At 69.3% G+C, this 57,516-nt stretch carries 45 protein-coding genes (1 of these 45 only partly in view); 11 read left to right on the top strand and 34 right to left on the bottom strand.

Translation table 11 applies throughout. From position 1 onward, the window contains the following. The 6 genes from U0177_RS20300 to U0177_RS20275 form a co-directional block, all read right to left on the bottom strand. Positions 1-26 carry the 5' portion of a right-handed parallel beta-helix repeat-containing protein gene (locus U0177_RS20300; protein ID WP_409572491.1) on the bottom strand. 1,687 nt of this gene lie to the left of the window's left edge, so only the first 26 of its 1,713 coding nucleotides appear in the window; its start codon is at positions 24-26; the stop codon falls past the left edge of the window. Between the two features lie 367 nt (positions 27-393). Continuing rightward, positions 394-741, bottom strand: a complete 348-nt coding sequence (locus tag U0177_RS20295; RefSeq protein WP_409572490.1) for a hypothetical protein — start codon at positions 739-741, stop codon at positions 394-396. 155 nt (positions 742-896) lie between these two features. Then, positions 897-2,840 carry an amino acid transporter gene (locus U0177_RS20290; RefSeq protein WP_409572489.1) on the bottom strand — a complete coding sequence of 648 codons (1,944 nt, stop codon included), beginning with the start codon at positions 2,838-2,840 and terminating at the stop codon, positions 897-899. Positions 2,841-2,924: 84 nt separating this feature from the next. Then, positions 2,925-4,715: a methionine--tRNA ligase gene (gene metG, locus U0177_RS20285; RefSeq protein ID WP_409572488.1), complete on the bottom strand. Its 1,791-nt coding sequence runs from the start codon at positions 4,713-4,715 to the stop codon at positions 2,925-2,927. Positions 4,716-4,808: 93 nt separating this feature from the next. Continuing rightward, positions 4,809-6,389 (bottom strand): methionine--tRNA ligase, encoded by a 1,581-nt coding sequence (gene metG / locus U0177_RS20280; RefSeq protein WP_409572487.1) that lies wholly within the window; start codon positions 6,387-6,389, stop codon positions 4,809-4,811. A gap of 191 nt (positions 6,390-6,580) precedes the next feature. Next, positions 6,581-6,706, bottom strand: coding sequence for a hypothetical protein (locus U0177_RS20275; RefSeq protein WP_409572486.1), 126 nt, complete (start codon positions 6,704-6,706; stop codon positions 6,581-6,583). A 718-nt stretch (positions 6,707-7,424) separates the two neighbouring features. Here U0177_RS20275 and U0177_RS20270 point away from each other — a divergent pair. After that, positions 7,425-9,032 carry a diguanylate cyclase gene (locus U0177_RS20270; protein ID WP_409572485.1) on the top strand — a complete coding sequence of 536 codons (1,608 nt, stop codon included), beginning with the start codon at positions 7,425-7,427 and terminating at the stop codon, positions 9,030-9,032. Here the strand turns inward: U0177_RS20270 and U0177_RS20265 are convergent. Then, positions 9,029-10,456, bottom strand: coding sequence for a S41 family peptidase (locus U0177_RS20265; protein WP_409572484.1), 1,428 nt, complete (start codon positions 10,454-10,456; stop codon positions 9,029-9,031). The genes U0177_RS20270 and U0177_RS20265 overlap by 4 nt on opposite strands. A gap of 245 nt (positions 10,457-10,701) precedes the next feature. On the opposite strand from U0177_RS20265, the gene U0177_RS20260 reads away from it, so the two are divergent. Continuing rightward, positions 10,702-11,916: an anion transporter gene (locus tag U0177_RS20260; RefSeq protein ID WP_409572483.1), complete on the top strand. Its 1,215-nt coding sequence runs from the start codon at positions 10,702-10,704 to the stop codon at positions 11,914-11,916. Positions 11,917-11,921: 5 nt separating this feature from the next. Here the strand turns inward: U0177_RS20260 and U0177_RS20255 are convergent, their stop codons facing one another. Together U0177_RS20255 and U0177_RS20250 are read right to left on the bottom strand one after the other, a co-directional pair. Further along, a complete protein-coding gene (locus tag U0177_RS20255; protein ID WP_409572482.1) occupies positions 11,922-12,527 on the bottom strand; it encodes an RNA polymerase sigma factor in 606 nt (201 codons plus the stop codon). 101 nt (positions 12,528-12,628) lie between these two features. Continuing rightward, complete coding sequence (locus tag U0177_RS20250) at positions 12,629-14,680, bottom strand: hypothetical protein (RefSeq protein WP_409572481.1); 2,052 nt, start codon at positions 14,678-14,680, stop codon at positions 12,629-12,631. Between the two features lie 120 nt (positions 14,681-14,800). Here U0177_RS20250 and U0177_RS20245 point away from each other — a divergent pair, with 120 nt between their 5' ends. Then, a complete protein-coding gene (locus tag U0177_RS20245; protein ID WP_409572480.1) occupies positions 14,801-17,458 on the top strand; it encodes a CHAT domain-containing protein in 2,658 nt (885 codons plus the stop codon). 16 nt (positions 17,459-17,474) lie between these two features. Here U0177_RS20245 and U0177_RS20240 read toward each other — a convergent pair whose 3' ends face one another. The 7 genes from U0177_RS20240 to U0177_RS20210 form a co-directional block, all read right to left on the bottom strand. Then, positions 17,475-18,350 carry an ROK family protein gene (locus tag U0177_RS20240; RefSeq protein ID WP_409572479.1) on the bottom strand — a complete coding sequence of 292 codons (876 nt, stop codon included), beginning with the start codon at positions 18,348-18,350 and terminating at the stop codon, positions 17,475-17,477. Positions 18,351-18,404: 54 nt separating this feature from the next. Beyond that, positions 18,405-20,573: a DPP IV N-terminal domain-containing protein gene (locus tag U0177_RS20235; RefSeq protein ID WP_409572478.1), complete on the bottom strand. Its 2,169-nt coding sequence runs from the start codon at positions 20,571-20,573 to the stop codon at positions 18,405-18,407. 38 nt (positions 20,574-20,611) lie between these two features. Beyond that, the gene (locus U0177_RS20230; protein WP_409572477.1) at positions 20,612-22,054 is read right to left on the bottom strand and encodes an RNB domain-containing ribonuclease; all 1,443 of its coding nucleotides are present in this window, start codon (positions 22,052-22,054) and stop codon (positions 20,612-20,614) included. A gap of 78 nt (positions 22,055-22,132) precedes the next feature. Next, positions 22,133-23,038 (bottom strand): D-hexose-6-phosphate mutarotase, encoded by a 906-nt coding sequence (locus U0177_RS20225; RefSeq protein ID WP_409572476.1) that lies wholly within the window; start codon positions 23,036-23,038, stop codon positions 22,133-22,135. Continuing rightward, positions 23,035-23,766, bottom strand: coding sequence for a DUF72 domain-containing protein (locus U0177_RS20220; protein ID WP_409572475.1), 732 nt, complete (start codon positions 23,764-23,766; stop codon positions 23,035-23,037). The genes U0177_RS20225 and U0177_RS20220 overlap by 4 nt, the downstream gene beginning before the upstream one ends. Before the next feature lie 2 nt (positions 23,767-23,768). Further along, complete coding sequence (locus U0177_RS20215) at positions 23,769-24,104, bottom strand: FKBP-type peptidyl-prolyl cis-trans isomerase (protein ID WP_409572474.1); 336 nt, start codon at positions 24,102-24,104, stop codon at positions 23,769-23,771. A 60-nt stretch (positions 24,105-24,164) separates the two neighbouring features. Beyond that, the gene (locus U0177_RS20210) at positions 24,165-25,031 is read right to left on the bottom strand and encodes an LLM class F420-dependent oxidoreductase (RefSeq protein ID WP_409572473.1); all 867 of its coding nucleotides are present in this window, start codon (positions 25,029-25,031) and stop codon (positions 24,165-24,167) included. 69 nt (positions 25,032-25,100) lie between these two features. Between U0177_RS20210 and U0177_RS20205 the strand changes: the two genes are divergently transcribed. The 3 genes from U0177_RS20205 (at position 25,101) to U0177_RS20195 (ending at position 27,604) form a co-directional block, all read left to right on the top strand. Further along, entirely contained in the window at positions 25,101-25,532 is a 432-nt protein-coding gene (locus tag U0177_RS20205; protein WP_409572472.1) for an EamA family transporter, read from the top strand. Positions 25,533-25,825: 293 nt separating this feature from the next. After that, a complete protein-coding gene (locus U0177_RS20200; RefSeq protein WP_409572471.1) occupies positions 25,826-26,482 on the top strand; it encodes a ThuA domain-containing protein in 657 nt (218 codons plus the stop codon). Positions 26,483-26,599: 117 nt separating this feature from the next. Beyond that, positions 26,600-27,604 carry an aldo/keto reductase gene (locus U0177_RS20195; RefSeq protein ID WP_409572470.1) on the top strand — a complete coding sequence of 335 codons (1,005 nt, stop codon included), beginning with the start codon at positions 26,600-26,602 and terminating at the stop codon, positions 27,602-27,604. Between the two features lie 156 nt (positions 27,605-27,760). On the opposite strand, the gene U0177_RS20190 is transcribed toward U0177_RS20195, so the two are convergent. The 12 genes from U0177_RS20190 to U0177_RS20135 form a co-directional block, all read right to left on the bottom strand. Further along, the gene (locus U0177_RS20190; protein WP_409572469.1) at positions 27,761-28,090 is read right to left on the bottom strand and encodes a cytochrome C oxidase subunit IV family protein; all 330 of its coding nucleotides are present in this window, start codon (positions 28,088-28,090) and stop codon (positions 27,761-27,763) included. A 258-nt stretch (positions 28,091-28,348) separates the two neighbouring features. After that, positions 28,349-28,993 (bottom strand): cytochrome c oxidase subunit 3, encoded by a 645-nt coding sequence (locus U0177_RS20185; RefSeq protein ID WP_409572468.1) that lies wholly within the window; start codon positions 28,991-28,993, stop codon positions 28,349-28,351. Then, positions 28,986-30,629 carry a cytochrome c oxidase subunit I gene (ctaD, locus tag U0177_RS20180; RefSeq protein ID WP_409572467.1) on the bottom strand — a complete coding sequence of 548 codons (1,644 nt, stop codon included), beginning with the start codon at positions 30,627-30,629 and terminating at the stop codon, positions 28,986-28,988. The genes U0177_RS20185 and ctaD overlap by 8 nt, the downstream gene beginning before the upstream one ends. Positions 30,630-30,857: 228 nt before the next feature. Beyond that, positions 30,858-31,889 (bottom strand): cytochrome c oxidase subunit II, encoded by a 1,032-nt coding sequence (coxB, locus tag U0177_RS20175; protein ID WP_409572466.1) that lies wholly within the window; start codon positions 31,887-31,889, stop codon positions 30,858-30,860. A gap of 3 nt (positions 31,890-31,892) precedes the next feature. Further along, positions 31,893-33,443 (bottom strand): SCO family protein, encoded by a 1,551-nt coding sequence (locus U0177_RS20170; protein ID WP_409572465.1) that lies wholly within the window; start codon positions 33,441-33,443, stop codon positions 31,893-31,895. Then, the gene (locus U0177_RS20165; protein ID WP_409572464.1) at positions 33,436-34,632 is read right to left on the bottom strand and encodes a hypothetical protein; all 1,197 of its coding nucleotides are present in this window, start codon (positions 34,630-34,632) and stop codon (positions 33,436-33,438) included. The genes U0177_RS20170 and U0177_RS20165 overlap by 8 nt, the downstream gene beginning before the upstream one ends. Then, positions 34,629-35,213 (bottom strand): c-type cytochrome, encoded by a 585-nt coding sequence (locus U0177_RS20160; RefSeq protein WP_409572463.1) that lies wholly within the window; start codon positions 35,211-35,213, stop codon positions 34,629-34,631. Before U0177_RS20160 ends, U0177_RS20165 begins: the two co-directional genes overlap by 4 nt. A 45-nt stretch (positions 35,214-35,258) precedes the next feature. Further along, positions 35,259-35,801 carry a DUF3341 domain-containing protein gene (locus U0177_RS20155; RefSeq protein ID WP_409572462.1) on the bottom strand — a complete coding sequence of 181 codons (543 nt, stop codon included), beginning with the start codon at positions 35,799-35,801 and terminating at the stop codon, positions 35,259-35,261. Between the two features lie 161 nt (positions 35,802-35,962). Beyond that, the gene (nrfD, locus tag U0177_RS20150; protein WP_409572461.1) at positions 35,963-37,336 is read right to left on the bottom strand and encodes an NrfD/PsrC family molybdoenzyme membrane anchor subunit; all 1,374 of its coding nucleotides are present in this window, start codon (positions 37,334-37,336) and stop codon (positions 35,963-35,965) included. A 75-nt stretch (positions 37,337-37,411) separates the two neighbouring features. Then, positions 37,412-40,390, bottom strand: coding sequence for a TAT-variant-translocated molybdopterin oxidoreductase (locus U0177_RS20145; RefSeq protein ID WP_409572460.1), 2,979 nt, complete (start codon positions 40,388-40,390; stop codon positions 37,412-37,414). 24 nt (positions 40,391-40,414) lie between these two features. Beyond that, the gene (locus U0177_RS20140; RefSeq protein WP_409572459.1) at positions 40,415-41,074 is read right to left on the bottom strand and encodes a cytochrome c3 family protein; all 660 of its coding nucleotides are present in this window, start codon (positions 41,072-41,074) and stop codon (positions 40,415-40,417) included. Between the two features lie 220 nt (positions 41,075-41,294). After that, a complete protein-coding gene (locus tag U0177_RS20135) occupies positions 41,295-43,049 on the bottom strand; it encodes a thiamine pyrophosphate-dependent enzyme (RefSeq protein ID WP_409572458.1) in 1,755 nt (584 codons plus the stop codon). 290 nt (positions 43,050-43,339) lie between these two features. Here U0177_RS20135 and U0177_RS20130 point away from each other — a divergent pair, with 290 nt between their 5' ends. Beyond that, entirely contained in the window at positions 43,340-44,377 is a 1,038-nt protein-coding gene (locus U0177_RS20130; protein ID WP_409572457.1) for an ROK family protein, read from the top strand. Between the two features lie 1,375 nt (positions 44,378-45,752). Here U0177_RS20130 and U0177_RS20125 read toward each other — a convergent pair. Next, the gene (locus U0177_RS20125) at positions 45,753-46,244 is read right to left on the bottom strand and encodes a hypothetical protein (protein ID WP_409572456.1); all 492 of its coding nucleotides are present in this window, start codon (positions 46,242-46,244) and stop codon (positions 45,753-45,755) included. Positions 46,245-46,421: 177 nt separating this feature from the next. Beyond that, entirely contained in the window at positions 46,422-47,156 is a 735-nt protein-coding gene (locus U0177_RS20120) for a hypothetical protein (protein ID WP_409572455.1), read from the bottom strand. Between the two features lie 98 nt (positions 47,157-47,254). On the opposite strand from U0177_RS20120, the gene U0177_RS20115 reads away from it, so the two are divergent. After that, the gene (locus U0177_RS20115; protein ID WP_409572454.1) at positions 47,255-48,379 is read left to right on the top strand and encodes a DNA double-strand break repair nuclease NurA; all 1,125 of its coding nucleotides are present in this window, start codon (positions 47,255-47,257) and stop codon (positions 48,377-48,379) included. A gap of 44 nt (positions 48,380-48,423) precedes the next feature. Here the strand turns inward: U0177_RS20115 and U0177_RS20110 are convergent, their stop codons facing one another. Beyond that, a complete protein-coding gene (locus tag U0177_RS20110; RefSeq protein ID WP_409572453.1) occupies positions 48,424-49,569 on the bottom strand; it encodes a hypothetical protein in 1,146 nt (381 codons plus the stop codon). Positions 49,570-49,586: 17 nt separating this feature from the next. Continuing rightward, positions 49,587-52,169 carry a DNA mismatch repair protein MutS gene (gene mutS, locus U0177_RS20105; RefSeq protein WP_409572452.1) on the bottom strand — a complete coding sequence of 861 codons (2,583 nt, stop codon included), beginning with the start codon at positions 52,167-52,169 and terminating at the stop codon, positions 49,587-49,589. 410 nt (positions 52,170-52,579) lie between these two features. On the opposite strand from mutS, the gene U0177_RS20100 reads away from it, so the two are divergent. Then, the gene (locus tag U0177_RS20100) at positions 52,580-53,419 is read left to right on the top strand and encodes a M48 family metalloprotease (protein WP_409572451.1); all 840 of its coding nucleotides are present in this window, start codon (positions 52,580-52,582) and stop codon (positions 53,417-53,419) included. Positions 53,420-53,422: 3 nt separating this feature from the next. Here the strand turns inward: U0177_RS20100 and U0177_RS20095 are convergent, their stop codons facing one another. After that, positions 53,423-54,565 carry a DUF2235 domain-containing protein gene (locus tag U0177_RS20095; RefSeq protein WP_409572450.1) on the bottom strand — a complete coding sequence of 381 codons (1,143 nt, stop codon included), beginning with the start codon at positions 54,563-54,565 and terminating at the stop codon, positions 53,423-53,425. A 218-nt stretch (positions 54,566-54,783) separates the two neighbouring features. On the opposite strand from U0177_RS20095, the gene U0177_RS20090 reads away from it, so the two are divergent. Continuing rightward, complete coding sequence (locus U0177_RS20090) at positions 54,784-55,401, top strand: Uma2 family endonuclease (RefSeq protein ID WP_409572449.1); 618 nt, start codon at positions 54,784-54,786, stop codon at positions 55,399-55,401. A gap of 178 nt (positions 55,402-55,579) precedes the next feature. Beyond that, the gene (locus tag U0177_RS20085; protein ID WP_409572448.1) at positions 55,580-55,774 is read left to right on the top strand and encodes a hypothetical protein; all 195 of its coding nucleotides are present in this window, start codon (positions 55,580-55,582) and stop codon (positions 55,772-55,774) included. Between the two features lie 48 nt (positions 55,775-55,822). Here the strand turns inward: U0177_RS20085 and U0177_RS20080 are convergent. Continuing rightward, positions 55,823-57,516: ArnT family glycosyltransferase (locus tag U0177_RS20080; RefSeq protein ID WP_409572447.1), on the bottom strand; the 1,694-nt coding region annotated here is incomplete at its 5' end.

Below are 57,516 nucleotides of genomic sequence, written 5' to 3'. Positions count from 1 at the left end.
CCTGGCTGCGTATCGTTCGGATCCAAAGGCTCCTCCGCGCTCAAGGCATGCGATGCTGGCGACAACGTTGCGGTCATCTTACCATACGCACCAAGCCGATGCAATGCTGTGCGGAGTGAATTCAGGGCTCGCGCGCAGTCGGCCCGCATCCCCTTTCCTCACGCTGCCGCGCTCACGAGAGTGGGCAGGGGAGGGGTTGAAAGACTTTGCACGAGCGCTGGGAGTCAAGTACACGAGTTACATGGTGTCCTCGCGTGTGGGAGGCTTGGAGGGCGCAAGCCCTCCAAAATCACTCTTTTGGCTGGTCGCGGCCACGGCGGTGGCCGCGACCAGCCAAAAAGGAAGTTCTCGGGGGCAGCTTTGCCGCCCCGAACCCCCACCACGTACGTCCTGTCATTTAGGGTGGCGGCGCTGCTGCTCGCGCCGCTCGCGGTACTCGCGCGCAGCAGTGGCGATCTGCTCGCGCTGGTCGGCCGCCTCGCCGGCGCGCAGCGAGGCCAGCAGCGAGATCACCGCGCCGACAAACAGCCCAATCGCAACCGCAGCCAGGGCAAGCTGCAAGGCGCTGCTGGCGAGGCCCAGCGCCAGGCCACCGTTCAGCGCGGCCAGCGCCAGCATGGCCGCCGCGCCCAACTCAAAGGCGCGCCGGCGGCGCGGCCGGGCCGCCAGCCCACGCGACTGCACCCACAAGAACGCCGCCAACGCAACCGCCAGCAGCGCGCGAACCAGGTAGGGATTCATAGCTTCCTCGTTGTGTTGCTTGGGGCCATGGCTCAAACCAGCTTTCCAATGTATGGCCCCCAAGGCGTATGGGCGCGGTGTATCACGCCCGTACAGTTTCACGCTGAAACCCTGGGAATTGCGCCATTGCCTCGACAAGGCATCGCCCGCCGCGCCTAGCCGCCCACGTGCACAGCCGGCCGATGATCGGGGTCGGCCTCGGCCTGGCGCAAGATCTCGCGCGTCGTCGGCGCGATGTCGCCCTCGCCGAACACCACAAAGCGCGCCAGGTGGATCAGCGGGTTCTGCTCGCCCCACTCGAAGTACACATGCGGCAGCTTGCCAGTTTCGTCGCGCAGGTACAGCAGAAACGCCGCGATCGCATTCGGCACGGCCGAGCTTTCGGCGCGGAACACCCGGTATGGCCCGACCATCGCGCCGCGCACCTCAAGCACATCGGCGAACTCCGAGGCGTCGCACACCTCCACCTCGAGAAACAGCACCGGGTCGGCGGGCGGGATATGCGTATCGTCGCGCACATCCCGCTCTTTCGCCTGGTACTCGGCCTCGTCGCCGGCGTCGCGCTGGTTGGCGATCAGCCGGATCGCGCCGCCGTTGCGCAGCGCCTCGACAAACTCGCGGGCGGTGGCGTCGAGCTCGACGCGCTCGGTGCGCAGCTCGGTGGCGCGCCAGATGCGCGACACCAGCGAGGTGACGACGATCGCAGCAATAAAGAACGACGCGATCTTGATGCCCTCGGGCCGCTCGACGATATTTACGATCGTGGTGTACATAAACACCACGGTGATCAGCGCGAACGCTGCCGCGCGGCGGCGCGCGCCGCGCCGCCAGGCCGAGAGCGTCACCGCCACCGACGCCGACGACATCAGCACCAGCACGCCGGTGGCATAGGCGCCGCCCTGCGCGTCGACGTCGGCCTTGAAGATGATCGTCACCGCGAAGGCGATCGCCGCGAACACCAGCACTAGCGGGCGCGCGGCGCGCGTCCAGTCGGGGGCCATGCCGTAGCGCGGCAGGTAGCGCGGCACGATGTTCAGCAGCCCGGCCATGGCCGAGGCGCCGGCAAACCAGAGTATCAGGATGGTGCTGATGTCATACACCGTGCCAAAGATCTCGCCCAGGTAGGCGTGCGCCAGGAACGCCAGCGCCCGGCCGTTGGCGTGGCCGCCCGGCTCGAACTCGGCGTGCGGGATGAGCACGGTGGTAGCAAAGCTGCTTGCGATCAGAAACACGCTCATGATCAGCGCGGCGGTGAGCAGCAGCGTGCGGGTGTGGCGCACCCGCCCGGCCGGGCTGGCCTCGGTGTCGCCGGGCGCGCCGCGCACCAGCGGCATCACCGCCACGCCCGTCTCGAAGCCCGAGAGGCCCAGCGCCAGCTTGGGGAACAGCAGCAGCGCCACGCCGAGCATCAGCAGCGGGCTGCCGTGCTCGGCCACCAGCGCGCGCTGCCAGTCGATCACCAGCGGCGGGTGCTCGATCACGTGGTAGACGGCGTCGGCCACCACCACAAAGTTCAGCAGCAAATACACGCCCACCAGCGCCACCGCCACGCCGATCGCCTCTTTGAAGCCCTTCAGAAAGATCGCCGCCAGAACCGCAACCAGCACCAGCGTCACCGGCACCGGGTTATCGTGCAGCAGCGCGGGCGCGAATGGGTTCTCGGCGAGGTGCGCGGTGGCGTCGGCGGCCGAGAGCGTGATCGTAATAATGAAGTCGGTGGCAACAAAGCCCAGCAGGATCAGCACGAACAGCTTGCCCTGCCACCACGGCAGCAGGTGCTCGAGCATGGCGATCGAGCCTTCGCCGTGCGGGCTTTCGGCGGCCACCTGGCGGTAGATCGGCAGCGCGCCGAACAGCGTCAGCAGCACCAGGATCAGCGTGGCGATCGGCGAGAGCGAGCCGGCCGCCAGCGCGGCGATGCCCGGCTGGTAGCCCAGCGTCGAGAAGTAGTCGACGCCGGTGAGGCACATCACCTGCCACCAGGCGTGCGCGTCGTGGCCCTCCTCTTCGTAGGGGCCTTCGGCCTCGCGCACCGGCCCGGCCAGCAGCCAGCGCAGCAGCGCGCCGCGCGGGCGCCTCGTCGCGGTGGCATCTGCCATTTACGCTCCTCGCCCAAAATAAAGCTCCACAGAGTACACAGATGTTGGTAGGCTCAATCCGTGTACTCTGCGGAAGACGCTCGTCTACTTGCCGGCATGCTCCAGCCGCGCCAGCTCGTCGGCCACCACCGACTCGTCGAGCTTTTTGAACAGCGGCGCGGGCGGCTGCAGCGCCTGGCCTACCGGCAGCTCGCTGGGCTGCCAGCGCCCAACCCAGCTGGCGTAATCGCCGGTGAGCACGCGGTGGCTGCTGCCGTCTTCCTCGGCATACTCGCGGAACTCGAGCGGCCCGGCGATAAAGCCCTGGTAGCCCAGCAGCTCGTGCAGCTTCTGGCTGGTGAACGGCAGAAACGGCGTCATGATGATCTTCAGGTTATCGACGCAGCGCAGCGCCACATACAGGATCGTCGCGGCGCGCTCGCGGTCGCGCTTGATCACCTTCCACGGCTCCTGCTCGCTCAGGTACTGGTTCACCTGGCTCGCGAGCTTCATCGCCTCGCCCAGCGCAGCCTTGAAGCGCGCGGCGTCGAGCAGCGCGCCGACGCTGCTCAGGCCGGCCTCGACCTCGGCCAGCACTGCGTGGTCGACCGCGGTTAGCTCGCCGGGCTGCGGCACCGCGCCGAAGTTGCGGTGAACATTGGTGAGCGTGCGATTCACCAGGTTGCCCCAGGTAGCCACCAGCTCGTCGTTGTTGCGGCGCACAAACTCGGCCCAGGTGAAGTCGGTGTCCTGCGTCTCGGGGCCGCCGATCGTCAGGAAGTAGCGCAGCGGGTCGGGGTCGTAGCGGCTAAGCACGTCATTCACATAGATCACGATCCCGCGGCTGCTGCTGAACTTCTTGCCCTCCATTGTCAAAAACTCGCTGCTCACCACGTCGTATGGCAAGTTCAGCGCGGGGCTGCCGGCATTGCCGCCGATCGCGCCGCCGTTGCCGTAGCCCATCAGCATGCTCGGCCAGATCACGCTGTGGAACACGATATTGTCTTTGCCCATGAAGTAGTAGTGCCGCGCCGCCGGGCTCTGCCACCACTCACGCCATGCATCAGGCGTGCCACGGTTCTTGGCCCACTCGACGCTGGCCGAAAGATAGCCGATCACCGCGTCGAACCAGACGTAGATGCGCTTGTCGTCGCGATCGGCATACTCGGGCAGCGGGATGGGCACGCCCCAGTCGAGGTCGCGGGTGATCGCGCGCGGGCGCAGGTCTTCGAGCAGGTTCAGCGAGAAGCCGCGCACGTTGGGCCGCCAGTGCGCCTGGCTGTCGATCCACTGCGACAGCCGCTCGGCGAAGGCCGGCAGGTCGAGAAAGAAGTGCTCGGTCTCGCGGAACACCGGCGGCTGGCCATCGACCTTCGAGCGCGGGTTGATCAAGTCGACCGGGTCGAGCTGGTTGCCGCAGTTGTCGCACTGATCGCCGCGGGCCTCGCCGTAGCCGCAGATCGGGCAGGTTCCTTCGATGTAGCGGTCGGGCAGGGTGCGCCCGGTAGCGGCCGAAAACGCGCCGAGCGCGGTCTGCTTCAGGATATAGCCTTTGTCGTAGAGCGTCTTGAACAGATCCTGCGTCACACGGTAGTGGTTGAGCGTGGTGGTGCGCGTGAAGGTGTCGTAGCTCAGGCCCAGGTTGCGCAGGTCGTCGCCGATCACGCGGTTGTAGCGGTCGGCAAGCTGCTTCGGCGTCACGCCTTCTTTGTCGGCGGCCAGGGTGATCGGCGTGCCGTGCTCGTCGGTGCCCGACACCATCAGCACGTGGTTGCCCTTCAGGCGCTGGTAGCGCGCGAAGATATCGCTGGGCACGCCGAAGCCGGCCACGTGGCCGACGTGGCGCGGGCCATTGGCGTAGGGCCAGGCGACGGCAAGGAGAATATGATCGGGCATGGTGAACGCTCCGCTCTGTATGCTTGATGTACGGTGGTTTGCTTGAGCCTGCAGGATAGTACATAAGTGGTATTTCCGCAAACCCGGTTTGCGCTAGCCAAGCTTCGGGAACAGAATGCCGCCCGGCCGCGCTGCAGTGCCGGCCGGGTAGCGCCCCCAGCTTGGCGCGGCGCCCGGCTGCTCGGCGGCGGCTGGCTCAAGCCCCAGCTGGTGGGCAATCGCCGCAGCGGTGCCGGGCAGAAACGGCGCCAGCGCCCGCGCCGCCAGCCAGAGCGCATCGGCCAGCGTGTACAGCGTCGTTGCCAGCTGCGCCTCGGCGGCCGGCTCGGCGCGGAGCCTCGCCAGCGCCCACGGCCGCGCCTCGGACACATACCTGTTCGCGGCGGCAATCAGCTCCCAGATCGCCGCCAGCGCCGCGTCAAACGCGAAGCGCTCGAGCGCCGCGTCGACGCGATCGGCCAGCTGGTGGCCCACGGCGCGCAGCGGCTCGCCGGCCGGGTCGGGCACGGCGGGCGCCGGCACCTGCCCGCCGTAGTAGCGCGTCAGCATGCCGATCGTGCGGCTGAGCAGGTTGCCCAGGCTGTCGGCCAGGTCGGCGTTGTAGGCGCGCGCCAGCCGCTCGAGCGAGAAATCGCCGCCGACGGCGGGCGGGATCTCGCGCAGCAAGTAGTAGCGCAGCGCGTCGGCGCCATAGCGCGCGGCCAGATCGCTAGGATCGACGGCATTGCCGAGCGACTTGCTGATCTTGCGGCCATTCGCGGTAACAAAGCCATGCACCAGGATGTCGCTAGGCAGCGGCTCGCCGGCCGAGAGCAGCATGGCCGGCCAGTAGATCGCGTGGAAGCGCAGGATGTTCTTGCCGATCACATGCACGCGGCGCTGGCCGCTCTGCCAAAAGTCGCGGTAGCGCTCGCCGGCGCAGGCGTAGCCCAGGGCGGTGATGTAGTTGCTGAGCGCGTCGAACCATACATACGTCACCTGGCCGGGGTCGCCTGGCACCGCGACACCCCAGCCGCGCGCGCGGGCGTGCGAGCGCGAGATACTGAAATCTTCGAGGCCGCCGCGGATGAACGCCAGCGCCTCGTTTTTGCGCGCGGCCGGGGTAATCCGCAGCCGGTCGCTGGCGATCAGCTCGTGCAGCTGCCCGGCGTAGCGCGACAGCCGGAAGAAGTAGTTTTCCTCCTCGATCGGCTCGGGCGGGGTGAGGTGCTCGGGGCACAGGCCGCCGTCCAGCTCATTCTCGGCGTAGAACTGCTCGCAGCCGACGCAGTACAGCCCGCGGTACGCGCGCCGGTAGATATCGCCGCGCTGGGCGCAGGCCAGCCAGAGCTTATGCACGCCGGGGGCGTGGCGCGCGTCGGCGCTGGTGCGGATGAAATCGTCGAACGACAGACCGAGCGCGCCGTGCAGGGCGTAGAAGTACGCGGCGTTGCGATCGACCAGCGCGCGCGTGGCGAGGCCCTCGCGCTCGGCGGCGCGCACATTCTTCAGGCTATTCTCGTCGGTGCCGGTGAGAAACCACACCGCCTGGCCGCGCTGGCGCCTGTAGCGCGCGAGCGTGTCGGCCTGCACATACTCGAGCGCGTGCCCGATATGCGGGCGCGCATTGACGTAGGGGATCGAGGTGGTGATGTAGTAGCGCTCGCACGCAGGCGAGCTTGATGTATGCTGCATTGCTAGGCTCCCTTCCAAAAAAAACAGGGCCGCCCATACCGGGCGGCCCTGGCAATCTGCTCGCAGATCACGCAACATCCGGCATTGGCAAGCGGCCGCGCGGTAGCCCGCGCGACGGCATGATCATGCGCATGGTGGTGTGTTGGAACATCGGGGCCTCCTTCTGTGGCGCACAAGCGCGGGCGGCGGGCTTAGCGGCCGGGCTGGCGCGGCGGCCGGCGCGAAAGCGGCGTGCTGCGCGTCAGGGGCTGCTTGAAGCCGCCCTTACCAGCAGCACTCGTCGATTTACTGCCCGGTGCGTTTTTCTTCTTCGCCATGCGATCCTCCTGTGGCGGCGTATCGCCGCGGCTAGGTCGTTCGGTTGAATACCCGGCCGAGAATCAAAACGGCCGGGGCGCCTGCGCGGTGCCCACGGCCGGTGGATCGCTATGGAGAGAAGGCTTACCCTGGCGACACACTGGCGGTGGGCGTGATCATAGCGGCGCTGCGCATGCGCATCAGCGCATTCGTCAGCTCGAGCATGATCATCGTGTCGCGCAGGTTGGTCATCGAACGGCATTCCTTCCAGGGTGCTCTTTCGAATTCACTATAGCACGGCGGCGGCGCGCGTGTCAACCAATGCGGCTACGACCTTTGGATGATCTTTGGCGATCATTTTGTAATCATGCCGCGCGGCACTCGATCGCCACAGCAAGGGCTTTTTTGCCTAGTATAGAGAGTGTCACGGGTGCGGGTGGCCACGTACGCCACCGCGCGGGCTATATAGGCTTTATTGGTAATTGAGCCTGCGTCAGCATGGTACTGCGCCATCTTGTGTATGCGGTTTTTCCGCGCTGCGCACTGAAAAACCGCATACAACACACAACGATAGTACCGCTCTGCCGAAGGCCGAGCACGCCAACTGCGTAAGGCCTCATTGGAATAAAAGTGGTGGGAGTTTGGGGCCGCAGGCTCCAAGAAGCTTCTCGAGACGCGGAGGGGCAAAGCCACTCCGGCCACGCTATCTCCGATGAAGCCGAATACAAGGAACCAACAATGGAAGCAGCATCAGAATGGTCGAGCGGCCATCGCTCCGAGCAGATCCGGCTGCGGCAGGCGCTTGTCGTTAGCGTCGGCTTTTGCCTGGTGCTCGGCGGTTTCAGGCTGTTCCAGCCGCAGCCGTCGCCCGAGGCGGCGCTGTGGCTTGGCTACGCCGGCTGTATTTTATACGCGCAGCGGCGGCTACGCTACCGCCAGATCGGCCGCTCGATCGTGATTGTCGGCGTGGCGGCGCTGGCGGCCGGCCTGGTTTCGGCGCTGGCGCTGGCGGTAGCGCGGCCCGAGCTGCTGGCGGTGCCGCTGGCGCTGCCGATGCTGGCGCTGCTGTACACGCCGCAGCCGTCGCTGCGGCGCGTGCTGCTGATCATGCAGGTGGTGGCGGGGCTGCTGCTGAGCCTGGCCGCGCGGCTGCCGCTAGGGCTACAGCCGTACGCGGCGCTGCTATTCACGGGCATGGCCGCGACCGAGCTAGCCCTGCTGCTGTGGCTGCTGACGCGGCGCCAGACCAAGCTACTGGGCATGCTGGCCGAGGCGCGCGCCAGCAACGCCCGGCTTCAGCGCGCATACGAGCAGCTCGAGGCCGAGATGCAGGCGCGCACCGAGGCGCTCCACGAGACCGAGGCGCGCATCCGAGCAATGAACCAGCAGCTCTCGCAGAATGTGAGCGAGCTGCAGCAGCACGCCTACGAGCTGGCGGTGCTGAGCGACCTGAACGACTCGATCCAGGCGTGTGTCTCGACCACCGACGCCTACACGGTGATCATCGCGACGCTCGAGCGGCTGTTCCCCGAGGGCAGCGGCGCGCTCGAGATCGCGGCAGACGACCAGAGCACGCTCGAGGTTGTGGGCAGCTGGGGCCAGCCAGCCGGCCCGGCCAGCGCCACGCGGGCGCTGCGGGTGCCGCTGATCGCGCGCGGCACGGCGTTCGGCGTGCTCTCGCTCGACGGCGGCCCCGAGCAGGCATCCGACGCGCGCCAGCACCTGGTGTTCACGATCGCGCGCCAGATCGAGCTGTCGCTGGCGAACCTACGCCTGCAGGAGAAGCTACGCCACCAGTCGATCCGCGACCCGCTGACCGGCCTGTTCAACCGGCGCTACATGGAAGAGTCGTTTGAGCGCGAGGTGAGCCGGGCCAGCCGCAGCGGCTACCCGATCGGCGTGCTGATGCTCGACATCGACCACTTCAAGCACTTCAACGACACATTCGGCCACGACGCGGGCGACATGCTGCTGCGCGAGGTTGGCGCCGCGCTCCAGGCGGGGGTGCGCGCCGGCGATATTGTGTGCCGCTACGGCGGCGAAGAGTTCACGATCATTATGCCGGCCACAACCCGCGAGAAGCTGCTCGAGCGCGCCGAGCAGCTGCGCGAGATCGTCAAGCAGATGCAGATCGTGTACCTCGGCGAGCCGCTTGGCGCGATTACGATCTCGGCGGGCGCGGCGCTGCTGCCGGCCCACGGCCCAAACCCGCGCGCCGTGCTTGGCAACGCCGACGCGGCGCTGTACCGCGCCAAGCACAACGGCCGCGACCAGGTGATCGAGGCGCAGATCGACCAGGACGAGGGCGTCGTAGACACGGCCGGTTTGCCGGGCGCCGCCGGCTAGCGCGCCGCGCCGAGCAGCGCGAGCGCGGCTTTGATCTGCGGGTCGTCGATCGGCTCGAAGCGCCACCACTGGGCGCGCACCTCGCGGTCGGGGCGCACGCCCACATCCTCGATCAGGCTGCCGTCGGGCAGGCGGTAGGCGTACTCGGCCAGCCACAAGCGCGAGCCGTCGTCGAAGTTGTGCAGCACTAGGTTCTCGGTGTTGCCGGCAGTGGTGGCGCCAACCAGGCGGCCGCGCCCGCGCACGCGCATGCCGGCCGCGAACATCTCGGCGGCGCTGGCAGTGCCCTCGTTGATCAGCACCACAATCGGCAGATCGGCAAAGCCCGGCACCACCTCGCCACCGGGGATCGCCAAGTCGCTGCGGCTGCGGCGGCTGGCGCTGCTGCCGATCGAGCCGCCGTCGATGAACAGCGCCAATGTCTCGAGCATCACCTCGATATAGCCGCCGCCGTTGTCGCGCACGTCGACGATCAGGCCGCTGAGCGCCCCGCCGGCCAGCAGGTCGTCGAGCCGATCGCGCACGAGCGTGACCAGGTCTTCGCGGTCGAACGATTCAATCGCCAGCACGCCCACGCGCGTGCCGGGCAGGCGCGCGGCCTCGACCGGTGGAAACGCGTCGCCGGGGATGACCTGGCGCGTCACCGTCACGTCGCGCGGCGCTTCGCCGCGCGTGCGCACCGTCAGCACCACGGTGGTGCCCGGGTCGCCGCGCACGGCGCCCTCGGGGCCGGCGCTGCCGAAGCTGGCGGTATCGCTGATCGGCACGCCGCCGATCGCCACAATCACGTCGCGCAGGCGCACGCCGGCCATGTCGGCCGGCCCCCCCGGCGCGAGCCGCGTCACCAGCGCGCCGGCCGGGTCGTCGCGGATCGTCACGCCAATGCCGCCATAGGTAAGCACGCCCGTCGAGCGCGCGGCCTCCTCGGCAACCTCCTGCGGCGTCTCGAAGCGGGTATGGTCGTCGCCCAGCCGGTCGATCATCTGGCTCAGCAGGGCATAAAACGCCGCAGGGTCGTCGGCGGCGGCCACTTTGGGGGCGTACTCATCGTGGATGGCGGCCCAGTTAAGCCCGCGGTAGTTGGGGTACAGGTAGCGCTGGCGCACGAGATCCCACAGGCGCTCAAAGATCCGCGCGCGCTCGTCGGCGCTAAGCGGCGCCAGCGTAGCCGTCGGCGAGAGCTGGGCGAGCGTGGGGGTGGGCGGCGGCGTGGGGCTTGGGGCCAGCGTGGGGCTTGGGGCCGGCGTGGCGCTGGGCGGCTGGGTTGCTGCGGGCAGGGGGCTAGGCAGCACTGCGGCGCCGGCAGCGGTGCTGGCCGGCACGGTGGTGCTGGTGCTTACAGAAGGCAGCGCAGGCGCGGCACACTGCGTCAGCAGCGCTACAGCCATCGCGAGCGCAAAGCAGCGCGCGAGCGTTCGGTTCATAGGCGGGCCTTTCTGCCAGGGGCAGGCACGGCCACCATGATACCATAGCGCGGCGGTGGCACCGAAACTGCTATCGGCGATCTAGGCCGGCCTCAACGTCGCCGCCGGCCTCCAGCCCCCACCAGGGGCAGGCGGCGAGAGCAAGGAGTGCCGGACTCTGACGGCACCCCGGCGTTCATCGCCGCACGGCGCGCCACGATCGAATGCGCGCGCAGGCCAAGCAGCTCGTTGCCGCGACAAGAAATATGCCGCTCGTTACGTATGCGACACTCGCAATCGCCGGGTGCACGATCGCCGGGATTGCGATCGGCCGCTGGCCGCTGCTACGCGCGAACCGCGCCACAATCGCGCTGATCGGCGCGGCCGCGCTACTTGGCGCCGGCGCGCTGTCGCTCCCCCAGGCCTACGCCGCGATCGACATGAACACGCTGCTGCTGCTGTTCAGCATGATGGTGCTGAACGGCCACCTGCTGCTCGCCGGGTTCTTCAAACTTGTGGCACAGCGCGTCGTTCGGCAGGCGCACGGGCCACGTATGCTGCTGGCGCTGGTGGTGCTGTCGGCGGGGCTACTGTCGGCGCTGTTCCTGAACGATACCGTCGCTCTGATCATGACGCCGCTGGTGCTCGACATCACCGCGCGGCTGCGGCGCGAGCCGATGCCGTACCTGCTGGGGCTGGCCACCGCCGCGAATGTCGGCTCGGCCGCGACGATCACCGGCAACCCGCAGAATATCGTGGTCGGCAGCGCCTCGGGCATCGGCTACAGCGCATTCGCGCTGGCGCTGGCGCCCACCGCGCTGATTGGCCTGGCGATCTGCTGGGGCGTGATTGTGCTGTCGTACCGCGCCGAGTTTGGCGCGGCCACGTTCGCGGTGCCCGAGGCCGAAGCCGTGCGGGTGTACCGGCCGCTGCTGCTGAAGATCGCCGTGGTGCTGCCGGGCATGCTGGCGCTGTTTCTGGCTGGCGCGCCGGTGGCGCTGGCGGCATTTCTGGCCGCTGCCGCGCTGCTGGTGACGCGGCGCATCAAGTCCGAGCGGATCTTTGCGACGATCGACTGGGGGCTGCTGGTGTTCTTCGCCGGGCTGTTTGTCGTCACCGCGAGCCTCGACGCGCAGGGGCTGACAGGCGTGCTCTTCGTGTGGCTTCAGCCGTTCGCGCAGGCCGGGCTGGCGCCGTTCGGGCTGGCGGCCGCGCTGCTTTCGAACCTGGTCAGCAATGTGCCGGCGGTGCTGCTGCTGCGCCACCTCGTGCCGGCATTCGCGCATCCGCAGCGCGCCTGGCTGATGCTTGCGGCGGCGTCGACGCTGGCCGGCAACCTCACGCTGCTCGGCTCGGTGGCAAACTTGATCGTCGCCGAGCTGGCCGGGCGCTGGGGCGTGCAGATAAGCTTCAGGGCGCACCTGCGCGTGGGCCTGCCGGTGACGCTGCTGACGCTGCTGGTGGCGTTTCTGCTGGTGTAGTCGCGCTAGCGGCCGAACCACTCGCGCACGGCGGGGCAGCGTTCGAGGCGCGCCACCAGGTTGCGCTTGAGCGCGTACAGATCGTCGACGCTGGCGAACAGATCGGGGTGACGCTGCTGGATGGCCTGCGGCTTCAGACCGAGTATGAATGTCTCTTCCATCAGCACATGCTCGGCCATGCCCGACAGCAGCCCCCTGATGATCGCCCACAGCTCGACGCGCGCCGCCGCCGACATCACCAGGTTCTCAGGCGTCTCGACCGGCGCGAAGCGCAAATGGCGGTGCGCGCGGTCGCGCGTGGCAAACGAGCGCGCCTCGTCGATCACCACCGCGAGCACGCAGCTGCGCAAGTACGCCAGCAGCGCTCCAACCCCGGCGAAACGCTCGAAGCGCTGGGGTGTGAGCGCGTGCCAGGCGCGCTCAAACGCGCGGTCGGCGATGTCTTCGACCGACTCGCCGAAGCATGGGTTCGGGCGGTAGCCGTGGGCCCAGCCGATCATCAGCAGCCGGTACTGCTCGTAGATCGACGCCCAGGCTTCATCGGATCGACCAACAATGGCCTGTCGAAACAGGTCGAAAGCATCATGCTCAGAACACTGTAGCTGCAGCATACGCGCGATCGCCTTTCAAATGTCTCGAAACCATCGGACACTTTATTAGAGGCGATCGCGCGAAATTTGTTCACTGCCGCAGCTGTGTGGTATGCTTGCGGCTACGGCGTTTCAGCCGGGATCCAGCAGGCCTTGTAGTATTCGACGCGCACATCGGCGGCGGTAGGATCGAGCAGCGCGCCGGCGCTGGCACCGTCGAGCGGGATGACCACAAACGGGTAGCCGGGCGGGATGTAGGTTGGCAGCGCTACCCACGCGCCCGCCTGCCAGCGGCAGATCCGCAGCGCGCCCGTCATGGCTTCGCGCTCGTCGTCCAGCAGAAACAATGGGTCGGTGTAGAGCACCAGCGTCGGGCTCAGCTCGGCCGGCAGCGCGGCGTTGCTGGCGATGCCGAAGGCGTAGCCGCGCTCGCGCCCGCCGCCGGGCGCACCTGCCAGGCCGCGCGCCAGCGTCGTGACGACCTTGACCTGGCCGTATGCCTCGTTGGGCGGGCCGTCGTTCTTGAAAAACAGCATGGCGCCGCCGTCCGACGATCCGGCGGTGATCGGGTTAGCCGGCGAGGGTGTATGCGTCTGCGGCCCGCCGCCCTGCGAGAACGGGCTGATCAGGTATTTTCCACCTGGCCAGCGCAGCAGCACGTGGCCGTCGAGCGTCTTCACTGCGGTAAACTGGCTGAGCCAGCCGGGCTGGCCGGCGGCCGGCGCGACTGGCACGGCGGCGGCGCCAAGCGGGAACAGCGCGGCCTGGGCGGGCGGGTCGGCCGCGCCGCTCAGCCGCAGCGCGACGCTGGCCATGCGGCCGCGCGCGTCGGCGGCGCCTGGCAGCACATCGATCGTCGGGATGGCTGCGGGCGTGGCGTCGGCCAGCTCGGCCAGCTGGCCGGCCGCGTCGAGCGTGGCGCTCAGCACCAGCGGCTGGCGGTCGCGCGTCTCGGCGACGAGCACTACAGTATCGCCAGGCGCGGCGCCCAGCAGCCGAAATGGCGCGTCGGCGGTGCGGGCCTCGAGCGTGCCCTGGGCAATCAACTGGCCGTCGCCGGCGCCCTTGAGCAGGTACAGCCAGCAGTGCTCGAGCCGGGTGGCGTCCGGCAGGCGGCCATACAGCGCGGGCGCGGCGGAGCGCGCTGGGAAGAACAGCGCTTCCGGCGAGCCGTCCAGCCCTTCCTGGCGCCGAAAGCGCGGCAGCGGCAGCGGCAGCTGGCGCGGCCCGACGTGCGGGCCGGTATCGGCGCGCATGCGCGGGTACAGCGCGGCCACGTCGTCGCGCTGCTGCTGTAGCAGCTCGCTAGCGCCCTCGGGCGCAGCCATGATCGACTCGCTGATGATGCCGACGCGCGGCATCACAACCGTGCGCAACGCCGGCCGGAACAGCGTGCCGTCGGCGCCGGGGAGCGCCTGGCCAGCCAGCGCGAGCTGGCGCGTCTCGAGGTAGGCGTCGCGCAGCTTCAGCGCGTAGTGGCCCCACTCGTGCACGATCGTGCGGTAGCCCTCGGGCTCTTCCCAGGCGATCGCGTCGCGCCGCCGGTCGCTCCAGAGGCCGCGGCCAAGGCGGATGGGCATGTACTTCTCGTCGTCGGGGTAGCGCACATCGGAGTGCAGGCCGCCGACCCAGCTGCGCGGCAGCAGCCGGTTCGAGGCCATGATCTGAATGTCGGCGCTGTCGAGGAACTCGGGGCCGCCGAACACAACCTGGCCAAACGCCATCCAGCCGTTCGTGGCGTCGAACAGCAGGTCGGAGGCGCGGCGGAACGCCCATTCGAGCGCCTGGAGGTAGGGCTCGTCGGGCTGCCACTCGAGCGCCACCAGCACATTGAACAGGTAGAGGTACTCCTGGAACACGCTGTCGCCGCCGGGCGGCGCGCCGGAAGGCCGGTCGCCGCCGGGGTTGGGGGCGTGAACCTTGTAGCAGCGGTAGGCCCAGTCCAGCTCCGGCCCAAACGGGTCGGCCGCGTGCACGGCCAGCGTCCTGGCCGACGGAATACCGCGGCGCTGGCGCGCCACCCTGGCGACATCGGCGCGCTCGCCTGGGGCGTCGAACTCGAGCTGCACGAACGGCGCCTCGGAGTGCAGCGGCTGCTCGGCGGCCACACTCTCGCGCGCCGCAGCGGCTGCCTGGGGCGGGTTGAACGTCATCGTCGCGATGGTTTGAGCCATTGGCATCCTCCCTGGCCAGGGCCAGCAGGGCGGCCGCACCGCCCCCGGGCCTCAGCCGTGTAGCGTATAGCGGTAACACCTGGGGATCGATCACCGACTTGAAGCAGAAAGGCCGATCGAGTGACCGGCAGCTCGTTTAGCGCAGGCGCGCGCCTCCTTTCCCTCTGCGCACTGCTGCGCTGGTTTGATCACGACCTGCTGGTGGCGCTCGCCGAGTGTGGGGAAGACGAGGTGAGGACGCTGCTGGCGAGTGACATGGTGCTGGCGGCCGATGACCCGCCCGGCAGCTTCCGGCTGCGCGACGAAGCGCGCGCCGAGTGGCTGGGGCGGCTGCGCAACGAATGGCCGCTTACACAATTAACGTGGCAGACGCTGATTTTCGGACATTTCACGCGGGCAATCGGCAGATCGGCCTCGGAGGCAGCGCGCGCGCGCGCCGAGGCCGACAGCTTCGCGCACCTTGGCGAGCTGTTTCTGCTGCTGGCGGCCCGCCGCGAGTGGCAGATCCTGGCGCAGCACCTGGCGGCGGCGCGCGCCGCCGGCCCGCGCCTGGCGCGCCACCAGCAGCTGCTCGACTTCTACGATGGCGTTGTGGCGGTGCGCACGCAGGCATACGCGCGCGGCGAGGCCACGCTCGGCGCCCTGCTCGAGCAGCCCGGCCTGGACGACGACGTGCGCCTGCAGGCGCTCAACGCGCTTGGCCAGGCTGGCTGGTTTCAGAGCCGCTACGACCGCGCGCTGGAATATTACCGGCAGGTGCACGGCCTGGCCCAGGCGCTCGGCAACACGGCATACCAGGGCCACGCGCTGCTGAACATGAGCATGGTGCACGCCGAGCTTGGCTACTACCGCCAGGCGCTCGAGGCCAGCACCCGCAGCCTGGCGATCTTCCGGGCGAGCGGCGACCAGGCCCGCGAGGCCCACGCGCTCTACGAAATGGGCAACAGCGCCATGCACGTCGGCAGCTGGCAGCAGGCGAACGAGCACTTCGAGCAGGCGCTGCAGCTGTACCTGAAGCTCGATATCAGCGCTGGGCTCTCGAACATCTACTGGAGCCAGGGGTTCCTGCACCAGATGCTCGGCGACGAGGCCGCCAGCGAGGCGGCCTACCGCCAGGCGCTCGCGATCGCCCAGTCGGCCGAGCACGGCGACCCGGCGGTGGCGCTCGACAGCTTCGCGCAGCTGGGCTTTCTGTTCCAGGCGCAGTCGCGCTGGGGCGAGGCGCTGGCGGCCTACGACCAGGCGATTGCGCTGGCCGGGCAGATCGGCAACCAGCACTGGCTCAGCCTCACGCGCTACCGGCGCGGCAGTATCCTCGAGCAGCAGGGCCGGCTTGGCGAGGCGTTCGAGCAGTATCGCGCGGCGGTCGAGGGCATCGAGCAGCTGCGCGCCGCCGCCCACGCCGAGGAGATCAAGCTGGGCCTGCTCGGCAGCGCGCAGCAGGTATACGAGGCGATCGTGCGGCTGTGCCTGCGGCTGGGCCACGCGGCCGAGGCATTCCATTATGTCGAGCGCGCGCGCTCGCGGGCGTTTCTCGACATGCTGGGGGCGCGCGGCGCGCCGGCAGGCGAGGCAGGCGCAACCGAGCTGTATCGCCGGGTCGATCAGCGCGTGGCGACGCTGGCCGAAGTGCAGGCGCAGCTGCCAGCCGGCGCGCTGCTGCTCGAGTACTTTACGATCGGCGTACTGCCGCGCGGCGACAGCCTGGTGAACAAGATCCCAAGCGCGAACGCGCGCCTGCGCGCGCTGATGGCCGCGCCGCCGCAGACACTGATCTTCGCAATCACGCGCGGCGACATGCGCGTGGCGTCGGCGCCGGGCGACCCGAACCGGCTGCGCCCGCTCGCGGGCGACCCTTCGCCGACGACGCGGCTGCTGCGGGCCGACCTGCTGCGCGGCCTGCGCGACGAGCTGCTCGCGCCGGTGGCCGGCCTGCTGGAAAACCGCCAGCTGGTGTACTGCATCCCGCACGGGCCGCTGCACTACGTACCTTTCGCCGCGCTGCTCGGCGCCGACGGCCCGGCGCTGGCGCTAGCGCCCTCGGCCACGATTCTGCTGCGCAGCTGCCTTGGCCAGCCGCGCGGGCGGGCCGGCGGGCGGCTGGCGCTGGGCTACAACGGCGGCGCGAGCGCCCGGCTGCGCTACGCCGAAGCCGAGGCGCGCCACATCGCGCGGCTCGCGGGCGGCCAGGCGCTGGCTGGCGGGCAGCCCAAGAGCGCCGATCTGCTGGCGGCCGGGCCGGACACGCAATGGCTGCACATCGCCGGGCACGCGGTCTACGACCCGCACGACCCGCTGGCCTCGGCGCTGCAGCTTGGCGAGGGCGAAACCCTCAGCGCGCGCGCGATCATAGCCCGGCTCACCCTCGGCGCCGACCTGGTGACGCTGAGCGCGTGCGCCAGCGGCGTGACGCACGTGGTGCCCGGCGACGAGCTGCTGGGGCTGCAGCGCGCCTTTCTGTACGCCGGGGCGCCAGCGGTGGTGTGCGCGCAGTGGGAGGCGGCCGATCTGGTGACGCTGCTGCTGATGGATCGGTTCTACGCCGGGCTGCTGGCGGGGCAGGCGCCCGCAGCGGCGCTGCGCGATGCACAGGCGGCGCTGCGCGCCACCACCGGGCGCGGGCTGCAGGCCACACTCGACCGCTGGCGCGCCCAGCAGCCGGCGCTGGCGGCCGAGCTGGCAGGCCTGCCCGACGTTCCCGCAGAGCTGTACGACCAGCAGCTCTACGCCGACCCGATCCACTGGGCGGCGTTTGTGCTGATCGGCCGGGCGGATTAATACCAACTCCGTTTGATTACTTGTGTTTTCTTGTGCGGCGCGCCAGGGTAACCGCGCCGAGCAGCGCGGTGTCGTAGCCGAGCTGGCTGAGGCGCACCTCGGGGTGCGGCACCAGCTTCAGGCGCTCGGCCATCACGCGGCGGGCCGCGCCGATCAGCCGCTCGCCGCCGCCGACCGCCACGCCGCCGCCCAGGACGATCATGTCCGGCAGGTAGATCGCGGCGAGGTTGCGCAGCCCCTGGCCGAGGTTATAGGCCACCTCGTCCCACTCGGCATCGCCAAGCTGCTCGGCCGGCTTGCCGTAGACGCGCCGGATGCCATTGCCCGAGATCAGCGCTTCGAGGCAGTCGGGCGCGCCACACTCGCAGGCCACGCGCTCGGGGTGCGGCGCGCGGAATGGGATCGACTGGTGGCCAACTTCGGGGTGCGCGCCGCGCATACCGTGGTAGATCGCGCCGTCGACAAGAAAGCCGCCGCCCATGCCAGTGCTGAGCGTGATATACAGAAAGCGCGGCACGTCGAGCCGCCCGAGGGTGTACTCGCCCAGCGCCGCTACGTTGGTGTCGACATCGACGGCGAACGGGCAAGCCCAGCGCGCCTCGAGCAGCTGCTTCAGCGGCACCTCGCGCCAATCCGGCTGGTGCAGCGGCGAGACGACGCCGCTGGCGGCATCGAGCGGGCCGCCAATCGCCGCGCCGATCCCAGCGATCGGCTGGCCCTGCGCCACCGTGGCGATCAGCTGGTTCAGCAGCGCGAGCCCTTCGCCCAGGCGGGCCGGCGTCGGGGCGCGCGTGCGTCGCAGGATCTGCCCATCCTGGCCGGCCGCCGCCACCATCAGCTTGGTGCCGCCAATGTCGAGGCCCACAAACAGCGCAGTGGATGTACCGGCCATCGCACGCCTCCGAGCGCGGCGCCCGGCCTCGGGCGCTGGCGCGCCCGGCGAGGCTCACAGATACTGCAGGAAATACTCGACGATCCGCTCTTCCATGTAGATCCGGTCGGCCAGGGCGCGCGGCGAGTGGCGCTCGTCGGGAAACAGCAGCAGGTCGTAGGGCTTGCGCGCGCGCACGAGCGCGCCGATCAGCCGCGCGGTGTGGCGGAAGTGCACGTTTTCGTCGATCAGGCCGTGCACCAGCATGAGCTTGCCGCGAATATTGCCGACATGGTGCATCACGCTGCTGGCGGCATACCCTGCGGGGTTGTGCTGCGGCGTGCCCATGTAGCGCTCGGTGTAGTGCGTATCGTAGCCATCCCAGTGCGTCACCGGCGCGCCGGCCACAGCCAGCTTGAACGTCTCGGGCGCGCGCGCCAAGCACATGCAGGCCATATAGCCGCCGTAGCTCCAGCCATACACGCCCACGCGCGCCGGGTCGGCCAGGCCCTGCGCCACCAGCCACGCCACGCCGTCGGCCTGGTCGCGCACTTCGACGTCGCCCATATGGTGCCTGATCGCGCCCTCGAAGGCCAGGCCGCGCCTGGCGCTGCCGCGATTGTCGAGCACGAACACCAGGAAGCCGAGGCTGCGCAGGTACTGCGCGCGCATATTGGCCGTCAGCGGCCAGCTGTTCGCCACCAGCTGTACGTGCGGCCCGCCGTACACATATACGATCGTCGGGAATGGGCCGGCGCCAAAGCGCGCATCTGGGCGAAACAGCGCACCGTGCAACGGCACGCCGTCGCGGCTGGCGAGCGTCACCAGCTCGGGCGGCGCCAGGTTCAGCGCGTCGACGCGCGGGTCGCGCTCGTCGAAGATCGTCGCGATCAGCGCGCCGTCGTCGAGCGATCGCAGCGCCACCGTCGGCGGCGCGTCGAGCGCGTCGTGGGTATCGACAAACCGGCGCAGCGCGTTGTCGAGCACCACCTGGTGGCGGCCGGGCGCCTGGGTAATGCGGCGCGGCTCGCCGCCGGCCAGCGGCGCCACGTACAGATGCGTCTCGGTCGGGCCGTCGCGGGTGCCGGTGAAGTACACCAGGCCGCGCGCCTCGTCGACGCCGGCCAGGCTTGTCACCATCCAGTCGCCACTCGTCAGCTGGCGCGTCAGGCGCCCATCGGCGGCGCAGAGGTACAGGTGCTGGAAGCCGCTGCGCTCGGAGGCCCACACAAAGCCGCCATCCTTCAGCGGCTTGAGCATATCGTGAAGGTTGACCCACACGTCGCTGGTTTCGCGCAGCAGGTCGCGCCGCTCGCCCGAGTCCGGGTCGAACTGCGCGAGGTCGAGCTGCGACTGGGCGCGGTTCTGGATCTGCGCGCTCAGGCTGCCGTCGCGGAACCACCTCACCCGCGCGAGGTAGATATCGTCGTCGCCGCCAAGATCCATCCACACCGGCTCGGCGCCCGCGCCGGACACCGGCACCACGCCGAGGCGCACGCGCGCGTTGGGCTGGCCGGCGAACGGGTAGCGGTGGTCTTCCTGCGCGCCCTGGCCTACCGCGTCGCTGCCCTGGTGCACGATCCGGTACACCGGGATGTGCGTCTCGTCGACCTGCTCAAACGCGATCGAGCGGCTGTCGGGCGACCACCAGAAGCCCATAGAGCGGTGCATCTCTTCCTGAGCCGCATACTCGGCCAGGCCGTTGGTCTTGCCGGTGCCGCGCGCGTCGTGGGTCAGCTGGCGCGGCGCGGCGCTGCCGTCGGCGGGCACCACGTACAGCTCGGAGTCCTGCACATACGCCACCAGCGCGCCGTCGGGCGAGAGCACCGGCGAGATCGCGGGCGCGCCGCCGCCGGCCACCAGCAGGCGCAGCTGTGCGCCTGGGCCGTCCTGCACGTAGATGTCGCCGCGCAGCGGCACGAGGATGCGCTGGCCGTGCTGGGCCCAGCTGTAGCTGGTGACGCCGACCTCGAGCTGGCGGGCGCGCTCGCGGCGCAGCTTCTCTTCGAGCGAAAGATTCTGCTCGGTGGCGCCGCCGTCGGCCGGGGCCAGCAGCAGGCGCCGCTCGCCGGTGGCCGGGTCGAAGGCGTAGAGCTGGCGCGTCAGCGTGCGATCCGGGCTGAGCAAAAACGTGATCAGCGCGTCGTCGGGGCTAAAGTCGATCGCGCCGGGGATGGCCATGCCCGGCGTCGGGTAGCGCGGCACATCTTCAAGCGCGATGGTGGTCTGAGCGTCGGCTCGCATGAACCTGTCCTCCTGTAGCTGCGCAGCGCGCCTGGCGCCTATGCCCGCGCGAAATCGATAAAGCCGCGCGCGGCGTCGGTGCCGACAAGCCGCACGCGCACGTGGTCGCCCACGTCCATGCCCTCTTCGCCGCGCACCACGCGGCCCTCGACCGGCGGGCTCAGCAGGCGCACGTAGGTGCCCTTGGCCGCCGCGCCGGTCACGATCGCGTCGAACACGCCGCCCACCCGGTCGCGCATCAGCGCCACGGCGGCGTACTTGCGCATGCGCCGCTCGACCTTCTTGCCGGCTTTGTCGCGCTCGGTACAGTGGGCCGCCAGCGCGGCCAGCTCGTCGGGCGCATAGGGCGCGGGCGCGCTGGCCAGCAGCGCCTTGACCAGCCGCTGGATCACTACGTCGGCATAGCGGCGGTTGGGCGCGGTGGCGTGGGTGTAGTCGGCCACGGCAAGGCCGAAGTGGCCTGAGTGATCGGCGCCCGGCTCGACCAGCGCATACTCGCCCGAGCCGAGCAGCTTGACCACCGCCAGCGAGAGGTCGGGGAAGCGCTCGGGGTCGGCGCGCTGGCGCTCGGCCAGAAAGCGCGCCAGCGCGCGCGGGTCGGGCTCGGCGGGCAGGCGCGCGCCCAGCTCGGCGGCCAGCTCGGCAATGCGCGGCCAGCGCGCGGGCGTGCGCACGATCCGCTGGATCGACGGCCGGCCGGCGTCCTCGAGCAGGCGCGCCATCACGCCATTGGCGGCGATCATCAGGCTTTCGATCAGGTAGCGCGCGCGGTTCTTATGCAGCACACGCAGATCGACCACATCGCCGTCGTCGGCCACCACCCGCGCCTCGATTGTCTCGAAGTCGAGCGCGCCATTGCGCACGCGCAGCTCGTGCAGGCGCTCGGTGGCCTCGTCGTGCAGGCGCAGCTGCCCTTCGAGCCCCGGCAGCACTGCGACGCTATCGGGCAGCGCGCCGCCCTCAAGCCACGCGCCAACCGCCTCGTAGTCGAGCTTGGCGTGGTTGCGCACGATCGCCGGGTACACCGCGCTGGACTGAAGCGCGCCGTCCTCGGCCACCACAAGCTCGGCCACCACGGCCGGCCGGTCTTCGCCGGGCAGCAGCGAGCTCAGCCCGGCCGAGAGCTGGTCGGGCAGCATGGGGAACACGGCCACGCCGGTGTAGACCGAGGTGGCGTTCGCGGCGGCGTGGCGGTCGATCGGCGAGCCGGCCGGCACCAGCGCGTCGACATCGGCGATGCCCACCAGCACGCGAATGGCGCCGCCGGGCAGCTGCTCGGCAACCTCGATCTGGTCGAGGTCGCGCGAGTCGGGGTTGTCGATCGACGACCACAGCAGCGCGCGCAGGTCGCGCCGCGCCTCGCCAGGCGCGGGCCGCCATGGGGCGGTGCGCTGGGCCTGGGCCTCGGCCTCGGCCGGCAGGTCGGGCGCGAAGCCCTCTTCGTGCATCACGCGGCGTGCGATCGCGCGCAGGTTGGCCATTGGTGTTTCCTTGAGGTCGCTTTTTCCGGCTCTGGCAGAGAGGGCGAGCGCGATGAGCTATGCCCGCGCGCATCCCTTTCAGGCAGCCAGCGAGATCGCCAGGCTCAGGCGGTGCTCGCCGCCGGGCGCCACCTCGTACACATCATCCACGGCGTTGGTCGTCTCGACGCACACGAAATCGCGGAACTCGTCGTCGTCGCAGTCGGGCATGGCACGGGCCTTCTCGATCCACGGGTTCCACACCACTGTGGTGCGGCTATTGGCCTTCTCGACCAGCACGCGCCGGCCGAGCGCCGGGTCGTCGATCGTGCAGGCGGCGGCCGTGTCGAGGTAGATCCGGTCGGTCTCGCCGGCGATCGTCACCGCGCCGTCCTGGCGCAGGCGCGCGCCGCCGGCCACCTTGTCGATGTACTCGGCGCCCTCAAGGCCGCCGATCGCCACGCGCGCCACGTCGCCCACCTGGTAGTACGAATGCAGCGCGCCGCCGGCGGTGAATGGCGCGTCGCCGGTGTTGCGCCCGATCAGCTCAACGCTCAGGCGCGGCCCGACCGTCACGACGAGCTCGAGGTCGAAGGCATACGGCCAGATCGCGCGCGTCTCGTCGCTGTCGGCGATGCCCAGGCGCAGCTGCACGCTCTCGTCGGCGAGCACTGCCGAGCCGCGCGCCTGCCACATGCGCGCGCGCACAAAGCCATGGAACGGCTTGCTCGGGTCGGAGGGGTGCTGGGCGAACCAGGGCCAGCACACGGGGATGCCGCCGCGGATCGATCTGCCGGCCGCGTACGAGCTGGCCCGGCTGACCCACAGCACCGGCGCGGCGCCGTGCGGCTGGTAGCGCGCCACGTGCCCGCCCTGCACCGCGACAATCGCGCTGGCGTGGCGGTTCTCGATCGCGACCATCGGCAGCCCCTCGGGGCCGGCAGCAAACGACAGGTAGCCGGGGATCGCAAACTGTTCGTTGAGAAGTTGAAGATCGGTGCTCATTGCTTTCTCGTCTCTTCGACGCGCTCGATCAGCTCCAGCGCGTTGGTTGTGGCAGCGCCCTCCGCCGTATTGTCGAGCACGCACCAGGCCGGGGCGGCGGCGGCGCAGAGCTGCTCGGCCAGGCGCGCCAGCGCCGCCGGCGGGTAGGCCGACGCATACATCTGGGGCGAGCCGTGCCAGCGGTAGTACACCAGGCCAGGCCAGCCGCCGGGCTCGCCGGCCCCTGCGGCGGGCGCCGGGTCGGCTGCGACGCGCGCCACGCGCCACTCGGCCAGCAGCCGCTCGGCCGGCGCGGCGAACCAGCTGGCGTGGCGCGGCTCGCACACCACGTCGCCGCCGAAGCGCTGGCGTAGCGCGCCGAAGAACTCGGCCGCTCGCCCGGCGTCGAAGCGCAGGCTCGGCGGCAGCTGCACCAGCAGCGGGCCGAGCTTCGCGCCCAGCGCGCCGGCCTCGCTAAGAAAACGCTCCAGCGGCGCGGCAGGTTCGGCCAGGCGGCGCGTGTGCGTCAGCTCGCGCGGCACCTTCACGGCAAAGCGAAAGCCGGCGGGCGTGGCGGCAGCCCAGCGCGCATAGGTGGCGGGCATATGCGGCCGGTAGAACGACGAGTTGATCTCGACCATGGCGAAGCGCTGAGCGTAGCGCTCGAGCTGGCTGCCGCCTGGCGGGAACAGCGCCGCGTGCCGAGTGTGGAAGCCCCAGCCGGCGCAGCCGATCAGCACCGGGTGCATGCCTAGGCGTTGATGCCCAGCAGCTCGACCTCGAAGATCAAGGTGGCGTTGGGCGGGATCACGCCGCCGGCGCCGCGCGCGCCGTAGCCAAGCTCGGGCGGGATGGTCAGCCGCACGGTGTCGCCGACGCGCATCTTGGCCACGCCCTCGTCCCAGCCCTTGATCACCTGGCCGCGGCCGAGCGTAAACACAAACGGCTGCCCGCGGTCGCGCGAGCTATCGAACTTCTTGCCGTTGGTCAGCCAGCCCGTATAGTGCACCGACACGCGGTCGCCAGCTTTGGGCGCCGCGCCCTGGCCGGCGCTGAGTGTCTCGATCTGCAGGCCCGAGCTCGTCATGATCGTATGCTCCTTGTCGTGCGGCAGGCGGGTGCGCCGCCGCCGCATGCTACCGCGAATTCACCGCACCCCGAGCGCGGCGGCAGCGCGCCCGATTGCGTCGATATGCGCCTGGGGCGATTTCAGCCCGGCGCCCATGGTGTTGACGCTGATATGTGTCGCGCCGAGCGCGCGCCAGCTCTCGGCGAACCCGGCCCAGCCGGCCTCGGGCACCTGGCCGATGCTCAGGCGTGCCTCGATGCCCAGCGCGGCCGGGTCGCGGCCGGCGGCGGCCGCAGCCGCGCGGAAGCGCGCGACCATAGCGCGGGCCTGGTCGTCGGGGGCGCGCTGCGGGAACCAGCCATCGCCGAGGCGGCCGGCGCGATCGAGCGCGGCGTCGGCGCTGGCGCCGATCCACAGCGGGATGGGGCGCGGCGGCAGCGGGTTGATGCCAGCATCGTCGATCGTATGCCAGCGGCCCGCGAAGCGCACCACCGGCTCGGCCCACAGCGCGCGCAGCACGTCGATCTGCTCTTCCAGGCGCGCGCCGCGGTTGCTGAAGCTTTCGCCGAGCGCCTGGTACTCGACCGGGTTCCAGCCGATGCCGACGCCCAGCCGCAGCCGCCCGCCGCTGAGCACGCTCAGCGCGGCGGCCTGCTTGGCCACCAGCGCCGTCTGGCGCTGCGGCAGAATAATCACGCCCGGCACAAACTCGAGCGCGCGGGTGAGCCCGGCCAGAAAGGCGAATAGCACGAACGGCTCGTGAAACGGCGTGGCGCTGTTATACGGGCCGCGCCAGTCGGGGCGGTTGGCCAGGCCGGCGCCCAGCACGTGATCATACGCTAGAATATGGCGGTAGCCTAACGCCTCGGCCGCCTGGGCGTACTCGCGGATGGCGCCCGGATCGGAGCCGATCTCGGTCTGGGGAAACACAACGCCAACCTGCATAGGGTCTCCTCTCTACTCGCGGCGTTAGTATACGATCTCGGGAAGAAAAGTCAAGGAAAGGAAGACCGCATGCAACTCGGCACGCTGCCCTGGTGGGCCTTTGCGCTGCTCTCGGCGCTGTTTGCGGCGCTCACCACGATCTTCGCCAAGCTGGGTATCCAGGGTATCAGCTCGAACCTGGCCACCGCAGTTCGCACAGTCGTCATTTTGATCATTGCCTGGGCGATCGTGCTTGGCACCGGCGAGGCGCGCGGCCTGGCGGGCCTGGGCGGGCGCACCTGGCTGATGCTGGTGCTCTCGGGCGTGGCCACCGGGCTCTCGTGGCTGTGCTACTTCCGCGCGCTGCAGCTCGGCAGCGCTTCGGCGGTCGCGCCGATCGACAAGAGCAGCGTGGTGATGATCCTGGTGCTGTCGGTGATCTTTCTGGGCGAGCCGCTCAGCTGGAAGGCGGCGCTCGGCGCGGCGCTGGTGGCCGGCGGCACGATCGTGCTTATTCTGTGATACGCTCAAGCCCTGAGCCTGTTTGAGAAGAGGGTGCGCGAAGGGCAAGCCCCTCGCACTTCTCTTCTGGCGGGTGGCGGCCACGAATGTGGCCGCCACACAAGTATTGTCGGCTGTGAGGTGCGTTCGCCGCCGCGACCGCACCTCACAGCCAGATGTGCTCACCCGCTCCCCTGACAGGGGAGGGGGCAGGGGGAGGGGTCGACAGGCGTTGCACGAGCCCTGCCCGAACCCCCACCATAATCCAAGCGATCAGCCGGATTTGGTATGATATGTGGAGCAGGAGCAACGCTATGAATATACTGGTGCTGTGCGACGATCACTGGCACCCCGCGCGCACGCCGCGCGCCGGCCTGGCGCCGCTGGCCGCTGCCGGCTTCACCTTCGACTGGATCGAGCACGCCGGCGAGTGGTCGGCCGAGCGCATGGCCGCGTACCCTGCAGTGCTGTTCACCAAGGCGAACAATGTGTCGGCCGCCGACGACGCGCCCTGGATGGCGCCGGCGGTCGAGGCGGCGTTTCGCGCGTATGTGCGCGGCGGCGGCGGGCTGCTGGCGCTGCACTCGGGGCTGGCGGGCTACGCCGATACGCCGGTGCTGCGCGCGCTGCTTGGCAGCGTGTTTGCACACCACCCGCCGCAGTGCCCGGTGGCGGTCGCGCCGCGCGCGGGCCACCCGCTGGCCGCATTCGCCGCGCCGTTCACCCTGCGCGACGAGCACTACCACATGGCCATGGGCGGCGCCGGCGCCGACGTGTTTCTGACGACCAGCTCGGTGCATGGCGAGCAGCCGGGCGGCTGGGCGCGCGCCGAGGGCGCCGGCCGCGTGGTGGCGCTCACCCCCGGCCATAACCTCGAGGTGTGGCTGCACCCGGCCTACCAGGCGCTGGTCGGCGCGTGCCTGCGCTGGTGCGCCGGCCAGGCACCGCTGGGAGATACCGGCTCGGTTTGATCGCGCCTGTTCGCCAGGCGCAGCCAAAGCTGGTATAGCTCGTGCTGTGGCGTACGTGAGCAGAGCCGAGGGCAAAAACTTCCGCCGCGTAGCTCGTGATAGACAAAGGAGAACACGATGAGCCTCGAAAAACGCAAGCTGGGCACGCAGGGCCTTGAGGTTTCGGCGATTGGCCTGGGCTGCATGGGCATGAGCCAATCGTATGGCGCGCCCGAGGAGCGCGACGAGCGCGAGTCGATCGCGACCATCCACCGCGCGATCGAGCTGGGGTGTACGTTCCTCGACACCGCCGAGGCGTACGGCCCATTCACCAACGAGGAGCTGCTCGGCCGCGCGCTCAAGGGGCGGCGCGGCGAAGTGACCCTCGCCACGAAGTTTGGCTTCCGCATCGGCGAGAGGCCGCCCGGCAGCTCGGGCGTCGACAGCCGGCCCGAGCATATTCGCGAGGTGGTCGACGCGTCGCTGCGGCGCCTGCAGACCGACCACATCGACCTGCTGTACCAGCACCGCGTCGACCCGGCCGTGCCGATCGAGGAGGTGGCGGGTACGGTGGGCGAGCTTGTGCAGCAGGGCAAGGTGCGCTTTTTTGGCATGTCCGAGGCGGGCATCGCCAACATCCGGCGCGCCCATGCCGTGCACCCGGTTTCGGCGCTGCAGAGCGAGTTTTCGCTGTGGGAGCGCAACCTGGAGCCCGAGATCATCCCGCTGCTGCGCGAGCTTGGCATCGGCCTGGTGCCGTTTGCGCCGCTTGGCCGCGGCTTCCTGACCGGCGAGGTCAAGCGGGCCGAGGAGTACCCCGAGGGCGATTTCCGGCGCGGCGACCCGCGCTACCAGGGCGAGAACTTCGACGCGAACATGCGCGCGGCCGAGGTGGTGCACGAAGTCGCGCGGTCGGCCGGCGCGAAGCCGGGCCAGGTCGCGCTCGCCTGGCTGCTGCACAAAGGGCCGGATATTGTGCCCATCCCCGGCACCAAGCGCACCAGGTACCTGGAAGAAAATGTCGCAGCCGCCGCGCTGCAGCTCAGCGCGGCGCAAATGCGCGCGCTCGACGAGGCACTCGCGCCGGGGAAGGTCGCTGGGCCGCGCTACAACCCGGCCACCATGGTCATGGTCGACCGCTGATACTTATACGCTCTTCGCTTGCTCACGTATAGATTATGTTGCACTGCGTGGCTTCGCCACGCAGTGCAACACAAGCGGTACTTTCCTTTTGAACGTGTGCATTTTCCGCGCTGCGCGCGGAAAATGCACACGATAATCAAAAAGCACCGTCTGGCGCTAGCCCAGCGGCGCGGGCAGCAGCCCAAACCAGCCGCGGCTGACGTAGTCGGCCATGGTCAGGCCGACCATGATCGCCAGCCAGACAAAGCCGGCCGCCGCGAACACCCAGGCCAGCCGGCCGCTGAAGCGCACATGCATAAAGTAGAGGATGATCAGCAGCGCCTTGGCGGCGGCGATCGCCAGCGCGATTGCGCCGTTCAGCGGCCCAAGGTCGAGCTGCGCCGCCACTAGCGTCAGCGCCAGCAGCGCCAGCAGCGCGCCAAACACCAGCAGGTTGGCTTTGAGCGAGACGATATGCTTGCCGGCTGTAGCGGTTTGTTGCGCCATGGTGTTTTCCTTCTGTGGCAGGCTTCCATTCCTTGGCATTTCGGTTTCACCCTGGACGGGCGCGCTCGATACGTGCCCGTGCGCATTTGTTCGCGCGGGCCTTAGTACTTTGTTAACCAAGTTTCTTTGTCTATCAGTGTCATGGTGAGCGAAGCGAAACATCTCGCTGATTTGGCAGCGAGGGAGCGGAGCTTCGTTCAGCATGACAGCATTGCTCTCGGATCCAGCGAATGAAAAAGAAATTTGTTGGCAGACTATTTAGCCCACCAGGTACAGCACCGGGAACAGAAACACCCACACAATATCCACGAAGTGCCAGAACAGGCCCGCGACCTCGACCGGGGTGCTGTAGGCCGCCGAGAAGCGCCCGCGCCACGCAAGCAGCGCCACCACACCCACCCAGCCGATCGCGATCAGCATGTGCAGCGCGTGCAGGCCGGTCATGGCGAAGTAGAAGTCGAAGAACAGCTGGGCGCGGCGCGGGTCGGCGCCCTCGTAGGCGAAGCCAAAGCCCCTGAGCGGCACCAGGTGCTCCTGGAAGTCGAGGTAGTACTCGGTGGCCTTGATGCCGAGAAACCCCAGCCCGAGCAGCATAGTGGCCGCGAGCAGGCCCACCAGCCAGCCGCGCCGGCCCAGCGCTGCGGCGCGCACCGCCAGCGCCATGGTCAGGCTGCTGCACAGCAGCACCGCCGTGTTCAGCGCGCCGAGCGAGGCGTACAGGTGCCGGCTGGCCTCGCGAAACGCCTCGGCGTAGCTGTAGCGGTACACCGCGAAGGCCGCGAACAGCCCGCCGAGAAACATCACCTCGGTCGCCAGAAAGATCCACATGCCCAGGTAGCTCGACATGTGCTGCTGCTCGGCGTCGTCGAAGTGGTGCGCCACAAGCCCGCGTGTTTCAGACATACTCTTCCCCCTGCGGCGTGAATGCCTCCGGGTGCGCCGGGTCGTACTCGTAGGGCGGCTGCATCACGATCGGCGTGCGCGCGAAGTTATCCTTGCCCGGCGGCGAGCTCGTCTGCCACTCCAGGCCGGTCGCGCTCCAGGGGTTTGGCGGCGCCAGCTTGCCGTAGCGCAGCGACCAAATCAGGTAGGCCAGCGGCAGCAGGTAGCCAACCGCCAGGATCGTCGCGCCGGCGGTCGAGAGCACATTCCACACCTGAAACTCGGGCGCGTACTCGTGGTAGCGCCGCGGCATGCCCAGGTAGCCCAGGATGAACTGCGGGAAAAACGTCAGGTTGAAGCCCAGGAACAGCGTCAGCGCGGCGATCTTGCCCCACCACTCCGGGTACATGCGCCCGGTGATCTTCGGCCACCAGAAATGGATGCCGCCGAGGTAGGCCGAAACCATGCCGCCGACCATGATGTAGTGGAAGTGCGCGATCACAAAGTACGTGTCGGTCACGTGCACGTCTACCGGCAGCGCCGCCAGAAACAGCCCGGTGAGGCCGCCGATCGTGAACAGGCCGATGAAGCCGAGCGCGTACAGCATCGGCGTGCTGAAGAAGATCGCGCCGCGAAACATGGTGCCGAGCCAGCTGAACACCTTGATCGCCGAGGGGATGGCCACCAGGTAGCTCAGCAGCGAAAACGTCATGGCCGCGTAGATCGACATTCCGCCGACGAAGATATGGTGGCCCCACACCAGAAAGCCGATCACCGCGATCGCCAGGCTCGAGATCGCGATCAGGCCGTAGCTGAACGGCCGGCTGCGCGAGAAGCAGGTGATCAGCTCGCTCACCACGCCCATGCCCGGCAGGATCATGATGTACACCGCCGGGTGCGAGTAGAACCAGAACAGGTGCTCGAACAGCACCGGGTCGCCGCCCAACGCCGGGTCGAACACGCCAATGCCGAACGCGCGCTCGAGCAGCACCAGCGTGAGCGTGATCGCCAGCACCGGCGTGGCCAGCACCATGATGATACTGGTGGCGTAGATCGACCAGACAAACAGCGGCAGGCGGAACCATGTCATGCCCGGCGCGCGCATGGTGTGCACGGTGACCATGAAGTTCAGGCCGGTGAAGATCGACGAGAAGCCGACAATGCCGATGCCCAGGATCATGGTGACGACATAGGTGTTCGAGTAGCTCGTGCTGTAGGGCGTGTAGAATGTCCAGCCGGTGTCGACGCCGCCGAGCAGCATGGCGGCGATGCCAAACAGGCTGCCGGCCACAAACACATACCAGCTTGCCAGGTTCAGGCGCGGGAAGGCCAGGTCGCGCGCGCCAATCATCAGCGGCACAAGGAAGTTGCCCAGCACGGTGGGGATCGACGGCACCAGGAAGAACCAGACCATCACAATGCCGTGGATCGTAAACAGCTTGTTGTACGTCTCGGCGCTCACCAGGTCGCCCTGCGGGGTCGCCAGCTCGGCGCGCATCAGCGCGGCCGCCGCGCCGCCAAGAAAGAAGAACAGCGTGATCGAGAGCATATACAGGATCGCGATCCGCTTGTGGTCGGTGGTCAGCAGCCACGAGCGCGCGGCGTAGCTGGCGTTCAGGTAGTTGCGGGGCGCTCGGCCGGCGGCGGTGGCGCTCATGGGCGTTCCTTTCGGCTTATCATACCTAATTCGGCGGCACTCTTCTCCGTATCGTGTGCGATTTTCCGCGCTCCGCGCGGAAAATCGCACACAGAAGCTGCCGCAGGCTCAATCTCGTACCTTTTAAGCAGCCGAGTCACGCAAGTGCGTAACTCCTCCAGTGATCAAGCGAAAAGCGTATCAAATACGGCCGACGCAGTGAAAATCGGCCCACGAACTCCCACTGCCCTACCCGCCGCCAGGGCTTGCCGGCTGGGGCGCAGCGGTGCCATTTGGCGACTGCTGCGTGTCGGGGTTTTGCGGGGCGGCCTGGCCGCCGCCCAGCGAGCGGATGTAGGCGATCAGCTGGAGGATCTGCTGCTCGCTTACCTGGCCCCGAAAGCTCGGCATGATCGGCTGGTAGCCGGCGACGATCTGGCTCTGCGGCAGCAGGATCGAGTTGCGCACGTAGCCCTCGTCGGCGGTGGCGGTCGAGCCGTCGGCGAGCTTCACCTGGTTGCCGAACACGCCCACCAGCGACGGCCCCGCGCCGCTGCCGTCCATGCGGTGGCAGCCGCTGCAGCCCAGGCCGGTGAACAGCCGCTCGCCTTCGGCGGCCATGGTCTCGGGCTGCTGCTGCTGCTGGGTGCCCGGCGCGCCGCCGCCGAGCCAGGCCTGGAAATCGGCCGGCGCCATGGCGATCACCACGCCGCCCATCACGGCGTGGTTGGTGCCGCAGTACTCGGCGCAGTTCAGCGCGTAGCTGCCCGGCTTGGTGGCCTGAAACCAGATCGTCGTATAGCGGCCCGGCAGCACGTCCTGCTTGATCCGGAACGCCGGCACGTAGAAGCTGTGGATCACGTCCTGCGAGGTCATCAGCAGCTTGATCGGCTGGCCCACCGGCACGTGGAGCTGGTTGATCTCGCTCTGGCCCTCGGGGTGCTGGATCTTCCACATCCACTGCTGCCCGACAACATACAGCTCCACCGCGTCGGCGGGCGGTCGCTCGATGCGGAAGTACACCACCGCCGACCACGCGAACATGCCCAGCGACAGCACCAGCATCAGGCCGATCAGCGGCAGCTCGATCTTCAGCCCCGAAATGGCGCCGCGCCCGCGCACCGCGCTGGTGCCGTGCCAGTAGCGCGCGCCAAACACGATCATCATGCCGAACACCGCCAGCGTGAACAGGCCGGCGATGCCCAGCAGCGCGAAGTAGACCTGGTCGACCTGCTGAGCCGACGTCGAGGCCTGGTCGGGAAAGATCGGAATGCCATCCATGCGCTACCCTTTCAGCTGCATTGGCCGGGCGCGCCGCCATAGCAGCAGCGCCGCAGCGGCCAGCCCCAGCACCGCCGCAGCGCTCGCGAGCCGCACCACGCTCATAATCGCCAGGCTGTAGCGGCCCACCTGCGGGTCGTAGTGAAAACAGCGCAGCAGCAGCTGGTCGATCGGCGTGCCGATCTGGCCGGCGGCCGCCTCCACCAGGCCGAGCCGCATGTCGCCGGCGCGGTAGCTCAGGCCAAAGAAGTAGCGCGCGATTGTGCCGGACGGCGTCAGAACCACGCAGCCGATCGGGTGGGCGAACTGGCGCTGCGTGGCGTCGTAGGCGTAGCGGAAGCCAACCGCCCGCGCCAGCGCGACGATCGCCGGCTGCTGGCCCACCAGGAAATGCCAGCCGCCGGCCTCGGCGGGCCGGCCGTAGCTCTCGACGATCTCCTGCTTTTTAGCGCGCGCGTCCTCGGGCGCCTCGGCCGGGTCGATGCTCACCGCCACGACGCTGAACTCGCGGCCGGCCGCGAACCGCAGCTCGCGCAGGGTGTCGCTCAGCTGGTGCAGCGACACCGAGCAGACGTTCGGGCAGCGGTAGTAGGCCAGCACCAGCACCACCGGTCGCTGGCCGAAGTAGTCGGCCAGGCGCACCGCAGCGCCGCTCTCGTCGCGGAACGGCAGGTCGAGCGGGGCCTGCGCGTTCAGGCGTTGGTCGAAGCCCACCTGGCCGAGCAGGCCGTCGGGGCCGCCGTCGGCGCGCGCGGGCGCGGCCTGGCCCAGCAGGCAGGTGCCGAACAGCGCGCCGGCGGCGAGGGCGCGCAGCAGCCTGGCGAACGGACGGATCATGGCGCGCCTCCGGCCTGCGCTGTGGCAGTTGGCGGCGCGGCGGCGGTGGCGGTCGGCAGCGGCCGGCCGCTGCCCGAGCCAAGCGCGGCCGGCGTGACGCCGCCCGGCTGGCCGCCGGCGCTGTCGAGCTCGTGGGCCGGCAGGCCGGCCGCAGAAGCAGCCTGCGGGCGCGCCGGCAGCCCACGCTGCGCCACCAGGTCGATGGCGCGCTCGATCAGGATGTGCAGCGCGCCTTGCGCCCGCGCCGCGGCCATAGCTGCCCAGGCGCGCCTCGGCGGTGGCGCGCAGAGCCTGCCAGTCGTCGCGCGGGCTCACCTGCAGGCGCGGCGCGGGCGGCGCGGGCTGGCCGGTGGTCAGCGGCGAGAGCGGCCGGTCGGCCCGCTGCGCGGCTTGCTCAAGCGCGCCGAGCAGCAGCCACAGCCCGGCGCCCAGCGCCGCGACGAGCACAGCCGAGCCAGCCAGGCTCGCCAGCAGCGGGCCGACGCGCAGGCTCACCGGCTCGTGGCGCAGCTCGCGCTTGCGGGCGATCTCGGCGGCGTGCTCGTGCTGGCGCTCGCGCTCCTGCACGGCGGCGCGTCGCGCGGCGTGGCGCTCGGCGCGCCGCGCCAGGTAGCCGCGCAGACCGTTCAGGCCCAGCGCGGCCAGCAGCGCCGCCACAAACGTCGCGAAAGCGCCAAGGCGCGGCCCCGGCTCGGCGGGTGGCCTGGTCTCAGCCATGGTCGAGCGCCTCCTGCAGCTGCGGCGGCTGCGAGCGGTGCAGCGGCAGCAGCGGCCTGCGGCCGAGCAGCCAGGCGTAGGCCGCCAGCCACACCCCGCCCACGCCGATCGGCGCGGCGAGGTCGGCCCAGCCCAGGCTCAGGCCGCCAGGGCGGAACGGCGGCACAACCAGCCAGAACAGCTCGGCCAGGTGAACGCACAAGATCAGCGCCGCCAGCGCGGCCAGCGCCCTGGCGGCGCGCCGGACGTCGCGCGCCAGCAGCAGCAGAAACGGCAGCACAAACTGCAGTGCCAGCACCGCCACAATCAGCCACAGCCAGCCGCCCTGCGACCGGCGCAGGTACCACGTCACCTCCTCGGGCAGGTTGCCCGACCAGATCAGCAGGAACTGCGACAGCGTAATGTAGGCCCAGAACATCACGAACGTCAGCAGCAGCCCGCCCAGGTCGGCGAAGCGCGCCGGCGCGAGCGCGCTTGCCAGCGGCCCGCGCCGCGCCAGCAGCGCCGCCGCGATGATCGCCACCGCGAAGCCCGAGAGCCCCTGCCCGGCTACGTAGATCAGGCCATAGATCGTCGAGTACCAGTGCGGCTCGATCGACATCACCCAGTCGACTGCGGCAAAGGTGATCGTCAGCATGTACAGCACCAGGCCGAAGCGGCTGAGGTTGCGCATGCGGCCTTCGGCGGCGCTGGGATCGGCGTCGGCGTCTTGCTGGAGCGACCAGCGGTTGAGCAGCAGCGCCAGCGCGATCCAGATCGCGAAGTACAGCGCCGCGCGCGCCGTGAAGAACGCCGGGTTGAGGTAGGCGCGCTTGTGCTGCAGCACCGCGTCGGCCGCGACCTCGGCCGGGCGCGCCCAGGCGTACAGGTAGCCCAGCCCCAGCAGCAGCGGCGCGAACAGCCCCAGCAGCAGCGGCAGCGTCATGGCCGCGGCCTCGAGCAGGCGGCGCACGCCAAAGCCCCAGCCGCCGCCCACCAGGTGGTGCAGCATCAGGATCGCCAGGCTGCCCAGCGCGATGCCCAGCCAGAACATCAGCGCGAATAGGTACGACGGCCAGGTGCCGGCCGGGTCGAGCAGCGCGCCGGCTGCGCAGGCCGCCAGCCCGAGCACGCCAGCCGCGAGCGCCGGCAGCCGCGCGCGCACAAGCCCCGGCGGCGGGTCGTCACGCATTACGTCAATCTGGCTCATGGCTCACCTCCCGCGACCTGCTGGCGCTGCTCGGGCGGCACGTCGTCGATTGTCGCATTCTGGCTGAGCTGCAGCGCGCGGATGTAGGCGATAATCGCCCAGCGATCCTCGGGCGCCACGCGCGCGGCGTAGCCGTACATGCGGCCGTAGCCGTTGGTGATCACGTCGAAGAAATGCCCCACGGGCGCGTCGCGCAGGCGCTGCTGGTGAAACGAGGGCGGCGGCGAGAGCCCGCGCTGCACGATCATGCCCGCGCCATCGCCCACCAGGCCGTGGCAGGGCGCGCAATAGATGTCGTAGCGCTCGTGCCCGCGCTCGAGCGTCGCGCGCGCGATCGGGAACGGAAACTCGGTCGCGTCCTGGCCGTTGGCCTTGCCGGTGTACAGCAGCGTGTCGGATTCGAGCATGCCCAGCGCCACGGTGCCCGAGATCACCTCGCGCTCGGAGCGCGCGTCGGCGTAGAAGCTGCTCGGCTCGTAGACCTTGACGCGCGCCTCGCGGCGCATGTTCTCGCCGCAGGCCACCAGCACGAGCCCGGCGCAGAGCGCGAGAAAGCCTGCTACCAGCGCTTGTCGCCCCATCGAGTCCCTCCTGGCCTGTGGCGGCCTGCATGCTTGACCAGCTGCTCACCACGCAACCTCATCGACGCGCAGCGGCGCCAGGCTTTCGAGAAAGCGCCGCGTCGCGTCCGGCTCGAACGCCGGGTCGCTCGCGCGCACGCACAGAAAAAAGCGGTCGCGCGAGGCCAGCCGGAAGCCGGGCAGGTTGAACGCCGGGTGGTATGGCTCGGGCAGGCCGTTCAGCCAGAGCATGCCGATCACCGCCGTCAGCGCCGCGCCCAGCACGGTCGTCTCGAACGTCACCGGGATGAACGCCGGCCAGCTGTTCAGCGGGCGCCCGCCGATATTCAGCGGGTAGTCGAACGCCATGGTCCAGAGCTGCAAAAGGTAGCCGGCCGCGCCGCCGAGCGCGCCGCCGACCAGCACCAGCAGCGGCAGGCGCGTGTGCGCCTGGCCAAGCGCCTCGGCCAGGCCCTCGACGGGGTAGGGCGCGTAGGCGTTCAGGGCGCGGTAGCCGGCCTCGGCGGCGCGGCGCGCGGCCGCCACCAGCCGCTCGGGCTGGTCGAACTCGGCCATCAGGCCATAGATCGCGGGCGTCTCGTGTTCCATGCTTCCCCCAGCCAGTCGCCAGTCATACCAAATTCGCTTGATTACGTACACTTTGGTGGGGGTTTGGGGGCTTCGCCGCCCCGCTATTTCTTAATTGTGTTGCACGACGTGGCCGCCACGTCAGGCGCGCTTTAACTTGCCATGATCAAGCGAACAGCGTATCAGTCGGCCGCCGAGCCCTCGGTGCGGTGCACCAGCTCGCGCATCTCGGCGATCGAGATCATAGGCAGAAAGCGGATGAACAGCAGCAGCAGCGTCAGAAACAGCCCGATCGTGCCGGCGAATGTCGCGTAGTCCCAGAACGTCGGGCGGTATACATCCCATGAGGCCGGCACAAAGCTGTGCGAGAGGCTCTGCGCCACGATCACGAAGCGCTCGAGCCACATGCCCACGTTGATCAGCAGCGCCAGCACGAACACCAGCGCCACATTGGCGCGCGCGCGCCTGAACCAGAACGCCTGCGGCACCAGCACATTGCACGCCACCAGCCCCCAGTACGCCGGGCCGTAGGCGCCAAACGCGCGATCCCAGTACACCGACTGCTCGAACGGGTTGGCGCTATACCAGGCCATAAACGCCTCGAGCATGTAGCCGTAGCCCACCATCATGCCCGTCGCCAGCATGATCCGCGCCATATAGTCGATATGCCGCGCGGTGATGAAGTCTTCGAGCTGGTAGAAGCGCCGCAGCGGGATGGCGATCGTCGCGACCATCGCGAAGCCCGAGAAGATCGCGCCGGCCACGAAGTAGGGCGGGAACACCGTCGAGTGCCAGCCCGGCACATTCGCCACCGCGAAGTCGAAGCTGACGATCGTGTGCACCGACACCACCAGCGGCGTGGCCAGCGCGGCCAGCAGCATGTAGGCCTTCTCGTAGCGGTACCAGTGCGCCGCGTCGCCGCGCCAGCCCATCGAGAGCAGGCCGTAGATCACGCGGGCGTAGCGGTTGCGCGCGCGGTCGCGCAGCGAGCCCAGGTCGGGGATCAGGCCGATGTACCAGAACAGCAGCGACACCGTGCCGTAGGTCGAGACGGCGAAGAAATCCCACACCAGCGGGCTGCGGAACTGCGGCCACACGCCCATGGTGCTGGGGTAGGGGATGAGCCAGTAGAACAGCCACGGCCGGCCGAGGTGCAAGATCGGGAACAGGCCGGCGCACGCCACCGCGAACAGCGTCATGGCCTCGGCGAAGCGGTTGATCGAGGTGCGCCACTTCTGGCGCAGCAGCAGCAGGATGGCCGAGATCAGCGTGCCGGCGTGGCCGATGCCGATCCACCACACGAAGTTGGTGATCGCGAAGCCCCAGGCCACCGGCACGTTCACGCCCCAGATGCCCACGCCGCGCACAAACAGGTATGTCACGGCCACCAGCAGCAGCATCAGCAGCAGAAACGCCGCCGCGAAGCCCAGCAGCCAGCCGCGCCCCACCCGCCGCGTGAGCACGATCGAGCTGATCTTGTCGGTGACCGACGCGAAGGTGTGCTGCCCCTCGAGCACCCGCGCCTCGCCGGCAGGTTGATCGCTTGCTGTCGCCATCGCATCTCTCCGCAATTCAGCGCTCGCCATGCTGCCGCAGGCAGAAGCGCCCGAACCAGCGTTTCAGACAGCTTCTCAAAGCTCCGGGTTCGGGTTGCGCAGCCGCGCCAGGTAGGTGGTGCGCGGCTGGGTGCCAAGCTCGGCCAGCATGCCATAGCTCAGCGGCGATTCCTTCAGGCGCGCCACCTGGCTGCCCACGTCGTTGATGTCGCCGAAGACGATCGCCTCGGTGGGGCAGGCCTGCTGGCAGGCGGTTTTGATCTCGCCGTCGCGGATCGGCCGGCCGGCCTTCTCGGCCTCGATCCTGCCGGCGTTGATGCGCTGCACGCAGTAGGTGCACTTCTCCATCACGCCGCGGTCGCGCACCGTCACGTCGGGGTTGTAGTGCAGTTTGATCACCGGCGTGCTGGTGTGGGAGTACTGCAGGAAGTTGAAGCGCCGCACTTTGTACGGGCAGTTGTTCGAGCAGTAGCGCGTGCCGACGCAGCGGTTGTAGACCATGTCGTTCAGCCCTTCGGCGCTGTGCGCGGTGGCGGCCACCGGGCACACCAGCTCGCACGGCGCTTTCTCGCACTGCATGCACGGCCGCGGCTGGAAGTAGGTGTTCGGGCTGGCGGCGTCGCCCTCGTAGTAGCGGTCGACTTTCAGCCAGTGCATTTCGCGGCTCATCAGCACCTGCTCTTTGCCCACCACCGGGATGTTGTTTTCGGCCTGGCACGCCACGGTGCAGGCCTGGCAGCCGATGCAGCTGTTCAGGTCGATCGCCATGCCCCAGCGGTGGCCGGTGTACGGCACCTCGGGGTACAGCGAGGGCGGGTGGTCTGCGTCGGTGCCGGGCGGCTGGCTGGCGAAGCGCGGGTTGTGCGCGTACTCGTCGAGCGTGCCGACGCGCAGCAGCTCGCGGCCCTCGAGCCCGAAGTGGCTCTGGGTCAGCGCCAGCTGCTCGCGCGCGCCGGTGGCGGCCAGCTCGAGGCCCGCGCCAAACCAGAGCGCGTCGGCGGTGCGCAGCGCGTAGGCGTCGAAGCCGACGTCGGTGCCGATGTGGCCGGCGCGCGCGCGGCCGTAGCCCAGCGTCACTGTCACGGCGTCGTCGGGGTGGCCGGGCAGCGGCAGCACCGGCGCGCGCACGCTGCGCCCGCGGTAGCGCAGCTCGGCCACGTCGCCCTGCGCCAGGCCCAGCCGCGCGGCGGTGGCCGGGCTGATCAGCGCGGCATTGCCCCAGGTGAGCGAGCTGAGCGGGCGCGGCAGCTCTTGCAGCCAGCCGTTGTTGGCGAAGCGCCCGTCGTACACGGCCGGGTCGGGCTGGAAGCGCAGCTCGAGGCCGCCGGCCGGCGCGGCCTCGGCCGGGGCGGGCAGGCCGGCGAGGTTCGCCGCAAGCTCGATCGGCGCGAAGGCCGTGCCCTCGACCACGCCGTCGTGCAGGGCGCGCCGCCAGAACTGTTCGAAGTCGGCGCTGGCGTGCTGGCGCTGCCAGAAGCCGCGCACGATCGCGTAGCTTGATTGATCGAGCTGGCCCTGCATCGCCGCCAGCAGCTCGTGGGCCGAGCGCCCGCCGTACAGCGGGGTGATCAGCGGCTGGGCGATCGACACGCTGCCGTCGAAGGCGCGCGCGTCGCCCCAGTCTTCAAGCGCGTGCGCTGCCGGGATGTGCCAGTCGCACAGCCGGGCGGTCTCGTCGTCGTACAGGCCCATGTGCACGCGAAACGGCACCTGCGCCAGCGCCGTGGCAAAGCCCAGGTCGGCCGGCGCGTCGTAGGCCGGGTTGCAGCCGAAGATCACCAGCGCGCTCACCTGGCCGGCGGCCATGTCGGCGGCCAGCGCGCGCAGCGACTCGGCGGCGTTCGCCGGGCTGGCCTCGACCGGCGGCAGATACAGCACCGTCGCGCCGGCGTTGCCGAGGGCGGCGTTCATGGCGTGGGCCAGCGCGTGCACCTCGGGCGGCTGCTCGTCGCCGGCCACCACAATGCTCGCGCCGGGGTTGGCTTGGAGGTCGCGCGCCAGCGCGTCGAGCCAGCCTGACGGCGCGGGCGCAGCGCCGGGCGCGGGCGCCACGTCCAGGCCCAGGCGGCGCGCCAGCTCGCGCGCCAGCGCCGCCACCTGCGAGGGCCGCACGGCCAGCCGGTGGTCGGCCATGGCGCCGGTGATCGACGGCGCGCTCTCGATCGCGTACAGGCGATTCATCGCGGCGTCGCCGCCGGCCGAAACCCTGCGCCCGGCCGCGAAATCGCGCGCGTAGCGCAGGCTGCCGGCCGAGCAGCTCAGGAAGTCGGCGTCGAGCGAGACGATCCGCGCGGCCAGGTCGAAGCGGTAGATCGTGCTTGCCGGCTGGCCGAAGGCCATGCGCGCGCCCTCAAACGCGCTGTCGCGCGCCACCGGCGCGTACTGGTGCCAGCGCGCACGCGGGTACTGCGCCAGCAGCGCCGCGATCTGGTCGGCCAGCGCCGGCGAGCTGATCGGCTCGGTCAGCAGGCGCAGCCCCGCCCCGCCGCGCGCGCCGAGCGCGCTCATCTGGCCGCCGAGGTCGGTCAGGAACCGATCCCAGGTGCTGATCCGGCCAAGGTTCAGCACCGCCTGCGAGCGGTCGGGGTCGTAGAGCGAGAGGATCGCCGCCTGCATGAACGCGTCGGAGGCGCCCAGGCTGGCGGGGTGCCGGGGATTGCCCTCGATCTTGACCGGCCGGCCCATGTGGCTCTCGGCCAGCACGCCGCTGGCCAGCCCGCCCAGCGTCAGCGCGGTGGCGTAGAACAGCGGCTTGCCCGGCACGATCTCGGGCGGCTGGGTGACGTACGGCACGATCTGCTCGCGCGGCCGACCGCAGGCCGCCAGCCCGGCCAGCGCCAGCGACGCGCCCATCATCTTCAGGAACGCGCGCCGGCTGAGCGGGTCGCCCCACTGCTCGGCGCCGCTGGGGAACTCGCGGCGCAGATAGGCCGCAAGCTCGCCGCCCTCGGCCAGCTCGTCCAGAGCGCGCCAGAGCTGCCGGCCACGCAGCCCGCCCAGCCGCTCGCGCGTGGCGGCTAGCTCGGGCGGCTGGGTGCGCGTGTCTCGTGTCATTGGGTCGTTACCTCTTACACACGGCTAATGGTGGCAGGTCGAGCAGCTGGTGAGCAGCGCGACGCTCTGGATGTTGTACTCGCGCAGCAGCCGGCGGCCGAGCGTCGCCTGGTCTTCGGCGGGCGTATAGCCCATATCGAACACGTGCTCGCGCGGCCGGATGTACTGCTCGGGCGCGCGGTGGCAGTCGAGGCACCACTTCATCTGCAGCGACACGGCCTTGCGCATCAGCGGCATCTGGTCGACGCGCCCGTGGCAGGTTTCGCAGCCCACGCCCTTGGCCACGTGGATGCTGTGGTTGAAGTACACGTAGTCGGGCAGGTTGTACACCCGGTTCCACTCGATCGACGTGTTGTTCGCCAGGCTGTCGCGCACCGGCTGCAGCGCCGGGCTGGTGTTCCAGATCTGCGAGTGGCACGACATGCAGGTGTACGTCGGCGGGATGTTCGCGCTGGCCGAGGTCTCCACCGTGGTGTGGCAGTAGCGGCAGTCGACCCCCAGCCCGGCGACGTGGTGCTCGTGGCTGAACTGCACCGGCTGCTGCACCGGCACGTCGACGTCGGTGGCCCACGCCGAGCGGACGTAGGAGTAGCTAACCAGCAGCGCGCCGGCCAGCAGCGCCAGCACGCCAAACAGGCTGGCCTTGGCCACGGTATTCGCGCTCGGGTGAAAGACCTGCGACATATCGCGCCCCTATCACTCGCCCAGCGGTGGGCTGCGCCCCTGGCCCCTGCTTTTTATGACTCATAGGAGTTACGCACTTGCGTGTTTCGGCTTCCTCAAGCGGCGAGATTGAGCCTGTGGCAGCATGGTACCTGTTCATCTTCTGTGTGCAGTTTCCGCGCTCCACGCGGAAACTGCACACGTCGAAGCAGCTACCCAGCGCTGCGGCAGAGCTTTGCGCCTACACCACCTCGCGCACCTTGTCTTCGAGCACCGTCTTGATAATGCTGAAGCGCTTGCGCTGGCCCCTCGCCAGCGCCTCGGCGAACTTGATCGCCTGCTCGGTGCTGATGTGGCCGGGCATCGGCGGCTCGTTCGGGTCGACAACCGCCTGCACCACCGAGGGGCCGGGCTCGGCCAGCGCCGCGCGCAGCGTCGCCTCGGCCTGCGCGGGCTGCTCGACCGTGAAGCCGGCCGCGCCAACCGCGCGCGCGTAGGCCGCGAAATCGATCGGGTGCAGCTCGACGCCAAACTCGGGGTTGCCCTCAAGCACGATCTGCTCCCACTTGATCTGGCCGAGCGAGTTGTTCTTGACGATCACGATCGTCACCGGCATGCGGTACTTCACCAGCGTCGCCAGCTCGCCCATCAGCATGGTGAAGCCGCCGTCGCCGACAATCGCCACCACCTGGCGGCCGGGGTACGCCGCCGCCGCGCCGATCGCGTAGGGCAGGCCGTTGGCCATGCTCGCCAGCGTGCCCGAGGCCGCGAACTGCATGCGGCCGCGCATCTGGATGTAGCGCGCGGCCCAGGTGGTGAGCGTGCCGGTGTCGCAGCAGATGATCGCGTCGTCGTCGAGCAGCGCGTTCAGGCTGTGCACCAGCGCCTGCGGCTTCATGGGCATGTCGGCGCGCGTGCCGCGCTCCTCGAGCAGCGCGTTCCAGCTTTTCATGCGCTGCTGGGCGATTTCGAGAAAGCGCCGGTCGTCTTTGCGCGCGATCTGCGGCAGCAGCGCCTGCAGCACCGCGCGCGCCTCGCCCACCAGGCCAACCTCGGCGGGGTAGCGCTGGCCCACGCGGGTCGGGTCGATGTCGATCTGCACGCAGCGCGCCTGGCCGGGCTTGGGGTAGAACTCGAGGTACGGGAAGCTCGACCCGACGATCACCAGCGTGTCGCACTCGCGCAGCGCGTCTTGCGAGGGCGCGGTGCCAAGCAGCCCGATGCCGCCGGTGGTGTAGGGCGCGCCGTCGGGCACCGCGCCCTTGCCGAGCAGCGCCTTGACGATCGGCCCGGCCGCCTTTTCGGCCAGCATCACCAGCTCGTCGCGGCAGCCGAGCGCGCCGCGCCCGGCCAGGATCGCCACGCGCCGGCCGCGGTTGATCAGCTCGGCCGCGCGCTCGATCTGCTCGGCGGGCGGCAGCGGGTGCGCGGCGGCGAAGATGTCGCCGCTGTGGCCGGGAATATTCGCGCTCGAGCGCTCGCCGCCCGTCGCTGGCCAGCTCTGGATGTCCTTGGGGATCGTGAGGTGCGCGACGGTGCGCCGGCTCAGCGCGGTTTTCATCGCCTCGTCGAGCGCGCCGACCACGTGCGCCGGCCCGCTGACGCGCTGGTTGTAGGCGGCCACGTCCATGAACAGCTTGTCGAGGTCGACATCCTGCTGGTAGCGCGTGCCGATCAGGTCGTGAAAGGTGTGGCCGGTGATCGCCAGCACCGGCGCACCGTCCATCTTGGCGTCGTACAGGCCGTTGAGCAGGTGGATGCCGCCGGGGCCGGAGGTGGCCAGGCATACGCCCGGCCGGCCGGTGAACTTGGCGTAGCCGCAGGCCGCGAAGGCGGCGGCCTCCTCGTGGCGCACCTGGATGAAGCGGATCTTGGCCTGGTTGGTGCGCAGCGCCTCGAAGATGCCGTTGATGCCATCGCCGGGCAGGCCAAAGATCGTGTCGACACCCCAGTCGATCAAGCGCTCGACCAGCAGGTCGGCGGCGGTTTTTGCCATGGTATTCGTCCTTAGCGCAGGCTATCACGCATCTGAACCGGGTTTGACGAAAGACGGAAGACGGCGCTGTTTCGTCTTCCGTCTTTCGTCCTTAAAACTCGGATCGAACCTGTGGTAGCCTGTTCTTAGCAAGCCGGTATTAGCGGGGCTACACAGCATAAACTGCGCCGCGATCGGGCTAAAGCCCTTGCCCGGCGCACGATTGTAGAAATATGCGGTCGGACGTATACTATGCGCAGAATCGCCCCCAGAACTGTCAAGCACGCGGTGTAGAAAGCCAGGAGAGTTTCATGAGCATAGCGCGATCGGTCTACATCGGCACCGACGGCGGCGCCACCACCTCGAAGATCGGCGGCGTGTGGGAGGACGGCACCGCCGTAGCGACCGACCTGCTGCAGCGGCCGACCAACGCGCACCTCGGGCCCGAGGCCGTAGTCAACGGCTGGGTCGCGGCCATCGGCGCATACCTCGAGCAAAACCAGCTGACGTGGGCGCAGGTGCAGGGGGTGGGGGTGGCGATCCCAGGGCCGCGCCGCAGCTACGGCGTGCTCGAGCGCGGGCCGAACCTGCCCGAGAGCTTTGTCGGCTTCGACGTGTACACCGCGTACCACCGCGCGCTCGCGGCGCAGGCCGGGCGCCCGGTCGCGCTGTTCGTCGGCAACGACGGCAACATGGGCGGCGTGGCCGAAGCCCAGCGCGTGCGCGGCAGCGGCAAGGGCAGCGTGGTGATGCTGGCGCCCGGCTCGGGCCTTGGCTGCGCCTATATCGACGGCAACGGCCTGCCGCTCGACGGCGACACCTTGGCGGGGATGGAGGCCAGCCACATGCCGGCGCCGCTGCACCTGCTCGGCGCCGAGGCCTACCCGTGCGGCTGCGGCCGCAGCTGGGGCTGCATCGAGATGTACACCGCGCTGGCGGGCCTGCCCTACCTGCTGGCCGAGAGGCTGAAGCACTACCCCGATCACCCGCTGGCCGCCTCGCCGCTCGGCCCCAAGGAGCGCGCGCTCAGCCTGCGCGGCCTGGCGCAGCAGGGCGACGCGCTGGCGGTCGAGCTGTTCGACTTCCAGGCGCGCGCGCTGGGGCTGCACGTTGCCAACCTGGCGATGGCGCTCGACCCGCAGTTCGTGGTGATCGGCGGCGGCCTGATGGATACCGCCGCCACCACCGACGCGTTTCGCGAGCGCTATTTGCGCATCGTGCGCGAGACCGCCGCGCCGTACCTCTGGCCGGCCCAGCGCGAGCGCATCGAGATCGTGGCGGCTACGCTCGGCGATCTGTCGCAGGCCATCGGCGCGGCGCTGGTGGCGCTGTATGAGCATAACGAGTAAGCGTTGGAGCGTTGGAGCGAGGGAGCGGAGAGTGGAGAGCGGGGGAGCGGAGACCTCGGCCTGCGCCTATGCCCAAGGGCCAACCATCACCCGTACCCGCGCCACGAGGCATGCACCACCAGCGTCGCACACGCACCGGCATTCATTATGGGGCCTGGGGCGAAGCCCCAGCAGGGGGATGCAAGGGGCGGCTGCCCGCCCTTTGCGCGGGGTACGGGGGCGCAGCCCCCGAAAGCCCTCAGGCGCAGAGCGGGGCACGGGAGCGCGCAGCCCCCGAATGTCCTCAGGAGCAGAGCAGGGCACGGGGCGCGCAGCCCACGAATGTCCTCAGGCGCAGAGCGGGGCACGGGGCGCGCAGCCCCCGAAAGCCCTCAGGCGCAGAGCAGGGCACGGGGCGCGCAGCCCGAGAGGGAGAAGGCGCGCACGATGCGCGCCCTACGGGAAAGGCCGTGCCAACATCAACGCCGTATGCTCATGCCTCAAGGGCAAACCATCACCCGTACCCGCGCCACGAGGCATCCTCCACCGGCGTGGCACACGCACCGGCATTCATTATGGGGCCTGGGGCGAAGCCCATCAGGGATGCGGGGCGGCTGCCGCCCTTTGCGCGGGGTACGGGGGCGCAGCCCCAAAGCCCTCAGGTGCAGAGCGGGGCACGGGGCGCAGCCCCCGAAGCCCTCAGGCGCAGAGCAGGTCACGGGGGCGCGCAGCCCGGGAGGGAGAAGGCGCGCACAATGCGCGCCTACGGAAAGGCCGTGCCAGCGGCAAAGTCAGACGCTCATGCCTCAAGGGCAAACCATCACCCGTACCCGCGCCACGAGGCATACGCCACCAGCGTCGCACACGCACCGGCATTCATTATGGGGCCTGGGGCGAAGCCCCGCAGGGGATGCAAGGGGCGGCTGCCCGCCCTTTGCGCGGGGTACGGGCGCAGCCCCGAAAGCCCTCAGGCGCAGAGCGGGGCACGGGGCGCGCAGCCCCGAATGTCCTCAGGAGCAGAGCAGGGCACGGGGCGCGCAGCCGCGATGTCCTCAGGCGCAGAGCGGGCACGGGGGCGCGCAGCCCCAGCCCTCAGGCGCAGAGCAGGGCACGGGGCGCGCAGCCCGAGAGGGAGAAGGCGCGCACGATGCGCGCCCTACGGGAAAGGCCGTGCCAACATCAACGCCGTATGCTCATGCCTCAAGGGCAAACCATCACCCGTACCCGCGCCACGAGGCATCCGCCACCGGCGTGGCACACGCACCGGCATTCATTATGGGGCCTGGGGCGAAGCCCCGTCAGAAGATGCAGGGCGGCTGCCCGCCCTTTGCGCGGGGCACGGGGCGCAGCCCCGAAGGCGTCTGGGGCGCGGGGCCGCGCAGGTATTTGTCATCGGTTAAGGTATGCCCGTACCTGTCAAGCTGGCATCAGGAAGCGGTGGAGCGACCAGGGCCAAACGGATCTGCTCAAGCGCGCTTGGCCCTTTTGCTGGTCGTTCACGTTTGCGTATACCTAACTCTTTCGCATCTCGCGCCAAGTAGCTTGGCGCATCGCCTGCGTAGTCGCCCTGTGCCACCGCCACGACATAGTGGTACAGCCCGCGATACACCATCTCGACCGAGATCTGTTCCAGCCGCATCCCCAGCGCCTCTGCCACATCATCGCACAAGTCGATCAGCACCGCGTACATCAAAAACGTCGCAACCACTTGCAACCAGATCCCATTTTGGCTGCCCACCCACACATACGACAGATCCAGCAGCCGCTTGACCAGCAAAAACGTCGTCTCAATCTTCCAGCGCGCGTCGTAGAGCGCCACCACCTCCACGATACTGAGCTGCTTCGGGTCAAGCACATTCGTCAGATACCGCTGCCAGCGTCCGTTCACACACACCTCGATCAGCCGCAGCGCGTGTGTACACGGCTCTTTGTGCAGCCCGAGCTGGATGATCTGGTCGCGTACCTTGGCGCGAGTACACAGCCGCGTGGTGACCGAATAGCTGGCTTGGTCGCGCAGACGTGTGACAAAGAAGCTCTGCTGGGCGCTCAGCGCATCAAACAGCCACTACGCGAAGTAGCCGAGGTCAAACACCAGCAGACTGGCGTGCGGTAGCCAGGCAAGCACCTGCCTAGCCATGGCTTTCTCATTGGTGTGCGGCTCGGCGTTCCAGAAGAGTGTGACCGGCAGGTGGGTCAGCAGGTCGACGACCACGCTGACGTGACCAGCAAGCTGGGTGCAGGTCTGTTCCTGGAGTGCATCGAGCTTGCGGAAGAGCGGCTCAAGTGTGGTCGCATCCAGTGCGTAGAGGCCAGCGAAGCGCGCGGCGACGGGCGTGAGCAGCGGCGGGAGCGGGCGGGAGCGGGAGCGGAAGCGCTCAGGCAGGCGGGCGAGGACGCGATACAGCACGCGCTCAAACAGCACGGCAGGAAAATCGAGGAAGCGGTCGGAGAGCGCGGACTGCGAGACGTTCTGCGGCGCAGCCCAGAAGAGCCGTTCGCGGGCGAGGGTGCGCTGGAGCGCGCACACGCCCGGGATACGACGCCAGATCAAGGCCAGGACGAGCGAGAGCATCACCGGGAGAGTGAGGATGCGGTTGCGCAGACCGAGCTGACGATAGTACTCGAGTTCGGCGAAGACGGCCGGCTTGACAAAGTCGTCCAGACGGCGTTCGATCTCTGCATCGCAGGGAGCAGGAACATGAGTGCGACGGCGATGGTCGGCATTGAAGGAGGCGCGAGGGCGCCGGTTGTGTTTTGGACTTGGCATAACGAGAGAATAACCCAGCTTGACAGATTGCACAAATCCTTAACCGATGACAAATACCGCGCAGGCCCCGAAGGCGCTTGCACACCCGTGCTATACTACCCGCAGACACAGCGCCAGCGCAGCGAGCACCTATGGCAGCCACCGGCGACAAGACAACATCTGCAAACGCGCTTGGCCCGGCCGCCGTGCCGGCCGCCGTGATCGCGGCCCTCGGCGCCTGCGCCGATGCCTGCCGCGATACGCTCACGCGCCTCGACGGCGACCGCGACCGCCTGCGCGCGGCGCTGGCGCGGCGCATCCGCCCCGCGCCCGACGGCCCCACCCGGCGCCTGTGCGCCGTCGACGGAGCCCACGCCACCGTGCCGGCGGCCGGCGCCACCTTCGCGGCCATCGCCGCCGTGGCCGTCGAAGAGGATGCGCTGACCGACCAGGACGTGCTGGTGCAGCTGCTGCCGCCGATCGAGGAGCTCGAGGCGATCCTCGGCGGCCTGCGCACTATGCTCGAGATCCACCTGCTGGCGCGGCGCATCCGCGCCACTTCCAGCGGCCTGTTCATCCTCGACGGCTCGTTCTACTCGGCGCTGCTCGAGATCAACCGCCTGCTGGTGCGCTACGCACAGGACGCGCGCTCGCCCCGCCCGGCGGCCTGGTGGGCGCCGTTCGCCGCGCTGATCGAGCGTTTCTTCGCCGACGAAGACTGGCGGCTGGTGCTCGATTGCCGGCGCGTGATCGCCCACCCCAAGCAGGCCACCGCCGCCGACGACGTGGCCCAGCTCGCGCCGCACCTCTCCGGCACCGTCACCGACCGCACGCTGTGGAGCACGGTGCTCGATGCGGGCGAGCACTCGCTGCCCGCGCCGCTGATCCGCCAGGATCGGCCACACCTGCTCACCGGCTACCGCTCGCCGGGCCTGCCCGACTTCGCCGAGCGCCGCGCGGCGATTGAGCAGGGCTACGGCCAGCTGTACATCACCTACTACCGCCCCGACGCCGAAGGCCCGGCGTACCGGCTTGAGCTGCCGGCCGCGCTGATCGCGCGCGAGCCGCTGGGCGCGGCGCTGGCGACTTTCCGCGGCGCGCTGCGCCTCAGCGCGGTGCAGGAGCCGCTGCCGCAGTTTTTGGCCGACGCGATCTGCAAGCAGATCGGCCGCGCGCTCGACGCCACTGCCGAGGGCGCGCGCACTACCCTGCAGAACCAGTTCGGCCTGGCGCTGGTGCAGCGCTACCTCGGGCCGTACCGGACGCAGCGCGGCTAGAGCACGCCGCGCACCCGTAGCTAGCCTGCTTTGCCTTGCGGCTGCTACCCCACCAGCTTCTTCTCGCGCAGCCGCCGCAGCAGCGCCGCCGAGGAAGCGTAGGGCGCCAGCACGCCTTGCAGCCGGGTGTCGAACTCGGCGCGCTGCTGGCGATGGACGGCCAGGTCGCGCAGGTCGGCAAGCTGCTCCACCGCCTCGCCGTAGCCCTGCGCCGTGCGTAGCGCCAGCAGCCCTGGGATCTGCGCCCAGATATGCTCCTCGCGCTTGGCCAGCGCCTCGAGCTTTGCCAGCCGCGCCCGCTCGGCCTCCTGCTGCTCGCGCTGCTTGCGCCGGCGGCGTACTTCCTCGGATGCTTGCGCGATCTGCGCAAACGTGCGCCTCGGCGCGGTCGCGGCATTCGGGCGCGGCGCGCCCCCGACCTCGCGCAGCCGCCGCAGCAGCGTGGCGCCGATCGCCTCGCCGCGCGCCGCTTGCACCAGAAACGCATGGCGCTCGGCCTCCGGCAGCAGCGGCACCCACTGCTCGATCGGCTCTTTGGTGGCCTTCAGCGGCGGGCTGGCCTGCGCCGCCGCCTCAACCAGGTCCTGGTCGATCACGAAAAGCTCGATAAACGTGCGCAGCGGCGCCGTGAGCTCGCCAAGCCCAGGCGGCACCGGCGGCTCAACCGGATCGCCCTCTTCGTCGCGCTCTTCGTCGTCGTCCCACTCGCCCGAGCTGGCGCCGCCATACCCGGCCGAGGCCAGCCAGGCCAGGTACAGCGCGCGCATGTCGCCGCGCAGGATGTCGTCGCGCAGCGGCGCGAGCCCGGCCATCATCCTCTCGCCCTCGATCCAGCCGCGACCCTCTTCCTCTTGGAAGGCGATGTTCAGAATGACGTACTCGCCTGCCGTGGTCAGCTCGATCTCCTCGACACCGTAGAGGTACGGCTGCAGCGCTGCCTGGTCGATCGCCGCCTTCGGGAAGCGGAACGCGAGCTGCTTCGTGCCCCAGTTGGCGATGTAGAAGAGCACGTCGTAGTACTTGGCCAGAACCTTCAGCGGGTCGCCCCGGAAGTCGCCGAACGAGTAGGTGAACACCGCCTGCGTTGGCGTCGGCTGAACCCGGCTCGACAGCTTGCGCACCTCGGCGATCTCCTCGGGCCGCAGCGGCCGGTCGAGCGCCAGAAACTCGTAGTATTGGTACTCGCTCATACAAACCTCACAGCATTTTAATCCGGCTCGGGCAGCGGCTGCCAGCGGCTTTCGGCCTCGAGCGCGGCGAGCCGTGCCTGGGCGCGCTCGAGGATCGGCGTGGGCAGCCCGGCCATGCGCGCCACGGCGATGCCGAACGAGCCCTCGGCCACGCCCGGCTCGAGCGTGTGCAAAAAGATCAGCTGCTCGCCCTCGCGCCGCACGCCCATCTGAAAGCACGCCAGCCCCGGCAGGTGCCCGATCAGCGCCACCAGGTGGTGGTAGTGGGTGGCGAACACGCCGCGGCAGCGCGTGGCGCTGTGCAGGTGCTCGACGATCGCCTCGGCCAGCGCCATCCCGTCGTAGGTGGCCGTGCCGCGCCCGACCTCGTCGAGCACCACCAGGCTGTCGGCGCTGGCCTGGTGCACAATCGTCGCCACCTCGGTCATCTCCACCAGAAACGTGCTGCGGCCGCTGGCGATGTCGTCGGCCGCGCCGATGCGCGTGAAGATCCGGTCGCACAGCCCGAAGGTCATGGCCTCGGCCGGCACAAACGAGCCCATCTGCGCCAGCACCACGCACAGCGCCACCATGCGCATCAGCGTGCTCTTGCCCGACATGTTCGGGCCGGTCAGCACGATCAGCCGGGTGCCTTCGTCGAGCCGCACCGTCGCCGGGATGTAGCCCTCGACCGCGCGGCAGACCACCGGGTGCCGGCCGCCGACGATCGAGAGCGCGCGCTCGCCCACGATCTGCGGGCGCACCCAGCCCTCGCGCACCGCCACGTGGGCCAGCGTCGTCAGCACGTCGATCCGCGCCAGGTCGCCGGCCAGCCGGATGAGCTGCGGCCCGGCGGCGGCTACCTGCTCCCACAGCCGCCGCCAGGCCGCGCGCTCGGCGTCGGCGCGCTGCGCTTCGGCCTCGCTCAGCGCTTCGGAAAGCTCTACCAGCTGGCTGGTGATGTACTGGTCTTTGCCGCGCGCGGCGCGGCTCCAGTCGGCCGGAACCCTGCGCGCGTCGGCTGATGCCAGCGCCAGCACGATCTGCCCGCTGCGGCTGTCGCGGCGCTGCTGGAGCGACCTGATGCCAGTGGTGAGCGACAGCGTCACAACCAGCCGCTCGACCTCGGCGAGGGTCTGCTGCTCGCGCCGCAGCAGCGCGTCGAGCTCGGCATCCCAGCCTGCCGCGAGCAGCTCGCCCGTCTCGGCGTCGGGGCGCGGCGCCAGGCTGGTGCGCGGCGCGGCGGCGAGCGCGCGCGCCAGCAGTGCCGCCGTGGCGGGCGCGGGGTCGTAGGCGGCGATGCCCAGGCCGCCGAGCTGCCCGAGCGGGGCGGCGATCGCGCCTGCGGCAGCCAGCGCATCGCGCAGGCGCGCCATGTCGCGCGGCGTGGCGCGCTCGGGGCCAACCAGCAGGCGGTTGACTACACGCTCAAGGTCGCCGGTGCGGCGAAGCTCGGCGCGAATATGCTCGCGGTCGAGCAGGTTCTCGGCGCCGGCCTGCACCGCGTCGTAGCGCGCGTTCAGGCTGGCTGCGTCGCGCAGCCCCTGGCCGAGCCAGCCTTTCAGCAGGCGTGCGCCCATGGGCGTGCGCGTCTGGTCGAGCACCGCCAGCAGCGAGCCGTAGGGCGTGCCGTCGGCGCCGGCGAAGATGTCGAGCGTTCGCCGGGTGGTGGCGTCGATCTGCAGGAGGTTTGCCCCACCCAGGCTGCGCACGGTCTGCAGCCGCGCGAGCGCCGGGCAGCGGTTCCAGCGCAGGTAGCGGATCAGCGCCCCGGCGGCGCGCATGGCGTAGGGCCGCTCGGCCAGCTCGAACGGCCGCAGGTCGGCGGTGTGAAAGTGATCGAGCAGCGCCTCCTGGCAGGCGGCGGCGCCGAACCACCAGCCGGGCAGCGGCGAGAGGCGGCCGACATGGTAGCTATTGGCCAGGCCCAGCTCGTCGCATAGCGCGCGGTGGCGCTGCGCCCGCTCGCCCTCAAGCCGCGTGACCCCGCTGGCCTGGCCGAGCCGCTGGCGCTGCTCGCGCGGCAGGTCGATGCTGCATAGCAGCTCGGCCGGCGTGGTGCGCGCCAGCTCGTCGATCAGGCGGTCGTGGGCGTCGGCGCCGGCCCACTCCTGGCTCCAGAGCGCGCCGGTCGAGACATCGGCCAGCACCAGGCCGGCGCGCTGCTCCCCAAGCTCGACGGCAGCCAGCAGCCGGCGGTCGTCGTCGAGCAGGTCTTCGTCGAACAGCGCGCCGGGGGTGATCACCTCGGCAAGCTGGCGCGCCTTGAGCGCGCCTTCGCGCTCGCCCTGCACCTCGCGGCCGATCGCGACGCGGTAGCCCATACGCAGCAGCCGCGCAAGGTGCTCGCGCTCGCTGCCGATGGTGATGCCGGTCATCGCGAGCATCACCGGCTGGCCCGCGCGGCTGGTCATGAGCGGCTTCTCGGCCACGCGCAGGTCGAGCAGGCGGCCGAGCAGCCGCGCCGGGTCGCCGTATACCTCGAAGAACTTGCCGTTCTGCATCCAGGCCAGCGCGTCGGGGCGCTCGAGCTCGATCCGCGCAAACTGGATCAGCACATCGCTGGCCTCGGCCCCGCCGTAGCGCGCCCGCAAGACGCGTAGGATATCGTGTGTCTCCATGGGCTCCCGATCTCAGGTCGAACACGCGTGCGGCCGAGCTTTATTATATCTGGGATTTACGCGGTTGGCATGTTCAGCCTTCGGCAGAGCGGTACTATGCTCCGTATCGTGTGCGGTTTTTCGCGCTCCGCGCAAAAACCGCACACAGAAAATCAACACGTACCCTGCTGCCGCAGGCTCAATCTTGTATTTTGAGAAAGCCGAATCACGCAAGTTCGTAAGTCATAATGCTGGCGCCCTGTGCCTTGCCATGCCCTCACCGCAGTATAGCCGCGAAGCAGTGCCGGCGCAATTGAGCATTGGCACAAAACCTGCATTGCGATTCGGCAGCAACGCTTCATCTCAGGAACATTTCGGCTTGGCATTGGTACGGGCGCGGCAGCGCGCCCCTGCAACTTCAGGAGGGAGAAATGGCTACAACTACACGTGGGCGCGGCATCGGCGGCGGCAGCGGCCGCCTAATCATCGCCGCGTTTGTCGCGATTGTCGCGCTTGTCGGCTACTTCGGGGCAACCCAGATCAACCCGGTGACGCAGGAGAAGCAGCATCTCTCGATGACTGCCGAGCAGGAGATCGCGCTGGGCAAGCAGGCCGCGCCCGAGATGGAGCAGCAGTTCGGCGGGCTGTCGCAGAGCCAGGAGCTTCAGGCCAGAGTCGCCAGCCTTGGCGACGCGCTCGTCAAGGCCTCCGACGCCGGCAAGTCGCCCTACCAGTTCGAGTTTCACGTGCTCGGCGACCAGCAGACGGTAAATGCGTTCGCGCTGCCGGGCGGCCAGGTGTTCATCACCGAGGCGCTGATGAAGCTGCTCGCGACCGATGGCGAGCTGGCGGGGGTGCTCTCGCACGAGATCTTCCACGTGGTCGGCCGCCACTCGGCCGAGCAGGCCGCGCGCGCGGAGCTGGCCAATGGCCTGTCGGGCGCGGCGGTGATGGCGGCATACGACCCGAACAACCCGGCTAGCGCAAACAGCGCGCAGGTGGCCCAGCTGATCGGGCAGATGATCGATATGCGCTATGGCCGCGAGGACGAGCTGGAAGCCGACAACCAGGGCGTGCACTACATGGCGCAGGCCGGCTACGACCCGCGCGCGATGGTGTCGGTGATGCAGAAGCTCGAGCAGGCCAGCAACGGCCAGCAGCCGCCGGAGTTTTTCAGCACGCACCCAAGCCCCGAGCGCCGGATCGAGCAGATCCAGGCCGAGATCAACAAAGAGTTTCCGAACGGCGTGCCCGACAACCTTAAGAAGTAGCGCCTACTGCGGCCATGCGGGCGCCTGTGGCCGCCGTGGCGGCAGGCGCCGGCGCGGCACAGGCGTGGCTTCTTCGGCGGCGTTGAACGGCAGGTGCGCTTCCATGAACTCAAGCACATTGCTCGGGTAGTAGCCGGTTGCATTGTCGCTCAGGCGCTCAAACGCGCTCGTGTCGATCACCCTGTGCGGGTCGGGCGGCTCGGGCGCGAAGTGCTTGGCGTCGCAGAGGATGCGGCGGCGCTGCGCGCCAAACGGGCGGAACATCCAGGTGAGCGAGTTGTGCATCGGCCCGCTGGGGTGCGGCGCCAGCCGCAGCTTTGCCTCGTCCACCACCAGGCCGCAGCCGGCGGCGCGGCGCACCATCCAGCGCAGGGCGATATCCGAGAGGCTGGTGTTGGCATAGCCGCCGCCGACGTCGGCGTGAACTCCTGGGAACCACACCTGCTCAAGCACCTGGCCGGCAAGGCCCTGCGCGTTCCACAGCGTCGGAGTAAACGCTTTGCGGCACTCGTCGATCGCGATTGCGTGAAACGCGTGCTTCACCCAGCTGCTCAGCGTCACGTCGTGGAACTCGATCTCGCGGCGCAGCAGCGGGTTGAGCCGCGCGCCCAGCAGCGCGTCGGGGATGCCCAGCGAGCCGACGGTATCCCACACGCCCAGGCACTTGATCTCGACCTGGCGCGAGTAGCGCTGGCGGAAGGCGCGGGCGCGCTTGCTGCTCGGATGCGTGTCGTCGCTGCGGTCGCGGTACAGCGCGTAGGCGCGCTGCAGCTGGTTGCCGTGGTACTCGTGCAGCAGGCCGCAGTTGCGGATGAGCCCGGCCAGGCTGCGCACGGTGTAGGCGCCGCGGCTGAAGCCGAACAGAAAGATCTCGTCGCCATCTTCGTAGTTGTTCACCAGGAAGCGGTAGCCCGCGCAGATGTTGCGCGAGATGCCATACCCGCCCACGCCGCCAAGCACGCGGTCGGCCGCGCCGCTGGTGCCCACGCCAGGCTGGTAGTAGACCATCTGCCGGTCGCCCGAGGCATCGCGCGCGCAGATTGCCTGCGCAAGCTTGGCGACATTTGTGTCGGCCGGCCGGCCGTCTTTGATCTCGCCTTCGGTGTTCCAGGTACCATCCGCGCAGATGATCAGTCGCTTTGGCATGTCGGCCTCCCGTTTCACCGTGGTAGCTGGTTGGGCGCTGCTTTGTTACAGTAAACGGAGCATGCCGGGTTTTTTTACAAGCCGAAAGGTAGAAATATGGTAGAGATGAGTGGGGCCGACGTTCCACAAGCCTGCCTGTGTTCGATCATGGCTTGCCCATCTCTCATAGACCTGCTATGATCTGCAAGCAATCTTCACAAAGGCACCAGGGTCGTGGTATGAGCGCACCACCAAAGCCGTATATCACCGAAGCCGATTACCTCGAACGCGAGCGCGCCAGTACAACCAAGCATGAATATTTTGCTGGTGAAATCTTTGCAATGACTGGGGCAAGTGAAGCGCATAACCTGATCGCGAGTAACATAACCGCCACCCTCCACCGGCAGCTGCGCGGGCGTTCCTGTCGCATCTATCCTAGCGACATGCGCCTCAAAGTATTGCAGACCGGGCTGAACACCTATCCTGACCTCACGATCGTATGTGGATCATCCCAATTTACCGATCCCATCAAACGTGATACGTTGATCAATCCCACTGTCATAATCGAGATACTCTCTCCTTCAACCGAACGCTATGATCGTGGCTTCAAGTTTCAAAATTATCGCACGATCACGTCGCTCCAGGACTATCTTCTGATCGCTCAAGATGCCGCGCACCTTGAATGCTACACCCGTCACGAGCCAAATCAATGGATGCTAACTGAAGTGTTTGGCCTTGGCAGCAGCCTGGCGATAGCATCGCTGAGTGCAACGCTTGAGCTTGCAGATGTCTATGAGCAAATTGAGCTGCCACCGGCTCCGGAGTTGGCCATTCCTGGCGACACACCGATACGGTAAACATTCCGAGAACAAGTGCAGGCACTCCGCCCTCTTCGTGCGCGCGATCGTCGGTATGGTGGTGTGTTCCGGTGCCACGCTCGCGGCACCTGATGCACAGGGCGATCGGTCGCGCTGCTGCCTTTGGGCTTGGGCAGGTGTGGTATGCAGCGATGCTGCGCAGCCGATCAATGGCGCAATGCAGCCGATCAACGGCGCAATGCAGCCGATCAACGGCGCAATGCAGCCGATCAACGGCGCAATGCAGCTGATCAACGGCGCAAAGCAGCCGATCAACGGCGCAATGCAGCCGATCAACGGCGCAATGCAGCCGATCAACGGCGCAATGCAGCCGATCAACAGCCCAAAGCAGCCGATCAACGGCGCAAAGTAGCCGATCAACGGCGCAATGCAGCCGATCAACGGCGCAATGCAGCCGCCCTTACAGCAGCGGCAGGTGGTCGGCGAGCCACTGGGCCTCGGGGCCGGCGCCGTACACGGCATAGATCGGGTAGCTGGTGTAGGGCCGGGTGGGGCCGGTGCGCAGCAGCCGCGCGCCGGGGCCAAGCGCCTGCACGGCGCGCGCCACGACATCGGGCGGGGTGTCGCCGGCCAGTAGCAGCAGCGCGCGCGGGCCAGGCGGCGGGCTCAGCCGCTGGCCGTCGAAGTGGCCCACCGGCGCGTCGCCGATCAGAAACGGCGCGACCTTGCCGGCAGTGTTGGTGTCCCACAGGTAGGCCTGGTAGTGCGCTCCGCTGGGCGTGGCGGTGGTTGCCGCTGCGCGCGCGCCACGCGCCAGCAATGTCACAGTCGTCTCAAACAGGTTGAACATCACCTGCTGGTCGCTGGTAGTGCGGAAGTACAGCTGTGCGTTCCAGGCCGCCACGCCGGCCAGCGCCACGCCGGCCAGCGCCGGGGCGAGCCAGCGCCAGCGCGTGGCGGCCACGCCCAGCAGCGCATCGAGGCCCAGCCCCGCCAGCGCGGCGGCCGGCGCGAACGCGCCGATCGAGCGCATTGCGTGCGGCGCGGCGTCGCTGAATATTCCTGGCAGCAGGCCGATCGCCAGCCACGCCAGCAGCGCCAGCGCGGCCGGCCGGCGCGAACGCCACGCCAGCCCGAGGCCCAGCAGCGCGGCCAGGCCGGCCAGCGGGTCGAGCACCGGGCGGCCTGGCGCATAGTGGCGCGGGTTCTGGTCGCCCGCCACGTGCCACATCAGCGCGTAGCGCGCGGCGTTCTGCTCAAGCGGCAGCAGCGGCGGTATCGCGGGCTGGCCCGGCGCGCCAAAAATGCCGACGCTATTCACACGCTTGTTGAACTCCTGCGGGTGTGTCAGCGCATAGCTTGCCAGCGGTGCCAGCGCCAGGCCAAACGCCAGCGCGCCGGCCGCGAGCGGCGCCAGCCGGGGGCGCAGCGGCCGGCGCCACAGCCGCGCAAGCGCCAGCGCCGCCACCGCAAGCGGCTCGGCGCGGCCGGTGTGGTAGGTGTACACCGCCAGGCCGGCGCACAGCCCGCCGAGCGCCATCAGCCCCGCCGCGCGCCAGGGCGGCGCCGCCGGCCCGAGGCCGCGCCAGACGCAGCCTACTGCCAGCAACGTCAGCAGCGGGTCGAAGATCACCGGGAAGCCCCAGCGGCTCATGTACAGGCCCCAGGCAGCCAGCGCCATGCCCCAGGCCGCGATCAGCGCCGGGCGCGCGCCGAGGATTGGCCGCAGCGCGAACCACGCGGCCAGCGGCGTCAGCGCGCCCGCCAGCGCCGGCGCCACGCGCAGCGTCCACAGGTCGCCGCCGAACAGCCCGACAAACGGCGACTGCAGGTAGAACAGCAGCGCCGGCAGGTCGACATCGGCCACGTACACTGGGCGAAAGGTTGGGTCGCGCCAGATGCGCTGCGCCAGCAGGCCGTGGTATACCTCGTCGCGCCACACCGCGATCGGCAGGTTGTTCAGCCGGTAGAGCCGCAGCGCCAGCGCCGCCAATGTCGCGCCAGCCAGCAGCCACACCTGGCTGGGGATACGGCCGGCGGGCCAGGCCAGCGCCGCGCCCGCCGGCGTCGGCATGTGCCGCAGCGCGGCCGACGCCAGCGCCGCGCCCGCCAGCAGCGCCGGCAGCCCTAGCGCGGGCGGCGCGCCAAGCCACA

This window comes from Kouleothrix sp. (assembly GCF_046328425.1).
Lineage (GTDB): Bacteria > Chloroflexota > Chloroflexia > Chloroflexales > Roseiflexaceae > Kouleothrix.
Note: the sequence above shows the minus strand (reverse complement) of the source record. Positions and strands in the feature narration are given on the sequence as shown.

Bases quoted from the DNA above. Each gene is read 5' to 3' on its own strand.
- U0177_RS20295 (WP_409572490.1), bottom strand. From the start codon at position 741: ATGAATCCCTACCTGGTTCGCGCGCTGCTGGCGGTTGCGTTGGCGGCG.
- U0177_RS20290 (WP_409572489.1), bottom strand. From the start codon at position 2,840: ATGGCAGATGCCACCGCGACGAGGCGCCCGCGCGGCGCGCTGCTGCGC.
- metG (WP_409572488.1), bottom strand. From the start codon at position 4,715: ATGCCCGATCATATTCTCCTTGCCGTCGCCTGGCCCTACGCCAATGGC.
- metG (WP_409572487.1), bottom strand. From the start codon at position 6,389: ATGCAGCATACATCAAGCTCGCCTGCGTGCGAGCGCTACTACATCACC.
- U0177_RS20275 (WP_409572486.1), bottom strand. From the start codon at position 6,706: ATGGCGAAGAAGAAAAACGCACCGGGCAGTAAATCGACGAGTGCTGCT.
- U0177_RS20270 (WP_409572485.1), top strand. From the start codon at position 7,425: ATGGAAGCAGCATCAGAATGGTCGAGCGGCCATCGCTCCGAGCAGATC.
- U0177_RS20265 (WP_409572484.1), bottom strand. From the start codon at position 10,456: ATGAACCGAACGCTCGCGCGCTGCTTTGCGCTCGCGATGGCTGTAGCG.
- U0177_RS20260 (WP_409572483.1), top strand. From the start codon at position 10,702: ATGCCGCTCGTTACGTATGCGACACTCGCAATCGCCGGGTGCACGATC.
- U0177_RS20255 (WP_409572482.1), bottom strand. From the start codon at position 12,527: ATGCTGCAGCTACAGTGTTCTGAGCATGATGCTTTCGACCTGTTTCGA.
- U0177_RS20250 (WP_409572481.1), bottom strand. From the start codon at position 14,680: ATGGCTCAAACCATCGCGACGATGACGTTCAACCCGCCCCAGGCAGCC.
- U0177_RS20240 (WP_409572479.1), bottom strand. From the start codon at position 18,350: ATGGCCGGTACATCCACTGCGCTGTTTGTGGGCCTCGACATTGGCGGC.
- U0177_RS20235 (WP_409572478.1), bottom strand. From the start codon at position 20,573: ATGCGAGCCGACGCTCAGACCACCATCGCGCTTGAAGATGTGCCGCGC.
- U0177_RS20230 (WP_409572477.1), bottom strand. From the start codon at position 22,054: ATGGCCAACCTGCGCGCGATCGCACGCCGCGTGATGCACGAAGAGGGC.
- U0177_RS20225 (WP_409572476.1), bottom strand. From the start codon at position 23,038: ATGAGCACCGATCTTCAACTTCTCAACGAACAGTTTGCGATCCCCGGC.
- U0177_RS20220 (WP_409572475.1), bottom strand. From the start codon at position 23,766: ATGCACCCGGTGCTGATCGGCTGCGCCGGCTGGGGCTTCCACACTCGG.
- U0177_RS20215 (WP_409572474.1), bottom strand. From the start codon at position 24,104: ATGACGAGCTCGGGCCTGCAGATCGAGACACTCAGCGCCGGCCAGGGC.
- U0177_RS20210 (WP_409572473.1), bottom strand. From the start codon at position 25,031: ATGCAGGTTGGCGTTGTGTTTCCCCAGACCGAGATCGGCTCCGATCCG.
- U0177_RS20205 (WP_409572472.1), top strand. From the start codon at position 25,101: ATGCAACTCGGCACGCTGCCCTGGTGGGCCTTTGCGCTGCTCTCGGCG.
- U0177_RS20200 (WP_409572471.1), top strand. From the start codon at position 25,826: ATGAATATACTGGTGCTGTGCGACGATCACTGGCACCCCGCGCGCACG.
- U0177_RS20195 (WP_409572470.1), top strand. From the start codon at position 26,600: ATGAGCCTCGAAAAACGCAAGCTGGGCACGCAGGGCCTTGAGGTTTCG.
- U0177_RS20190 (WP_409572469.1), bottom strand. From the start codon at position 28,090: ATGGCGCAACAAACCGCTACAGCCGGCAAGCATATCGTCTCGCTCAAA.
- U0177_RS20185 (WP_409572468.1), bottom strand. From the start codon at position 28,993: ATGTCTGAAACACGCGGGCTTGTGGCGCACCACTTCGACGACGCCGAG.
- ctaD (WP_409572467.1), bottom strand. From the start codon at position 30,629: ATGAGCGCCACCGCCGCCGGCCGAGCGCCCCGCAACTACCTGAACGCC.
- coxB (WP_409572466.1), bottom strand. From the start codon at position 31,889: ATGGATGGCATTCCGATCTTTCCCGACCAGGCCTCGACGTCGGCTCAG.
- U0177_RS20170 (WP_409572465.1), bottom strand. From the start codon at position 33,443: ATGGCTGAGACCAGGCCACCCGCCGAGCCGGGGCCGCGCCTTGGCGCT.
- U0177_RS20165 (WP_409572464.1), bottom strand. From the start codon at position 34,632: ATGAGCCAGATTGACGTAATGCGTGACGACCCGCCGCCGGGGCTTGTG.
- U0177_RS20160 (WP_409572463.1), bottom strand. From the start codon at position 35,213: ATGGGGCGACAAGCGCTGGTAGCAGGCTTTCTCGCGCTCTGCGCCGGG.
- U0177_RS20155 (WP_409572462.1), bottom strand. From the start codon at position 35,801: ATGGAACACGAGACGCCCGCGATCTATGGCCTGATGGCCGAGTTCGAC.
- nrfD (WP_409572461.1), bottom strand. From the start codon at position 37,336: ATGGCGACAGCAAGCGATCAACCTGCCGGCGAGGCGCGGGTGCTCGAG.
- U0177_RS20145 (WP_409572460.1), bottom strand. From the start codon at position 40,390: ATGACACGAGACACGCGCACCCAGCCGCCCGAGCTAGCCGCCACGCGC.
- U0177_RS20140 (WP_409572459.1), bottom strand. From the start codon at position 41,074: ATGTCGCAGGTCTTTCACCCGAGCGCGAATACCGTGGCCAAGGCCAGC.
- U0177_RS20135 (WP_409572458.1), bottom strand. From the start codon at position 43,049: ATGGCAAAAACCGCCGCCGACCTGCTGGTCGAGCGCTTGATCGACTGG.
- U0177_RS20130 (WP_409572457.1), top strand. From the start codon at position 43,340: ATGAGCATAGCGCGATCGGTCTACATCGGCACCGACGGCGGCGCCACC.
- U0177_RS20115 (WP_409572454.1), top strand. From the start codon at position 47,255: ATGGCAGCCACCGGCGACAAGACAACATCTGCAAACGCGCTTGGCCCG.
- U0177_RS20110 (WP_409572453.1), bottom strand. From the start codon at position 49,569: ATGAGCGAGTACCAATACTACGAGTTTCTGGCGCTCGACCGGCCGCTG.
- mutS (WP_409572452.1), bottom strand. From the start codon at position 52,169: ATGGAGACACACGATATCCTACGCGTCTTGCGGGCGCGCTACGGCGGG.
- U0177_RS20100 (WP_409572451.1), top strand. From the start codon at position 52,580: ATGGCTACAACTACACGTGGGCGCGGCATCGGCGGCGGCAGCGGCCGC.
- U0177_RS20095 (WP_409572450.1), bottom strand. From the start codon at position 54,565: ATGCCAAAGCGACTGATCATCTGCGCGGATGGTACCTGGAACACCGAA.
- U0177_RS20090 (WP_409572449.1), top strand. From the start codon at position 54,784: ATGAGCGCACCACCAAAGCCGTATATCACCGAAGCCGATTACCTCGAA.
- U0177_RS20085 (WP_409572448.1), top strand. From the start codon at position 55,580: ATGCAGCCGATCAACGGCGCAATGCAGCCGATCAACGGCGCAATGCAG.